Annotated in this window: 44 protein-coding genes and 1 tRNA gene; 27 read left to right on the forward strand and 18 right to left on the reverse strand. The window is 52.4% G+C overall.

The genetic code is table 11. The features are described from left to right. Positions 1–252: 252 nt before the first annotated feature. A complete protein-coding gene (gene glpX, locus VB712_RS12675) occupies positions 253–1290 on the reverse strand; it encodes a class II fructose-bisphosphatase (protein ID WP_323255223.1) in 1038 nt (345 codons plus the stop codon). A 15-nt stretch (positions 1291–1305) separates the two neighbouring features. On the opposite strand from glpX, the gene VB712_RS12680 reads away from it, so the two are divergent. Continuing rightward, entirely contained in the window at positions 1306–1428 is a 123-nt protein-coding gene (locus VB712_RS12680; RefSeq protein WP_323255225.1) for a hypothetical protein, read from the forward strand. Positions 1429–1443: 15 nt separating this feature from the next. Here the strand turns inward: VB712_RS12680 and petD are convergent, their stop codons facing one another. Together petD and petB are read right to left on the reverse strand one after the other, a co-directional pair. Next, complete coding sequence (gene petD / locus VB712_RS12685; protein ID WP_323255227.1) at positions 1444–1926, reverse strand: cytochrome b6-f complex subunit IV; 483 nt, start codon at positions 1924–1926, stop codon at positions 1444–1446. A gap of 81 nt (positions 1927–2007) precedes the next feature. Continuing rightward, positions 2008–2676 carry a cytochrome b6 gene (gene petB, locus VB712_RS12690; protein ID WP_323255228.1) on the reverse strand — a complete coding sequence of 223 codons (669 nt, stop codon included), beginning with the start codon at positions 2674–2676 and terminating at the stop codon, positions 2008–2010. Positions 2677–2842: 166 nt separating this feature from the next. On the opposite strand from petB, the gene ctpA reads away from it, so the two are divergent. From ctpA to VB712_RS12705, 3 genes are all read left to right on the forward strand, one after another. Continuing rightward, positions 2843–4117 (forward strand): carboxyl-terminal processing protease CtpA, encoded by a 1275-nt coding sequence (gene ctpA, locus VB712_RS12695; RefSeq protein WP_323255230.1) that lies wholly within the window; start codon positions 2843–2845, stop codon positions 4115–4117. A 177-nt stretch (positions 4118–4294) separates the two neighbouring features. Continuing rightward, complete coding sequence (locus tag VB712_RS12700) at positions 4295–4840, forward strand: tetratricopeptide repeat protein (protein WP_323255232.1); 546 nt, start codon at positions 4295–4297, stop codon at positions 4838–4840. Between the two features lie 213 nt (positions 4841–5053). After that, positions 5054–5299 carry a hypothetical protein gene (locus VB712_RS12705; protein ID WP_323255234.1) on the forward strand — a complete coding sequence of 82 codons (246 nt, stop codon included), beginning with the start codon at positions 5054–5056 and terminating at the stop codon, positions 5297–5299. A 6-nt stretch (positions 5300–5305) separates the two neighbouring features. Here VB712_RS12705 and VB712_RS12710 read toward each other — a convergent pair whose 3' ends face one another. Together VB712_RS12710 and ahcY are read right to left on the reverse strand one after the other, a co-directional pair. Next, entirely contained in the window at positions 5306–6748 is a 1443-nt protein-coding gene (locus tag VB712_RS12710) for an FAD-binding domain-containing protein (RefSeq protein WP_323255236.1), read from the reverse strand. A gap of 184 nt (positions 6749–6932) precedes the next feature. Beyond that, positions 6933–8210, reverse strand: a complete 1278-nt coding sequence (ahcY, locus tag VB712_RS12715) for an adenosylhomocysteinase (RefSeq protein WP_323255238.1) — start codon at positions 8208–8210, stop codon at positions 6933–6935. A gap of 127 nt (positions 8211–8337) precedes the next feature. Here ahcY and VB712_RS12720 point away from each other — a divergent pair, with 127 nt between their 5' ends. Further along, positions 8338–9060 carry a Uma2 family endonuclease gene (locus tag VB712_RS12720; protein ID WP_323255240.1) on the forward strand — a complete coding sequence of 241 codons (723 nt, stop codon included), beginning with the start codon at positions 8338–8340 and terminating at the stop codon, positions 9058–9060. A gap of 31 nt (positions 9061–9091) precedes the next feature. On the opposite strand, the gene VB712_RS12725 is transcribed toward VB712_RS12720, so the two are convergent. Then, entirely contained in the window at positions 9092–10456 is a 1365-nt protein-coding gene (locus VB712_RS12725; protein WP_323255242.1) for a DUF3370 domain-containing protein, read from the reverse strand. Between the two features lie 189 nt (positions 10457–10645). Between VB712_RS12725 and hypE the strand changes: the two genes are divergently transcribed. From hypE to rsmD, 12 genes are all read left to right on the forward strand, one after another. Beyond that, on the forward strand, positions 10646–11698 hold the full coding sequence (gene hypE / locus VB712_RS12730; protein WP_323255244.1) for a hydrogenase expression/formation protein HypE: 1053 nt from the start codon (positions 10646–10648) through the stop codon (positions 11696–11698). Between the two features lie 332 nt (positions 11699–12030). Then, entirely contained in the window at positions 12031–12561 is a 531-nt protein-coding gene (gene hoxE / locus VB712_RS12735; protein WP_323255246.1) for a bidirectional hydrogenase complex protein HoxE, read from the forward strand. Continuing rightward, positions 12561–14183: a NuoF family protein gene (locus VB712_RS12740; RefSeq protein WP_323255248.1), complete on the forward strand. Its 1623-nt coding sequence runs from the start codon at positions 12561–12563 to the stop codon at positions 14181–14183. Before hoxE ends, VB712_RS12740 begins: the two co-directional genes overlap by 1 nt. Positions 14184–14299: 116 nt before the next feature. Then, on the forward strand, positions 14300–15946 hold the full coding sequence (gene hcp / locus VB712_RS12745; protein WP_323255250.1) for a hydroxylamine reductase: 1647 nt from the start codon (positions 14300–14302) through the stop codon (positions 15944–15946). A 28-nt stretch (positions 15947–15974) separates the two neighbouring features. Next, positions 15975–16691, forward strand: coding sequence for a bidirectional hydrogenase complex protein HoxU (gene hoxU / locus VB712_RS12750; protein ID WP_323255252.1), 717 nt, complete (start codon positions 15975–15977; stop codon positions 16689–16691). A gap of 153 nt (positions 16692–16844) precedes the next feature. Further along, entirely contained in the window at positions 16845–17207 is a 363-nt protein-coding gene (locus VB712_RS12755; protein WP_323255254.1) for a hypothetical protein, read from the forward strand. Between the two features lie 24 nt (positions 17208–17231). Next, positions 17232–17780: an oxidoreductase gene (locus tag VB712_RS12760; protein WP_323255256.1), complete on the forward strand. Its 549-nt coding sequence runs from the start codon at positions 17232–17234 to the stop codon at positions 17778–17780. 7 nt (positions 17781–17787) lie between these two features. Continuing rightward, a complete protein-coding gene (locus VB712_RS12765; RefSeq protein ID WP_323255258.1) occupies positions 17788–18312 on the forward strand; it encodes a YbjN domain-containing protein in 525 nt (174 codons plus the stop codon). 255 nt (positions 18313–18567) lie between these two features. Next, positions 18568–19992: a Ni/Fe hydrogenase subunit alpha gene (locus VB712_RS12770; protein ID WP_323255260.1), complete on the forward strand. Its 1425-nt coding sequence runs from the start codon at positions 18568–18570 to the stop codon at positions 19990–19992. Then, complete coding sequence (locus VB712_RS12775) at positions 19992–20552, forward strand: NUDIX hydrolase (RefSeq protein ID WP_323255263.1); 561 nt, start codon at positions 19992–19994, stop codon at positions 20550–20552. The genes VB712_RS12770 and VB712_RS12775 overlap by 1 nt, the downstream gene beginning before the upstream one ends. Positions 20553–20673: 121 nt before the next feature. After that, entirely contained in the window at positions 20674–21864 is a 1191-nt protein-coding gene (locus VB712_RS12780) for a glycosyltransferase family 4 protein (protein WP_323255265.1), read from the forward strand. After that, a complete protein-coding gene (gene rsmD / locus VB712_RS12785; RefSeq protein ID WP_323255267.1) occupies positions 21864–22403 on the forward strand; it encodes a 16S rRNA (guanine(966)-N(2))-methyltransferase RsmD in 540 nt (179 codons plus the stop codon). The genes VB712_RS12780 and rsmD overlap by 1 nt, the downstream gene beginning before the upstream one ends. Before the next feature lie 127 nt (positions 22404–22530). Here rsmD and petG read toward each other — a convergent pair whose 3' ends face one another. Next, positions 22531–22644, reverse strand: coding sequence for a cytochrome b6-f complex subunit V (petG, locus tag VB712_RS12790; protein WP_323255269.1), 114 nt, complete (start codon positions 22642–22644; stop codon positions 22531–22533). A 59-nt stretch (positions 22645–22703) separates the two neighbouring features. Further along, the gene (locus VB712_RS12795; RefSeq protein ID WP_323255271.1) at positions 22704–23036 is read right to left on the reverse strand and encodes a hypothetical protein; all 333 of its coding nucleotides are present in this window, start codon (positions 23034–23036) and stop codon (positions 22704–22706) included. 662 nt (positions 23037–23698) lie between these two features. On the opposite strand from VB712_RS12795, the gene VB712_RS12800 reads away from it, so the two are divergent. Further along, positions 23699–23974: a Mo-dependent nitrogenase C-terminal domain-containing protein gene (locus VB712_RS12800; RefSeq protein ID WP_416236338.1), complete on the forward strand. Its 276-nt coding sequence runs from the start codon at positions 23699–23701 to the stop codon at positions 23972–23974. A 319-nt stretch (positions 23975–24293) separates the two neighbouring features. Then, on the forward strand, positions 24294–26351 hold the full coding sequence (locus VB712_RS12805) for a diguanylate cyclase (protein ID WP_323255275.1): 2058 nt from the start codon (positions 24294–24296) through the stop codon (positions 26349–26351). On the opposite strand, the gene VB712_RS12810 is transcribed toward VB712_RS12805, so the two are convergent. Further along, a complete protein-coding gene (locus VB712_RS12810) occupies positions 26284–28980 on the reverse strand; it encodes a DNA polymerase III subunit alpha (protein ID WP_323255277.1) in 2697 nt (898 codons plus the stop codon). The two genes, VB712_RS12805 and VB712_RS12810, sit on opposite strands and share 68 nt — an antisense overlap. Positions 28981–29301: 321 nt before the next feature. Here VB712_RS12810 and VB712_RS12815 point away from each other — a divergent pair, with 321 nt between their 5' ends. The 3 genes from VB712_RS12815 to VB712_RS12825 all read left to right on the forward strand — a co-directional run bounded on the left by VB712_RS12815 (position 29302) and on the right by VB712_RS12825 (position 30677). Further along, a complete protein-coding gene (locus VB712_RS12815; protein WP_323255279.1) occupies positions 29302–29775 on the forward strand; it encodes an NAD(P)H-quinone oxidoreductase subunit N in 474 nt (157 codons plus the stop codon). A gap of 102 nt (positions 29776–29877) precedes the next feature. After that, positions 29878–30504 (forward strand): salt stress protein, Slr1339 family, encoded by a 627-nt coding sequence (locus VB712_RS12820; RefSeq protein WP_323255281.1) that lies wholly within the window; start codon positions 29878–29880, stop codon positions 30502–30504. Then, positions 30501–30677, forward strand: a complete 177-nt coding sequence (locus tag VB712_RS12825; RefSeq protein ID WP_323255283.1) for a hypothetical protein — start codon at positions 30501–30503, stop codon at positions 30675–30677. Before VB712_RS12820 ends, VB712_RS12825 begins: the two co-directional genes overlap by 4 nt. A gap of 30 nt (positions 30678–30707) precedes the next feature. Here VB712_RS12825 and VB712_RS12830 read toward each other — a convergent pair whose 3' ends face one another. From VB712_RS12830 to VB712_RS12855, 6 genes are all read right to left on the reverse strand, one after another. Further along, positions 30708–31538 (reverse strand): ABC transporter permease, encoded by an 831-nt coding sequence (locus VB712_RS12830; protein WP_323255285.1) that lies wholly within the window; start codon positions 31536–31538, stop codon positions 30708–30710. Positions 31539–31588: 50 nt separating this feature from the next. After that, positions 31589–32347 (reverse strand): ABC transporter ATP-binding protein, encoded by a 759-nt coding sequence (locus VB712_RS12835; protein ID WP_323255287.1) that lies wholly within the window; start codon positions 32345–32347, stop codon positions 31589–31591. A 29-nt stretch (positions 32348–32376) separates the two neighbouring features. Then, positions 32377–33399: an ABC transporter substrate-binding protein gene (locus VB712_RS12840; protein WP_323255289.1), complete on the reverse strand. Its 1023-nt coding sequence runs from the start codon at positions 33397–33399 to the stop codon at positions 32377–32379. Positions 33400–33560: 161 nt separating this feature from the next. Next, positions 33561–34364, reverse strand: a complete 804-nt coding sequence (locus tag VB712_RS12845; RefSeq protein WP_323255291.1) for an exosortase-dependent surface protein XDP2 — start codon at positions 34362–34364, stop codon at positions 33561–33563. Between the two features lie 325 nt (positions 34365–34689). After that, entirely contained in the window at positions 34690–35787 is a 1098-nt protein-coding gene (gene mraY, locus VB712_RS12850) for a phospho-N-acetylmuramoyl-pentapeptide-transferase (RefSeq protein WP_323255293.1), read from the reverse strand. Between the two features lie 47 nt (positions 35788–35834). Then, positions 35835–36062, reverse strand: coding sequence for a DUF3134 domain-containing protein (locus tag VB712_RS12855; RefSeq protein ID WP_323255295.1), 228 nt, complete (start codon positions 36060–36062; stop codon positions 35835–35837). Between the two features lie 214 nt (positions 36063–36276). Here VB712_RS12855 and VB712_RS12860 point away from each other — a divergent pair, with 214 nt between their 5' ends. The 3 genes from VB712_RS12860 to VB712_RS12870 are packed head-to-tail and all read left to right on the forward strand — an operon-like array spanning position 36277 to position 37835. Further along, positions 36277–36879, forward strand: coding sequence for a PAP/fibrillin family protein (locus VB712_RS12860; RefSeq protein ID WP_416236339.1), 603 nt, complete (start codon positions 36277–36279; stop codon positions 36877–36879). Continuing rightward, on the forward strand, positions 36880–37311 hold the full coding sequence (locus VB712_RS12865) for a hypothetical protein (protein ID WP_323255299.1): 432 nt from the start codon (positions 36880–36882) through the stop codon (positions 37309–37311). It begins immediately after the preceding gene. Between the two features lie 20 nt (positions 37312–37331). Then, complete coding sequence (locus VB712_RS12870; RefSeq protein WP_323255301.1) at positions 37332–37835, forward strand: YidH family protein; 504 nt, start codon at positions 37332–37334, stop codon at positions 37833–37835. A 124-nt stretch (positions 37836–37959) separates the two neighbouring features. Here the strand turns inward: VB712_RS12870 and VB712_RS12875 are convergent, their stop codons facing one another. Further along, a complete protein-coding gene (locus VB712_RS12875) occupies positions 37960–40023 on the reverse strand; it encodes a potassium channel family protein (RefSeq protein ID WP_323255303.1) in 2064 nt (687 codons plus the stop codon). Between the two features lie 20 nt (positions 40024–40043). Continuing rightward, complete coding sequence (locus VB712_RS12880; protein WP_323255305.1) at positions 40044–40328, reverse strand: hypothetical protein; 285 nt, start codon at positions 40326–40328, stop codon at positions 40044–40046. Here VB712_RS12880 and VB712_RS12885 point away from each other — a divergent pair. Next, positions 40293–40365 (forward strand) — tRNA-Ile (locus tag VB712_RS12885). The genes VB712_RS12880 and VB712_RS12885 overlap by 36 nt on opposite strands. Before the next feature lie 3 nt (positions 40366–40368). On the opposite strand, the gene VB712_RS12890 is transcribed toward VB712_RS12885, so the two are convergent. Beyond that, positions 40369–40794, reverse strand: coding sequence for a hypothetical protein (locus VB712_RS12890; RefSeq protein WP_323255307.1), 426 nt, complete (start codon positions 40792–40794; stop codon positions 40369–40371). On the opposite strand from VB712_RS12890, the gene VB712_RS12895 reads away from it, so the two are divergent. After that, the coding region (locus tag VB712_RS12895; RefSeq protein ID WP_323255309.1) for a hypothetical protein at positions 40787–41047 on the forward strand (261 nt) is incomplete at its 3' end. The two genes, VB712_RS12890 and VB712_RS12895, sit on opposite strands and share 8 nt — an antisense overlap.

The following is a 41047-nucleotide window of genomic DNA, read 5'->3' on the forward strand; positions in this document are numbered from 1 at the left end:
TTTGAACTCAAGTACAATCATTCTCTTATGCTAGCATATCTGGCGTAAGAATGCGGCTAAAGCCGCCGTTGCTTTTCATCCCTGGGTTAAAACCGCATTGCTCTCAAGCTATCGGGATATTCCGTAAGCAACGCAGTCAAGATCGGCTCCAAAGGCAAAACCTCCCCCACGATAGGGGGGAAGTTTAAGGCAGCAGCGGCTCACGCCCAGAGATTTCCACCCGGTTAGCCGCCACAGTTCTACAACAACAACCTAGTGGAGTTGGATGTATTTGGGTTGATCAAACATATGTACTGTGTCCACAAAGCGAGCGGTTTTGGTTTCGCTGGAGATCACCAAGCTTTGCGTCCGCGCTCCGCCATGGAACAAACGCACACCATTCATCAATGTGCCAGGGGTAATGCCGCAGGCGGCAAACAGAACGGTTTCGCCAGAAGCGAGTTCATCCGCATCGTAAACCCGGTCAATATCGGTAATGCCCATTTCATTGAGGCGGGCAATATTGCCTTCCTTGCTTTCACCGATTAAGCCGGTTTTGACCACTTCGGGATCATAGATCAGTTGTCCCTGGAAGTGTCCACCAAGGCAGCGCATCGCCGCCGCAGAAATCACCCCTTCGGGAGCCGCCCCAATCCCCATCAGGGCATGAATGTTGGTTCCCGCAAAGGCACAGGAGAGAGCAGCGGAAACATCCCCATCACTGATCAGCCGCACCCGCGCCCCAGCGGTGCGAATTTCATTGATCAAGTCTTTATGGCGGGAGCGATCCATGACCACCACCACCAATTCTTCAATGGAGCGATCGAGGCATTCTGAGATAATTTGCAGGTTTTGAGTGGCGGTTTTATTAATATCAACGTGGTTTTTCGCGGCCGGCGGTGCAGCGAGTTTTTTCATATAAAAGTCGGGAGCCGCAAACAGGCCACCTTTTTCAGAAATAGCCAGGACTGCCATGGAGCCAGGCTGACCATAGGCCACTAAGTTGGTTCCTTCGCAAGGATCAACGGCAATATCAATTTCAATCAGTTCTTGGAGGTTGCAAACCTGGTCGGCATTTTCCTGGGTACAGATCCCCACTTCTTCGCCAATGTAGAGCATGGGGGCATCATCCCGTTCCCCTTCCCCAATCACGATGCGACCGCGCATATGAATTTTATTCATCCGGTTGCGCATTGCTTCTACCGCCACTTCATCCGCGATATCCTTTTCCCCTTTCCCCATCCATTTCGCAGAAGCAAGGGCAGCTTGTTCAACAACTTCAATAATTTCTAATCCCAGGGTGCTTTCCACAGATCTATTCCTCGTATGTTTAAAACCATTCCGGGGCAACGTTTTGATGCCAAGGAAAAGTCTATCACCAAGGGGGATCCCCAAGGGGATCAATTAAAAAAGCCGACGATCGCGATCGTCGGCTTTGCTCCATTTTAAGGCCGTGGCTTTAGCCTAGAACAAACCCAAAGTTAAGGACTTGTCAATGGGCATTAATGCTCCAGCACCGAGCCAAAGGGTGACAACCGTCCCAAACAGGAAAACGGCGGTAGCCACTGGGCGGCGGAAGGGGTTTTGAAACTTGTTGACGTTTTCAATAAACGGCACCAACATCAAACCAGCGGGAATCGCGCCTTGGGCAACGATGCCGAGGAGTTTATTGGGAACCACCCGCAAAATTTGGAAGGTGGGGTATAAATACCATTCCGGCAAAATTTCCAAGGGGGTGGCAAAGGGGTTCGCCGGTTCTCCCACCATGGCGGGGTCAAGGACAGCTAAACCGATGGTGAGGGCAATCGTCCCCATGATCACAATCGGGAACGTGTAGAGTAGGTCGTTGGGCCAAGCTGGCTCACCGTAGTAGTTATGACCCATGCCATTGGCCAGTTTGGCCAACAGTTTGGGGTCACTTAAGTCAGGCTTTTTGAGTGTGGACATTGTATTGAGGTTCTCCTATGGTCGATCTCTGGAATTCAGCAAGGGGGATCAATCAAGATGGGTCTATTCTAGGCGATCGCCTTAGAGGGGGCCAGAAATCCCTTGTTTACGAATCATCAAGAAGTGCGCCAGCATGAACACTGCAATCATCCAGGGCAACACAAAGGTATGGAGGCTATAGAAACGGGTGAGGGTAGCTTGACCCACGGAAACACCACCACGCATTAGTTCCACCAGTTGATCTCCCACGACGGGAATCGCAGCAGGCACACCAGAAACGATGTTCACCGCCCAGTAACCCACTTGATCCCAAGGCAGGGAATAGCCGGTTACACCAAAGGAAACCGTTAATACGGCCATCACCACACCAGTAATCCAGGTGAGTTCACGGGGACGCTTGAAACCGCCGGTGAGGTAAACCCGGAAAACGTGAAGAATCATCATCAGCACCATCATGCTGGCAGACCAGCGATGGACGGAGCGGATCAACCAACCGAAGTTAACCTCGGTCATCAGGTATTGCACAGAGTTGAAGGCTTCTGTCACCGTCGGGCGGTAATAGAAGGTCATGGCAAAGCCGGTGGCAAATTGGATCAGGAAGCAAACCAGGGTAACGCCGCCGAGGCAATAGAAGATATTGACATGGGGGGGAACGTACTTACTGGAAATGTCATCAGAGATGGCTTGAATCTCAAGACGCTCCTGAAACCATTGGTATGCTTTGGATTCAGTAACTTGCTTTGTAAACATTGAGCTTGAATTCAGTGGGGTAAAAGAGGGATAGTGATGAGATGCGTTCCAGATCTCCGAACAGGGATGAATTAGAAGATGGCTGGGAGTCTAAACCAAGGTTGAAGATACATCTCTTCTCTTAAAGAATGTACCATAGCCCGTTAAAACGGGGGGAGCAAACCCGATGATAGAGGGTAGAGATTTGCAGTTGTTGGCCAGGAATGTCCGGAATGATCAACGCAGCCGCTGGGGCGGGTTGCTCAAGCTGGCCTTGATTTTGGTGGTGATGGTTTGGGGTTGGCTTGGGCCGGTGGACGTGGCCCAGGCGTTTTCCGAAGACCAGAAGATTTTTTTACAGGCTTGGCGGATTGTCAATCAGGCTTATTTGGATGACAGTTTCAACCACCAAAATTGGTGGCGGTTGCGTCAGGACTATTTACAGCGGCCCTTGGCGGATCGGGAGGCGGCCTATGGGGCGATTGAGGAGATGTTGGCCACCCTTGATGATCCCTTTACGCGGCTGTTGCGGCCGGAACAGTACCGCAGTTTGCAGGTGAGCACAACAGGGGCATTGTCGGGGGTGGGGTTGCAGATTGATTTGAACCCGAATACCCATGATTTAGAAGTGGTGGCCCCTATTCCTGGCTCTCCGGCGGAGCAGGCGGGGATTTTGGGGGGCGATCGCATTCTCCAAATCGATGGCCAGGATACTGCCCCCCTACCCCTGGAGGCGGCGGCGCAATTGATGCGGGGGCCCCAGGGGACGCGGGTCACTTTAACGATCCAGCGACCGAAACCGGAGGCGATCCATAAATTTGAATTGGTGCGCGATCGCATTGCCCTCAATCCCGTTGTCGCCCAACTGGATCGCCAAAATCCTCAATTTCCCATCGGCTATCTCCGGCTAGCCCAATTCAGTGCCAATGCCCGCGCTGAATTGGCCCAAGGGATGGTCAATCTGGAAAACCAGGGGGCCAAAGGCTACATTTTGGATCTGCGCAACAATCCAGGGGGATTGCTCCAAGCGGGGATTGATATTGCGGGCCTCTGGCTTGATGACGGCACGATTGTTTACACCGTTAACCGTCAGGGGATGTTGGATAGTTTTGATGCCCCTCACCATGCTCTTACCACGGCTCCTTTAGTGGTGTTGGTGAATCAGGGTACAGCGAGCGCCAGCGAAATTTTAGCCGGGGCGTTGCAGGACAATGGCCGGGCGGTGTTGGTAGGGGAGCGTACCTTTGGCAAGGGCCTGATTCAATCCCTGTTTGAACTGCCCGATGATTCTGGTTTGGCGGTGACAGTGGCGAAGTATGAAACCCCCAATCACCACGATATTCACCGTTTGGGGATTTTGCCCGATCAGGTGGTTCCCCAAGACCCCATTACCCTAGAGCAGGTGGGAACGGCGGTAGATCGGCAATATCAAGCGGCGGTACAGGCTCTAATTGCGGGCTAATTTGGCATTTAGCGCAACGTAGGGGCGCAAAATTTTAATTTTAAATTTCGCCCCCACACCAATGAACGCAATAACCAGATTCCCGATCAAGTTTCTTGACACTCCCATTCCCTGTTCCCCCTTCCCCCCTTTTTGCGCTAAATTCTGAAAAATTTGCAACCGGGAGAGCAATGGAGAATGAGCGATCGCCAGCCCTTGGGGAATTTAAATTTAAGAGATTTGACCGCTGATCAAGCCTTTGAATTGGGGCAAAAGGCCTTTGAGCAGGAACAATACGCCGTAAGCATTACCCTGTTTGAGGTGGCTCTAGCCCGCAGTTATGCCGCCTCCCGTCGGGGGGGTGAGATTCAACTGTGGTTAGTGAATGCCCACCAGAGTAAGGGAGATCTGAAAACCGCTCTGGCCTTGTGTGAATCCCTCCTGCTCCACCCCTCCCCCTTTACCCGCCAACAGGCCCAAAACCTGCTCTACATCCTCAAAGCTCCGGTTTTGCAACGTCCTAAGGAATGGCTCACGGAAATTCCTGATTTAAGCCAGTTGGGGGAGAGTAAGCGGCGCGATCGCTATGTTCCCCCGAAAACTGACCCCGATCGCACCCCAAAACCCAAAGCCGTGATTGAGGATATTGATCTCAGCCAAGTGAATACGGAAGACAATCAATTTGTCGGGGTGGCCTTGGGGGCGATCGCCCTTCTTTTCCTTGGCCTTTGGCTATGGCATTAAGTTCACGGCAAACACAATGGCGAGGATCCTGTGGTTGTTAAGAAAGCTTTACAGTGCTTTGAAATTTGGGTAAAACTCTGAACCTGTCAGGGTTTTAAGCTTGGGGGAAGGAACAATAATCCCCCATTGCCCTGCCTAAAGAAATCCCTTCACAACTTTTTCACAGCTTGTTTTTAAAGTGTGAACCATGATCTTCATCATGAGGTTTGCGTCATGGATCCAGCCATCAACAACTACCAAATCCACCAACGGCTCCAACGGCTTGAATTCCTTCATGGCCTCTACCAACAGATTGATCATATTCATCACATCACGGATGAAGAAGTTCGCCTCCTCCAAGAACTACGCCACGATCGCGATTTAAACGAGGAGCGACAAGCGATGATCGACCGTATTTTTTACCACCTCCGCCGCAAACAGCGCCATGAGAGAAACCGTCAACGGCAATGTGTGGCCTAATCCCCTTTAAGACCGCAATTTTGCGGCATTGTAGAGGTCTTTAAACCGTTGTTGCCGAACGTAGTGATCGACAATCGGCTCAGGATAACCGAGGGCTTGGCGTTCCAACGGGGTAATTTTGCCGGTCACTAAGGGTTCAGGATCCAGCGATCGCAATTCCTCCACCCATTCACGAATATATTCCCCCTCGGGATCAAACTTTTGGGTTTGGGTTTTGGGGTTAAAAATGCGTAGAGGGCGGGGATCCATACCGCTGGAGGCGCTCCATTGCCAGCCGCCATTATTGGAGGCTAAATCCCCATCCACCAAACGCTGCATAAAATACCGCTCTCCCCAACGCCAATCAATAATCAGGTCTTTGGTGAGGAAACTGGCGACGATCATCCGACAACGGTTGTGCATCCAGCCGGTTTGATTGAGTTCCCGCATCGCCGCATCAATAATCGGGTAGCCGGTGCGCCCCTCACACCAAGCGGTAAATAAATCCGGGTCATTTTCCCAGGGGAAATCTTGAAAGATGGGGCGATAGGGGCCTTCGGCAAGGGCAGGAAAATGATAGAGGGCGTGTTGATAGAACTCCCGCCAAGCTAGTTCCTGTTGCCAAGTTTCGATATTTTGGCGCAGTTCATCGGAGTTGGCCCCGGCGGCGGTGAGGTGGGCGGCCTGCCAAACGGTACGGATGCCGATGGCCCCAAACTTCAAGGCAGGGCTGAGTTGGGAGGTTCCGAAGCGGCTGGGATGGTTGCGGTCTTCGGCATATTGACTGAGGGCGCGATCGCAAAATGCCCCAAGGCGTTGGCTTGCCGCATCTTCCCCCGGTTCGAGGACAAAGCCATTGTGCCAATCAAACCCCAAATCCGCAACGGTGGGTAGGGGGATTGTGCCTTGGGCGGCGGCGATCGCCCTTTCCTCCTCCGTTAACCCCTGCAAATCCGTCACCGGAGGATAGGGGGCTGCTTTCGGTTGTTCCCGCCAATTTTTCCAAAAGGGGCTAAACACCGTGTAGGGCGTTCCTGATTGGGTCTGGACTTGCGCCGGGGTGCAGAGCAATTGATCCCAACGGGTTTGGACGGTAATCTGTGCCGCTTCCAGGGCAGCGGCAACGGTGCGATCGCGCTCCTGGGCGTAGGGTTCCACATCGGCGCTCCAAAACACCTGATCCACCTTCAACGCCTTGGCCAGATCCACCAAAGCCGTTTGGGGCGTACCCTGGAGAAACAGCAATCTGCTGCCTTGGGCTTGATATTTCGCCGCTAATTCCGCTAAACAGCCGATTAAATAGGCCACCCGCGCCGGGGCCACCTCCTGATTATTCAACAAAGCCGGGTCAAAACAGAAGACCCCGACAATCCGGGGGCTAATCTGGCGGGCAGCATGGAGGGTACGGTGGTCGCTGAAGCGCAGGTCGCGACGATGCCAACATAAAATCAACGGGGAAGAATCGCTCAAAATCTCTATTTCATCGATGGAGGGGTGATCTTGATCCTAGCCCAGAAGGGGAACCCTAGGGGATTAAGCCTCTGGTCTGTCCTGATCCTGTTGCCGAGGGCCAACGCTGAAATCCCCGCCAAAAGCAATGCCCCAGCAGAGCTAGGGCATCACAGCGGTTAAACCCGTTTTAATCCAACTTGGCTCAAGTTCCCACAGTCCAGGAGTTGATATATTCCTCTTGGTCGGCGGTGAGGCTGTCGATGGTGATCCCCATCGCCGCTAATTTGAGGCGGGCAATTTCCTGATCCACTTCAACGGGGATCGAGTGAATGCCTGGTTCTAAATTGCCTTTGTTTTTCACCAGATATTCACAGGCCATCGCTTGGTTGGCAAAGCTCATGTCCATCACGGCGCTGGGGTGGCCCTCAGCGGCGGCTAAGTTGATGAGGCGACCTTCGCCTAAGACGATCACCGATTTGCCGCTGGGAAGTTTGTATTCCTGGGTGAAGTTGCGAGCTTCCCGGACTTCCGTTGCCGTTGCACCCAAACTGGTCAGGTCAATTTCTAAATCAAAGTGACCAGAGTTACACACCATCGCCCCATCTTTCATGACATCGAAATGTTCAGGACGGATGACGTGCTTATTCCCCGTGACGGTGATAAAGATGTCCCCTTGGGGGGCAGCTTCGGCCATGGGCATGACGCGGAAACCATCCATGACGGCTTCAATGGCCCGGGTGGGGTTAATTTCCGTGACGATGACGTTGGCTCCCATGCCTTTGGCCCGCATCGCTACGCCTTTGCCACACCAGCCATAACCGGCAACAACAATATTTTTCCCAGCGAGGAGGATGTTGGTGGCTCGAACTACACCGTCGAGGGTGGATTGGCCCGTGCCGTAGCGGTTATCAAAAAAGTGTTTGGTGTCGGCATCGTTGACATTAACAGCGGGGAACGTCAGCACGCCATCGCGGAACATGGCCATGAGGCGGACAATGCCGGTGGTGGTTTCTTCGGTGGTGCCGATGATTTCGCTGATTTGGTCTTGGCGTTCTTTGATCAACGTGGCGGTGACATCGCTGCCGTCATCGATGATGATGTTGGGGCGATGGTCGAGGGCAATTTGCACATGGCGGTGATAGGTGGCGTTGTCTTCGCCTTTGAAGGCAAAGACGGGGATGCCATAATCCACGACGAGGCTAGCGGCCACATCATCTTGAGTGGAGAGGGGGTTACTGGCAATCAGGATCGCGTCGGCTCCGGCATTTTTGAGGGCGATCGCCAAGTGGGCAGTTTCGGTGGTGACGTGGCAGCAGGCGACCAAGCGAATCCCGGCCAGGGGCTTTTCTTTCGCAAACCGTTCTTGAATTTGGCGCAGAACTGGCATTTCGCGCCCTGCCCATTCAATGCGCTTTTTCCCTTGGGGGGCTAAGGCAATATCTTTAATTTCGTATTCAGGCTTAGTTAGGGTGGCAGTCATTAAATTTACAAAAAATCGTTGGGTGCTCTGCTGATTCTAACCAAAAATTGTCCCCTTGCCTGTAGCACCTCAGCAATTCCCCAGGGGTGGATATCATAAATGTATCCTCAATCAGACAATGGGAACCATGGTACAAACCCCCATCTCTCCCCAACGCCTCTACCCCGAATCCGATGGCAAACCGATGGCCGAGAATACGCTGCAATATCGTTGGATTGTCCGTTTAGTCAGCAATCTTAAACATCGTTTTGCGGATCAGCAGGTTTTCGTGGCGGGGGATCTGCTCTGGTATCCCGTGCCGGTGGAGCGGCCGCCGGCCCCCTGTCAGGCCCCTGATGTGATGGTGGTTTTGGGCCGTCCTGATGGCGTTCGCGAAGCGTCTCCGCAGGAGAATCGCGGTAGCTATAAACAATGGGAGGAGGAAAATATCCCCCCGCAAGTGGTGTTTGAAATCCTCTCCCCCAGTAATAGTGTTAGTGAAATGGCGGGGAAACAGCGGTTTTATGAACAGTATGGTGTGTTGGAGACGTTTTTTTATGATCCGGATTCCCAAGATTTTTGGGGCTTTCATCGGGAGACAGCCCAAGCTCCCTTGACGTTGATTACGCCCCTCCATTTACCTTGGACTTCCCCCCTTTTAGGGGTGCGCTTTGAATTTGCCGCCGATGGGTTAGCCCTCTATCATCCCGATGGGGAATTGTTTAAGGAGCCGACGGCGTTGTTTGTGGAGCGGGATCAGGCCCAACGGGAGCGCGATCGCGCTCAACGGGAAAGGGATCAGGCCCAGACGGAAAGGGATCGCGCCTTTGCCAAACTGCGAGAATTAGGTATTGATCCCGCAACCCTTTGAGGGTTTAAAAACATCCTCAAAGTCCCTATATTTAACGAATTGTCTGCACCGTTAACACCTGGGGCGGGGAGGCATCGGGGGGATAGGCAAAATCCACCTGCACCCGCCGGGAACCGCCAGAGGGTAACGTGATCGTCGCTAAGGGTTCCCCTTTTTGGCCGCGACGGTGAATGATGTGGTAGAAGCGGTTTTGAGGGCGGCCCCCATCATCCTCATAACGGATTTGCACCGTGCCTCGGAAAAATACCGGGCGGGGCAAGGGGTCAAAAAACCGCAGGCCATTGCTGAAATCATCCTGTTTAATCGGCGTTTCCAGAGCCACCGTCACGGTACGGGGTTGGTTCGTGGGGTTATGGAGGGGCAGATCAAGGCTGTATTGAATACCATAGTTGCCATGGGCATGGTAGGCCGTATCGGGATAGCGCACCACCATTTCCGCACTTTGCACCTGGCCCGTCCCCATTCGCCCCCGATGCAACAGGCTTAACCCATAGGAAATCGCCCCCCCTACCGGCGGAACGGCTAGGTTAGCACTCCCCTCATCGGTTAACTGGGCCCGCCATTGGGAACCTAGGGCCACCCCCGCCACCCGACCATAGAAAAAGGGGCCATCCACCTGATCCGGGGGAGTGGCGGCGCGATCGCGCGGCCCCGCCACATCACTATTGAGCAATAAATTCCGCCATTCCGTTAAATTGGGGGGCCGCTCTCCCCCTTGGCCATCGGGGGGGGCAAATTGGGCCAAGCTAGCCAGATAAAGGGGGCCATTGCTATTCATGCGGATATAGGTCGATCGCCCATTTAACGGCGGCTCCAATTCCCGCACCGGAATCGGCACATTGAGCAGCAATTGATATTGTCGGGGCCGCACCAACACCCGTAGGGGTAAAGAAGATTGCAACCGCCCCCGAATTAAATCACTCATCACCCGACTTCCCGGCCCGGCAAAAACCTGACCATGGGGATTTTCCACAAAGGGGGCCATTTCCCGAAAAGGGGCATCGGGCTGGCTGAGATAGCTAGCCCCGGTGAGGAAATCAACAAAAATGGGCTGATCCGTGGGGTTATAGGCTAGGACGGCCATATAGAGCGTGCGCAGATCTTCCGGATCATCAGCGCGGGCGATGTGGTGGGCAAAGATATCAAACCGACCCGGAGCGAAACGGTAGTTTAAATGGGCGCTGGGGTGGGCCTTGCCTTCCCCTGGGAATGTGGAGAGTAAAATTCCGGGTTGGAGGACTAATTCCGGGCTGTTGCTGTTGAAAACCGGGACTTGATCCAAGCCATTGGGGAGGGGACGAACGGGGGGCTGCGATCGCAGCACTTCCTGCGGTTCCCCAGGCGTAGCTTGGGCAATCAGGGCCGGTGGAGGCGTGAGGAGGCTCAATAGCATCATGGGTATAACCAAAAATAAAGGTTTATTTTAAAGGGGCGATCCGCGATAGCGCACCTATCGCCCTCTAACCGGGAGGGAGTGGGCAGATTTGTGAATGGATCAGTGGGATCAAAGGGAGAACTCCAAAGCCTCACACCCCTGCCTGTCTTTCGCTATGCTCAACTCATTGCCAACCATTGAGAAAATTCCATGACTGCTGCAAACTTCACCTGTCCCATCCCCATCGAACAATATCCTACCGTTCTCCTCGCCCACGGGGGCGGCGGCAAACTGATGCAGCAATTGATTACCCAAATGTTTGCCCCCACCTTCACCGTCGCCGGGCAAAACCCCACTCAACATGACTCCGCTGCCCTGAGAATGCCCCCCGGCCGTATTGCCTTCACCACCGATTCCTATGTAATCCAACCCCTATTTTTTCCCGGCGGTGATATCGGTTCCCTGGCCATCCATGGCACAGTTAATGATCTCGCCATGAGCGGAGCGCGGCCCCTTTACCTCAGCGTCGGGTTCATCCTTGAAGAAGGGCTACCGATGAAAACCCTCTGGTATATCGTTCAGTCGATGCAGCGGGCGGCCCGGCGGGCTGGCGTGCGCATCGTCACCGGGGATACAAAAGTGGTGGATCGGGGCAAAGGGGATGGTATTTTCATCAATACCAGCGGTGTAGGCGTGATTGAACATCCCTACGACATTGGCCCCAGTAGTGTTTGCCCTGGGGATGCCATTTTACTCAGTGGCGATCTGGGTCGCCATGGCATTGCGATCATGGCCAAGCGGGAGGGGTTGAATTTTGAAACGACGATTAAAAGTGATTCCGCCCCCGTCCATGAGCCGGTGTTGAGCCTCCTTAAGGCCGGTGTTGAGATTCATTGCCTGCGGGATTTAACGCGGGGAGGGTTGGGCAGTGCCTTAAATGAAATTGCCGCTGGGGCCGGTGTGGCGATCCAAGTGGAGGAAGCCCTGATCAGCATTCCTCCTGATGTCCAAGGGGCTTGTGAGATTCTCGGCCTTGACCCCCTCTATGTGGCCAACGAGGGGCGATTTATCGCCATTGTCTCCTTCCATTGTGCCGAGCAGGCCCTGGATATACTGCGCCATTACCATCCCGAGGCGGAATGTATTGGTACAGTGGTGGGACGGAGCGATCGCACCCTCGGCCGCGTCACCCTCCAAAGCCGCATCGGTGCAGGTCGCATCCTCGATCTCCTCAGTGGGGAGCAATTGCCCCGCATTTGTTAACTACTCAATAAACAACTTATAGATTGTTTTTGTTCACAATCATTCATCAAGAAAAGGGTCAATTGTTGAATGATTCTAAACATCAGTGCAGTTTTCCCAAAGGAGGTGACACAATACCCCTAGAAAACCTGCACTGAGGATTAAATTTTAAAAGCTTTTTGCCATGAGTCTTGGTGATTGCGCTGGGCTTTTCGCGTCATGCCCGCAGGATCACACCATACCAGAGCCATCCGTTGGCATCTTTAGAATCAGGAGTATAAAAATTTTGTTTATACCCCGATGCTCCAGCACAGCGGATTGTGATTATTTTCATCGTTTTAAGGGGAATACCCATGTCAACTACTGCCCCCCCTGCCAAGCCCGCTCAAGCTGCACCGAAGGCGGGTCAAGCCGATAAGCGCTTCAAACTCCTAGACATCACCATGAAGCGGAATCACTACCGCCAAGATGCCCTGATTGAAGTGCTCCATAAAGCCCAAGAATCCTTTGGCTTTCTCGAATTGGATGTTTTAGAACACATTGCCCGTGGTTTGAAGCTTCCCCTCAGTCGCGTCTATGGCGTGGCGACGTTTTATCATCTCTTTTCCCTCAAGCCCAGCGGTAAACACAGTTGCATTGTTTGTACGGGTACGGCTTGCTATGTCAAGGGCAGCGGCAAAATTGTCGAAGCCATTGCTGAAAAACTGGGGATCAGCGTCGGCGAAACCACCCCAGATGGCGAAATTTCCCTGGCTACGGCTCGCTGTATTGGGGCCTGTGGTATTGCCCCCGCTGTTGTTTTCGATGGGGAAGTGAAGGGCAAACTGGACGCAACAGCGGTGTTAGCCCGCTTGGCAGCCCTGGAAGATCAGAAGGAGGCATGATGGATTTAACGGAACTGAAAGCATTAGCGGCGGCTGAGAAGGCCAAATTTAAACCCCTGCGGGTGCATTGTTGTACCTCCACCGGCTGCCAAGCGGCCCAATCCTTGGAGGTGAAAAACAATTTAGCCCAGGCGATTAAAGATAAGGGTCTAGGCGATCGCGCTGAAGTGGTGGGTGTGGGCTGTATGGGTTTCTGTGGTCGGGGGCCTTTAGTGCAATTTGCCCATGATCATCAATTGTTTGAAACCGTCACCCCGGATCAAGCCGAGGCGATTGTGGATGTGCTAGTGGGGGGGGAGGGGGATCTTGTTAAAGGCGATCCAGAACACCCCTTCTTTAGTCGGCAATTCCACATTGTCCGCAAAAACAGCGGCAACATTAACCCCGATCGCATTGAGGACTATATTGCCGTCGGCGGCTACCAATCCCTTTATAAGGCCCTGTTTGAAATGTCCCCCGCTGAGGTGGTGGCGGAAATTACCGCTAGTGGCCTGCGGGGGCGGGGCGGCGGCGGCTTCCCCACGGGGATTAAATGGGCGACGGTGGCGAAGATGCCCGAAGGTCAAAAATATGTGATCTGTAATGGGGATGAAGGCGATCCGGGGGCCTTTATGGATCGCTCGGTGTTGGAAAGTGACCCCCATTTAGTGCTAGAAGGGATGGCGATCGCCGCCTATGCCGTCGGTGCAAACCATGGCTATATCTACGTTCGGGCGGAATATCCCTTAGCGATCCAACGCCTCGAAACCGCCATTAAACAGGCGAAAAAATACGGTCTCCTTGGCAGTCAAGTCTTTGACTCCCCCTTTGATTTCAAAGTAGATATTCGCATCGGGGCGGGGGCCTTTGTCTGTGGGGAAGAAACCGCCCTGATCCATTCCATCGAAGGCAAACGAGGCAATCCTCGCCCTCGTCCCCCCTATCCCGCCCAGGAGGGTCTCTGGCATTGCCCCACGCTGATCAACAACGTCGAAACCTACGGCAACATCAGCGCGATCATTGAAAAAGGCGCGGCTTGGTATAGCGGCATTGGCACAGAAAAAAGCAAGGGGACGAAAATTTTTGCCCTCACGGGCAAGATCCGCAACAACGGCCTGATTGAGGTTCCCATGGGGATCACGTTACGGGAAATTGTTGAGGAAATGGGGGGCGGCGTTCCCGATGGGACGATTAAAGCCGTGCAAACCGGCGGCCCCTCTGGCGGTTGCATTCCCGCCCACCTGCTTGATACCCCCGTTGATTATGATTCCCTCACCCAAGTGGGTTCAATGATGGGGTCGGGGGGCATGGTGGTGATGGACACCAGTACAAGCATGGTGGAGGTGGCGCAGTTCTATATGGATTTCTGCCAGGAAGAAAGCTGTGGCAAGTGCATTCCCTGCCGAGCGGGGACGGTACAACTCCATGCCATGCTGACGCGGTTGCTCAAAAAACAGGCAACCCTCGCTGACCTGCAAACGATGGAGCAACTCTGTTACATGGTCAAGGAGATGAGCCTTTGTGGTTTGGGGATGACGGCCCCTAACCCGGTGCTGAGTACATTGCAGTATTTCCGTTCTGAATATGAGGAACTTCTGCAACCCATGCCCGCTATGCCCACCAACCACGCCCTCACCGTTTAGCGAAAAATTAGGGCGAAAAATAGGGGCGAAAATATTGTTCGCCCCTACAAAACCCCCCCTTTTTAAGGGGGGGCAGGGGGGGATCTCTCAGTTGCCAACAATCGGAGTAGGAATTTATGTTTTGCGAACAATGTGAACAAACCGCCAGCGGCCAAGGTTGCCACCAATGGGGAGCTTGTGGCAAAAGCCCTGATGTGAATGCGGTGCAGGATTTGCTAGTGCATTGTCTGCGGGGTTTGTCGGTGGTGGCGATCGCCGCCCGCCAACAGCAAATTTCCACCCAGGACGCGGATCTGTTCATCTGTGATGCCCTGTTTGCAACGATGACCAACGTTAATTTTGACCGTAAGCGGTTTGTGACGATGATGCGTCAAGCAATCACGCTGCGGGAAATGCTGAAGTTGGAAGTTCAGCGGCGGAGCAACCGGCCGACGGTTTGGCCGGAAATTTGCAACTATGAGCCAGATTGGTCGGAAAGTTTAATCGAGCAGGGCTTTGCTAAGTCCCTGACGATGCTGCAAAAAGCGGGGAATCCCGATATTTTCGCCCTCCAGTTGACGGTGATCTATGGCCTCAAGGGCATGGTTTCCTATGCCTTCCTCGCAGCGGAATTGGGCCAAGAAGACCCGGAAATTTACTATTTCTGCGAGCAGACCCTAGCGGATTTGGATCGCAGTGATCTGCAATTGCTGGATTGGGTGAATCTTGCCCTGAAGGTGGGGGAATTGAATTTCCGCGCCATGGAATTACTGGATCGCGCCCATACCGAAACCTACGGCCATCCTGTCCCGACCCCCGTTCCCCTCAACCCCCGTCAAGGTCAGGCGATCCTCGTTTCCGGCCATGACATCAAATTCCTCGCTGCTCTTCTGGAGCAAACGAAAAACACCGGGTTAACGGTGTACACCCATGGCGAACTCCTCCCCGGCCATGGCTACCCCAAGCTCAAGGAAAACTACCCCCATTTTTACGGCCATTACGGCACGGCTTGGCAGAATCAAACCAAGGATTTTGCCAAGTTCCCAGGGGCGATCGTCATGACCACCAACTGCTTAATGCCCCCCCACGACACCTACGATGAAAAAATCTTCACCGTGGGCAGCGTCGGCTATCCGGGGTTGATCCATCTACCCATCCATGGGGGGATTCCCGATTTTGGCCCGGCCATTGCCAAGGCCCTCGCCCTCCCCGGCTTCACCGTCACCGATCCCCCCCGCTCCGTCACTACCGGCTTTGCCCATAATGCCGTGATGACGGTGGCGGATACGGTGATCAACGCGGTGAAGGCGGGGCAGATTCGCCATTTCTTCCTCGTTGGCGGTTGTGATGGGGCCAAGCCCGATCGCAACTACTACACCGAACTGGTGGAAAAAGTCCCCGATGACTGCATTGTCCTCACCCTGGCCTGTGGCAAGTTCCGCTTTTTTGATCAACAGTTGGGGGAAATTGGCGGCCTGCCTCGATTGATGGATGTGGGGCAATGTAACGATGCCTACAGCGCGATTCAGATCGCCCTAGGGTTATCTCAAGCCTTGGGGATGGAGGTCAATGAATTGCCCCTATCGATGATCCTTTCCTGGTATGAGCAAAAGGCGATCGCCGTTCTGCTTACCCTCCTCCATTTGGGGATCAAAAACATTCGCCTTGGGCCCACATTACCCGCCTTCCTCACCCCCAACGTCTTTGCCCTGCTTTCGGAGCGGTACAACTTGCAGGGCATCACCACCCCAGAGGCGGATCTCGCCGCCTGTTTGGGGTCATAACCAAACCGCTTTTTTGTAGGAGAACACCATGTCGATCACGACCCTAAAAATTAACGGCCAAGATGTCGTCACCGAAAGCGGCAAAACCGTCCTTGCTGCCGCCAAAGAAGCGGGTATTCCCATCCCCACCCTCTGCCATTTAGAGGGGATCAGCGAGGCGGGGGCCTGTCGCCTCTGTGCGGTGGAGGTGAAGGGAACAAATAAACTGATGGCGGCCTGTGTCACCACCGTGGCGGAAGGGATGGAAGTGGAAACCCACACCCCCAAGCTCCAAGACTACCGCCGCATGATTGTTGAACTCTTTTTCACCGAAGGCAATCACGTTTGCTCCATCTGTGTGGCGAATGGGAATTGTGAGCTTCAGGATGTGGCCATTGAAGTCGGCATGGATCATTCCCGATTTAACTATCGGTTCCCCGATCGCGGCATGGATCTCTCCCATAGCCAATTTGGCATTGACCACAACCGCTGTATTCTCTGCACCCGCTGCGTCCGGGTCTGCGATGAGATTGAGGGCGCTCACGTTTGGGATGTGGGCAACCGAGGGGAAGCCTGTTATATCGTTTCGGGGATGGATCAGCCTTGGGGAGAGGTGTCTGCCTGTACTGCCTGCGGTAAATGTGTGGACGCTTGCCCGACGGGAGCCATCTTCCGCAAGGGGACAACGACGGGCGAAAAGGTGGGCGATCGCGCCAAGTTGGAATTTTTGGTTAACGCTCGCGAAAAACAGGAATGGTCGCGTTAATCTCAGAGGATGTTTAACCAGACCAAGCCATCATCATCTCCAGGATTAAAGGATTAAGAATTTCTGCAATCACTGGAGGGTATCAGGAGGATGCATGAATTTTGTATCCGTTGGCTTGGTGAGATTCTGTCCCTTCCTTTGTTAATCACCCCTATGCGCCCAGCTTACGCTCCCTTTGCCAAAGTCACTTCCCTGACTGCTGATGCAGCGGAATCCGTCTTTCTCGAAGCCCTCACGCTTTGTGATCAGTTTTTGCACATTGACTGTATCCCGGCACGAGTCACCCCTTTGGTGAAGGCCATTCATCTCCTGACCCCCCTGTTGGTCAATACAGATCTGTGGTTTGCCTTGCTGGATGCCCACCAAGAGCGAGTGCATTGGTTGCGATCGCAACTGGAAGACCAAGCCCAAAAACTCCAATACACAGCGGCTTGTCAAAACCGCACCACCACCTGCCCCCAATTTTGTGAACCGGCGGAACAATGTATGATCCTCGCCGCTTTACTCTCGGTTTAACCCCCATGATGAGGAAACTGCTCTATGTCTAAAATTCGTTTTGCCACGGTTTGGCTCGCCGGTTGCTCCGGTTGCCATATGTCCTTCCTCGATCTCGATGAATGGCTGATCGATCTGGCGGCTCAGGTGGATGTGGTCTTTAGCCCCGTGGGCTGTGATCTCAAGGATTACCCGGAAAATGTCGATGTTTGTTTAGTGGAGGGGGCGATCGCCAACGAGGAAAATCTCGAACTGATTTACCACGTCCGCGCCCACACCAAAACCCTCATCTCCTTCGGGGATTGCGCCGTCACCGCCAACGTCCCCGCCATGCGCAATATGCTCGGCGGTGCGGAATCGGTACTCAAACGCGCCTATATTGAACTCGGGGATCAAACCCCCCAACTCCCCCATGAACCGGGGATCGTTCCCGAACTGTTGGATCAAGTGCGTCCCGTCCATGAACTGGTTCCCGTTGACATTTTCATGCCCGGCTGTCCCCCCAGCGCCGAGCGCATTCGCGCTACGCTGGAACCGCTCCTGCGGGGAGAAATGCCCGTCATGGAGGGGCGTGAAATGATTAAATTTGGTTAACTTGACTATGACCCTGTTTGAGCTTGTCGTTGAAACCCTAAAGACCGATGATTGGTCTTTTAGCATCGTTGAACCAGAAGAAACGATTACCTTCGGGATCACGTTAGAGTCTGGACAGTTTCGTTGCTACTTCTTCGTCGATGATGAAAATGACTGCATCCAACTGGTTTCGATTGTTCCGGCCATGGCTCCCCAGGAAAAATTGCCGGCCCTGTGTGAATTTATTTGTCGGGCTAACTATGCTCTGCCCATCGGCAGCCTAGAAATTGACCTCACCGATGGTGAAATGCGTTATAAAACCAGCATTTCCCTCCATGATGTTCCCGCCAATATCAACATGATCCGCAATTTGATGTATCCCAATTTCACCATGGTGGATCTGTATTTTCCGGCCCTGATGAAAATCATCTATGGGGATGTTGACCCGGAAACGATGATGGCGATGGTTGATCAACAATTGGAGGATGAAGATGATGAAGAGGACGATGATGATTTCCTCAATGATCATTTTTCGCCCCATGATTTGAATTAGGGGGGAGGGAATCGGGAACAGGGAATAGAGAATGGTTTAGGGTTAAGGGGAGGTTTTTGAATTTGTTAAGTAGGGTGGGCAATACCCACCGTTCAGGGTTGATGGGAGGTTTTTATTGTTAAGTAAATTGGAATTCAGTTGTAGGTTCAGTAGGTTGGGCAATGCCCCCTGAATACCCTGCCGAGATCTAAATTAAACCCCTTACAGATCATTCTGAAGGGCAAGCGGGCTTAAACGTTTATTCAATGAGTAATTATGGCTAAAACGATTGTGATTGATCCGGTGACTCGCATTGAGGGTCACGCTAAAATTTCCCTTTTCCTTGATGATGCAGGAGAGGTGAGTGATGCCCGGTTCCATGTGGTGGAATATCGCGGCTTTGAAAAGTTCTGTGAGGGTCGTCCCTTTACGGAAATGGCGGGGATTACGGCGCGAATTTGTGGGATCTGTCCGGTGAGTCATTTATTGGCGGCGGCAAAAACCGGGGATAAAATTCTCGCCGTACAGGTTCCCATTGCGGGGGAAAAACTCCGCCGCTTGATGAATTTGGGGCAGATTGTTCAATCCCATGCTTTATCATTTTTCCATCTGAGTAGTCCGGATTTTCTCCTGGGTTGGGATAGTGATCCGGCAAAACGCAATGTGTTTGGTTTGATTGCTGCTGACCCGGATTTGGCGCGGGCGGGGATTCGCTTGCGGCAGTTTGGCCAGACGGTGATTGAGAAGTTGGGGGCGCGGAAGATTCACGCCGCTTGGACGGTGCCGGGGGGGGTGCGATCGCCCCTTTCCGTGGAAGGCCGGGATTGGATTCGCGATCGCCTCCCCGAATCCATCGCCACGACCCAAACCGCTTTGGCGATTTTTAAAGATATTCTTGACCGCTTCCAAACGGAAATTGAGCAGTTTGGCGAATTTCCCTCGCTGTTTATGAGTTTGGTGGCCCCCAATGGAGATTGGGAGCATTACGGCGGCGCGATCCGGTTTAAGGATAGTGCGGGCAATATCATCGCTGATGGTTTGAGTGAGGATGATTACCAGGATTATTTAGGGGAAGCGGTGGAATCTTGGTCTTATCTGAAATTCCCCTACTACAAACCCCTGGGTTATCCCGATGGGATCTATCGGGTGGGGCCATTGGCACGGGTGAATAATTGCGATCGCTTTGGTACGCCCTTAGCCGATGCTGAATTAGCGGAATTTCGCCAACGGGCGGGGGCCATTGCCACATCCTCCTTCCTCTACCACCACGCCCGGTTATTGGAAATCCTCGCCTGTTTGGAGCGGATTGAGCGGTTTATGGATGATCCGGATCTGTTGAGCGATCGCATCCGGGCCAAGGCGGATATTAACAGTCTCGAAGGGGTGGGGGTGAGCGAAGCTCCACGGGGAACGCTGTTCCATCATTACAACGTTGATGCGAACGGGTTACTGGAAAAGGTCAACCTGATCATCGCCACGGGTCAAAATAACCTGGCCATGAACAAAACCGTTACCCAAATCGCCAAACATTACATCCACAACAACGACCTTTCCGAGGGCTTCCTCAACCGCGTTGAGGCTGGCATCCGCTGCTTTGACCCCTGCCTCAGTTGCTCCACCCATGCGGCGGGGCAAATGCCCCTCCATGTGGAATTGTTGCGCCCTGATGGTTCCCTCGTTCGGGAGATTTATCGGGATTAATGGTAGAGGAACGACCTTGGGAAGTACGGGAAGCCTTGGCGACGGTGCGATCGCCCTGGCTGACGCTGATTGGTGAACGGCTCCAAGACCCCCAAGGGCAAATCCATGACTATTGGCGGGTGGAAAAGGCCGATTCCGTGATTATCCTTCCCCTTCACCGGGGGGATCTCCTCCTCCCGCCCCGCCAATACCGGCCCGGCGTGGGAGCCTATACCTGGGATTTTCCCGGCGGCCGTTTGCCGGTGGGGGCAAAACCGGAGGCGATCGCCCCCGTGATTTTACAGCGAGAATTGGGGGTTAATGCCGCAGAAATCGTCACCCTCAGCCCCCTCAACCCCGACGGCTGGCTGATTAACAGCGCCTTTTCCAACCAACGCCTTTACGGTTTCATCGCCCACCTCAGCCCCGATGCGGTCATGCCCGCCGCGACCCTTGGGGGGTGCTATCCGTTCACCCCCTCAGGGGTCGCTCAACTGTGTCAGCAGTTAACCTGCTTGCAATGTCGGGCCATTTTGCTAGAGTATTGTTTAGCTCAAGCTCCTGGTTGTCCCCCCCCATGAGTCGCCGCAGCGTCTCAAAATCTGCTCTTCAAACCAGACAGATCCTTAGCAATCCTTACGCTAATCTAGATCCTAGGCTTTGGTTCACTCCCAGGACAACAGGAGTACTCAATCGATCTCAATGAAAATACTTGTTCTCGCTTGGGAGTTTCCCCCTCGGATTATTGGCGGCATTGCGCGGCACGTTGCGGAGTTATATCCGGAAATGGTCAGTCTGGGGCATGAAATTCACCTGATCACGGTGGAATTTGGTGAAACGCCCCGACGGGAAATTGTCGAAGGGATTCATCTCCATCGGGTTTCCGTCGCACGGGGCAATGATTTTTTTCATTGGGTCGTGAATATGAATGAAAGCATGGGGGAATACGGGGGGGCATTAATCCTGGAGTGGGGCCCCTTTGATCTGATCCATGCCCATGATTGGCTGGTGGGGGATGCGGCGATCGCCCTCAAGCACCGCTTTAAAATCCCCCTAATCGCCACGATCCACGCCACGGAATACGGCCGCTACAACGGCATCTATAACCCCACCCAAACTTACATCCACCAAAAAGAAACCCTCCTCGTCCATGAGGCTTGGCGGGTGATCGTCTGCACCGAACACATGAAGCTGGAACTGCAATGGGCCTTACACGCCCCCGCCGATAAGCTGGATATCATCTACAATGGCATCCGCGCCGCTAAAAAACAGCCGGATCCTGATTTCGACTACGCCGCCTTTCGCCGTCAATTTGCCCGCGATGAGGAAAAAATCGTCTATTATTTGGGGCGGATGAGCTATGAAAAGGGGATTTCTGTACTGTTATCCGCTGCCCCGAAGGTGATTGCAGAGATGGACAGCCGGGCCAAAATTGTGATTATCGGTGGGGGCCAGATTGACCACCTCAAGGAACAGGCTTGGAATCTGGGGATTTGGCATAAATGTTTATTCACCGGATTTATGCCGGAGGAAGAGTTGGATCATTTCCAGGTGATCGCCGATTGTGCGGTGTTCCCCAGTTTGTATGAACCCTTTGGCATTGTCGTGCTGGAAAGTTTTGCGGCCCGGGTGCCGGTGGTGGTGTCTGATACCTGTGGGCTGCCGGAGGTGGTGCGCCACGGTGAAACCGGCGTGGTGACGGAAACCAATAACCCCGATTCTCTGGCTTGGGGGATTCTCGATGTGCTGTGGCATCCCGATTATCAGCGATCGCTCGTCGAAAATGCCTATGCTGACCTAACCACCCGCTTTGATTGGCGCAATTTGGCGATTAAAACGGAGCGGGTTTATCAACGAGTGGTGCGGGAGCGCACCCTCGTCACCTGGGAATAATGCGGATTTATGGCAACCGCCGGATCGTCACCATACCGGGGGATCAGGTGCGGCCCACCCCGGCCCGAGTACGGGAAGCGATTTTTAATATTTGGGGCGATCGCCTCGCCGCTGCCCATTGGCTCGATCTCTGTAGTGGCAATGGCACGATGGGCGCAGAAGCCCTTTGCCGGGGGGCGGCGCGGGTGGTGGGGGTGGAAAAATGGGGGCGGGCCTGTGGCGTGATCCGCCAAAATTGGCAGGGTTTAGCTCAGGCGGAGCAATCCTTCGAGATTCTGCGGGGGGATGTGGTGCAGGTGTTGCCGAAGTTAGCGGGGCAAGGGTTTGACTTGATTTATTTCGACCCCCCCTATGGCGCGGGGTTATATGAGCCGGTGTTAATGTTGCTACAAAATTTGGGGTTGTTGAAACCGGGGGGAATCCTGGCGGTGGAATATGACTCGCGACAATGGCGGCCGGAACAGTTTCAGGCTTGGGATTGCGATCGCACCAAAGTTTATGGCAATACGGCGATCGCCTTTTATCGCGCCAGTTTCTAAATCCTGTAGGGGCGAAAAATTTTTCGCCCCAGCCTACCGATCAACTCCACCACCAGATTCCCCATCATTCTCCACAGCAATAGGGGCGAGCCATGGCCCGCCCCCCACAATGCCTAGCGCGAAAAACCTAGCTGATCGCCTTGTCGTCTCGCTTATATTGCAGATAGGCCGCCACAAAGAGGCCAGCCAGCGTGACAGGCACTAAGCCAATCACAATCCCTAAAAGCAGATGTTCAACCATGGTGCGCTCCGTTTCTGAAAATTGAGGGTTGGGGTGGTTCCGATCATATCAGATTGGGTTCATCCGGCTCCACAGCAGCGGTCAATCCCCAAACTATCGAGGATGAGGTCACTAACGGCGTTGGCGATCGCAAACTCACTATAAAAACTCTCACTAAAATCAAAAGCCTGCATCTCCGTGACAATGGCAATGACCAGCGACCCCAGATCGTTTTCCCCTTCAAGGCGTTGGCGGATATAGATCTGTGCCGCCCGTTCAGCAATAATCCCATTGATGGGTTCTGGTAAAAACTCATCGTCAAGCCATTGATGGAGCGTGGTTTTCAACCACATTTTTTCCTCCTCCGCCACATCAACGGGCGGCAGAGTAATGGCGGGAATGACTTCAGCCATCGCATAACCTCCAAATCACGAAAACCCACTTCCCCTATGCTAACGGGGAGAGTCCCCCCTCACAAGTTTCTCTCGGCTTTGCCACTGCTCCTATGGTGCTCCCACTCCTTAAATTGTGACCTAGGCTACATTTTTTCAAACTAAAAACGATAGCCGGGTTTCTCCGTCCCAAGGATCAGGGCAAAACTTCGACCAGTAAAACAAACTGTCCCTTGTTTTCAGGGTTGATGAAAATCACAGGTTAGGGTGATGCCTTATACAACCACTGAAATTCAAATTGAGCACAATCAATTGAGGGGTAGAGAATCAACGGTCTGTATTTTTTGCCAAGGATTGGTTTCCCTTGTTGCCCAAGGTTACACTGCAAGCCTGATCCGTCCTAGCCTAACAATGGGAGACAAAAATCCACAAAACTTGTTATTTGACCCGAGGAATCCTCAGTAAAGTGGCGTAAAATGATTAAATCTCCAGGAATTTCGCCTCACCTCTCCGTAGTAAATCAGCAGCAGTCCTGTTCTCAACAGCAAGAGCTAAACACAATGGTTGACGTAACAGCATATACAATTCACCAAAACTTTACCTCCCCTTCATCTAAACCTCATAAACGGCAATTAGGGGTGATGGTTTGGTTCACCCAATGCTTCAGTCGGGTAAAAGGTTTTATGACCCAAGGCCTGACGTTTAAACCTCTCCAGCCCTTTAAGCAGTGGTTAGAAAATGTGGATGTCCGGGAGGGGGAGCGGGCCCGTTTTTTATGCCAAGTGATTCCGGCTCAATGCCCCTTTGAACGGGATGTGCGTTTTTTCGGGAAGGTGTGGTTCCACATTCCCCCCTTATGTAAGCTGAATCCTTTCTATGAGCAGTTGGTGATGCTGCGTTTCAAATCCCTCTGTTATCTAGCCGATGAATGCGGCGAGGACATCACCCCCTACTGCTGAGGGGATTGCCTCTCAATATTTTTGGGTCATGACTTGAGTCGTGATCCCTACCCCTAAAATTTCTCCCCTTGGCTGAAGCTGAGGGGATTGGTGTCAATTGTTACAAGTCTTCCCAATTGACGGCGATCGCCCATCCTATGGGTAAAGATAAGATTAAGCTCGATTTTTCCAAAGTCAAAGAAAAAAGGGAAAACCTCCCCCAGTCATCCAGGGATAGGAGGAGCGATCGCTGTCTCCACCAAAGTCTTAACGGCTCTGAGCATCTACCATAGCCTTATCTTCTCCCGTCAGCATGGAAAATTCTGTTCCAAAACCCGCGATGCTCGGACTGTTACGCCTCAATTGCTGTTTACTCACAGCAGGGCTTCTCCTTCTGGGCCTGGGTTTAGGATTGCGAACAGAGATGCAGGGGATGATTCTTGCGGGGCTGACGGCTCCTGGGACATTGGCGATCGCCATCCTTTGCACCTTGGGCGGTTTAACCCTACGGTTTTACCGCTCACTCTTATTTCAGGCGGCTGCATCCCCCCTTATCCCAGTGGATCTCAGTGAGCAGGCCAACGCTGAAGCCATTTTGCGGGATAACGAAGAGCGGTTTCGCGCCATTTTTGAACAGGCCGGTGTGGGCATGGCGATCCTGACCTTGGAGGGATATTTTTTTCGGATTAATCAAAAACTCTGCGATCTCTTGGGTTACAGCCGTTTGGAACTCTTCACCCAGCGGTATCATGATCTCCTTGTTGAGGAAGCCCATCAAGATGTAGATGCTCTCGCAGAGATGCTATTAACGGGGGAGCGCTCCTCCTATTGCGCCCAACAACAATACCGCCGTCAAGATGGCTCTTGGCTCTGGGGAACCACGACCCTCTCCCTGATTCGGGATGCGGAGGGGATGCCTAAATATTTTATTGGCGTGATTGAAGATATCAGCTTGCAACAGGCGGCCCTCCAGGAACGGGAGGCCGCAGAGGAATCCCTGCGGGCATTGCTCAACGCCATCCAAGAAAGTGCATTTTTGATTGATACCCATGGGATGGTATTGCAGGGGAATCAGGCGATCGCCCACCGTTTACAAACCCCCCTGGAGGAATTAGTGGGCAGTTCCATCGCCACTCATCTCCCCCCGGACATTGCCGAGATCTATCGCCACCAAGCTAAAACCGTCCTCAGCACCGGGCAACCCAGTCAATTTAATGACCTGGTGGAGGGGCGGCATTATGAAAATAGTATCTATCCGATTAGCGATCGCGACGGCTATATTACCCGCCTTGCCGTGTTTTCCATCGATCTCACCGAAAGCAAACAGGCAGAAGATGCCCTCAAGCAAGCCAATGCCCAACTCCTTGATAAAGTCACCCAACTGGAACTCCGTCATCAGGAAATGGTGCTGTTGGGAAAAATGAATAGTTTTTTACAGGTCTGTCGCTCCGTTGCCGAAGCCCATCGCATGGTGGCGGATTTGCTCCGCCCCCTCTTTCCCCATTGTTCCGGTGAACTGTTCCGGCTCAATGCTACGGAGCAATGGATGACCCAGGTCGCTGCCTGGGGAGAACTCCACACCAGCCAATCCCAATTTCCGATGCAACATTGTTGGGCGTTGCGCCGCAGTCAACCCCATTGGGGTACAGCCAGCAGTACGGGCCTGCTCTGTCCCCACATCCATCACCACAACCCCCCCGCCGAATCCCTCTGCTTACCGATGTTTGCCCAAGGGGAAATTGTCGGTTCATTGCATTTGAGTAGCTTGATTGCCGGGAGTTTAGATGAAGCCAAGCAACAACTGGCCCACACCGTCGCGGAACATTTAGCCCTGGCCCTGGCTAGTCTAGAACTGCGGGAAACCCTCAAAACCCAAAGCACCCATGACCCCCTGACGGGACTCTATAACCGTCGGTTTATGGTGGAGGCTCTCAGTTATGAATTGCAGCGATCGCAGCGTCACGATTTCACCTTCTGTGTCGTCATGCTTGATGTGGATCACTTCAAGCAATTTAACGACACCTTTGGCCATGATGCGGGGGATTTAGTCCTACGGGCGTTGGGGCAATTGTTGCGCCAAAATCTGCGGGAAAAAGATCTCCCCTGTCGCTACGGTGGGGAAGAAATCGTGCTGATTTTGCCGGAAATTGACTGCCATACCTGTTATCAACGGGCGGAAATGATTCGTCGCCAAGTGGAGGCTTTGCACCTCGAAACCGAAACCCAATCCCTCAATGGTATTACCGTTTCCATGGGCTTGGCCTGTTTCCCGGAACATGGCCATAGGGAAGCGGAAATCATGCAAGCCGCTGATACCGCCCTCTATACCGCTAAACACAAAGGGCGGAATTGTACGGTGGTGGCGCAGCAGCGGCCGGTGGCAGAGCATTCCCATTGATCGCCCCATTAACGGCGCATTTTTTCAAATCTAAACCCCGCTCAAAAATTTCATCAATGGGCAACATTTCCCCCGATGCCACCATAAAGCGGTGATCTGGGGTTGCTCGAATGATGGAGCCGTCTTCTAGTTCGTATTCATAAACGGATTGTTGGCCGCGATCGTGCCATTGGGCGATCGCCTGGGTATAAATAAAACCATGGCGATCAACGCTATAAATCTGGCAAGCCCTGCGTTCCGTCACCAATTGACCAATGGGCATCGGGCCATATTCCACCGTTAACACCAACGTTTCAGCGGTTAAACAATATTCAGCAAACTTGACCATCTGGTCAAAAAGACTGTTAGCAATTTGCTCCTTAACCCCGTTTTTCGTCGCTCCATCCACAAACAATTCCCGATGCTTTTTCATTTCGGAAATTTTCTTTTTCCCCATCGCCCGCCGCAATAAATCTGCCTGACCAAGGGAATAGCCCCCCAAATCCTGAGCCGTTTTCATGATCTGCTCTTGGTAGACCAAAATTCCATAGGTTTCATTCAAGATTGTTTCCAAGAGAGGATGATCATATTGAATTGCCTCCCGGCCATGTTTGCGGTTAATAAACATGGGGATTAACCCCGCATCGAGCGGCCCGGGCCGATAGAGGGCCAAAATCGAAGAAATATCTTCAATCCCTGAAGGTTTCAAATCCCGGACAATTTGCCGCATCCCATCAGATTCTAATTGAAAAATTCCTTCTAAGTTGCCATCCCGGAACAGTTGATGGGTTTTTTGCACATCTTCGGGCAACTTTTTTATGGTTCCTTTGGCAAGAATTTGTAAGGCGCGACGTTCCCCAAGGGGTAGATCATCAAGGTCTAACCGAACGCCTTTAGTTTGCTCCACCAGATCTGCTGCTTTTTGTAATGTGGTGAGATTTTTTAACCCCAAAAAGTCCATTTTTAACAAGCCTAAATTCTCCAACTCCTCCATGGAAAATTGGGTAATTACTGCCCCATCATTGTTCCGCTGGAGCGGCACAATTTCATCTAAAGGTTGGGAAGAAATCACCACCCCCGCCGCGTGAACTCCAAAGGTTTTGTTCGTCCCCTCAATGCGCATCGCCATATCCACCCAATGTTTAATGCGGCTATTGGTATCATAAAGATCTTTAAATTCCTTACAGGGGGTATCATCGGAAACCATCACCTTTAACTTTGTGGGTTTCCCCCGCGATACCGGGATTAACTTGGTCATGCGATCGCTCTCGGCATAGGGAATATCCAACACCCGCGCCACATCCTTCAGTACCGCTTTGGAGGTCATGCGGTTAAAGGTAATAATCTGGGCCACATTGGCCTTGCCGTATTTTTGGGTGACATAATCAATCACCTTATCCCGATTATCAATACAAAAATCCGTATCAATATCCGGCATTGACTTCCGTTCGGGGTTTAAGAACCGTTCAAAGAGTAGGCCGTGGTGAACGGGGTCAATATTGGTAATTTTTAAACAATAGGCGACTAAAGAACCCGCCGCTGAACCCCGCCCCGGCCCCACGGGAATATGATTATCTCGCGCAAATTTAATATAATCCCATACCACTAAAAAATAGGTGGCAAACCCCATCCGCTGCATCATTTTCAATTCATATTCCAGCCGCTCACGATATTCGGGGGGGGCTTCGGAACGGCTTTGGCAATTGAGGCGATCGCCCAACCCTTGCCAGGTGACTTCTTCTAAATAACTATCGGCGGTATGGCCGGCGGGAATGGGATAATCAGGAATCCGGGGTTCACCGAGAATTTTATAAGGCTTCACCTTTTCGGCAATTTCAACGGTGGTTGCTAGGGCCGATTCAATCACATCATCGGGAAGATGATCCCGAAACAGTAGGCGCATTTCCTCAGCGGACTTGAGGTATTCTGTGCCAGAATAACGGAGGCGTTTATCTTCGGTGATTAATTTGCCAGTTTGGATACAAAGAAGCGCGTCGTGGGCTTCCACATCGTTACAGGAAATAAAGTGAGAATCATTGGTGGCAACAATTTTAATTCCCAATTCTTGACCAATTTTCACCATTTCCACATTCACAATCCGGTCTTCAGCGGAACCATGATCCTGAATTTCTAAATAATAATCATCACCAAATAAATCCTGATACCATTTCGCCACTTCACGGGCTTCGGCTAATTCATTTTTTAAAATCCGTTGGGGGACTTCTCCCCCCAAGCAAGCACTGGTAACGATCAGTCCTTCATGGTATTGAGTGAGTAATTCTTTATTAATACAAGGCCGGGAAAAAATGCCTTTGCCTTGCATTCCATCTAAATGGGAAATAGAAGTGAGTTTAACAAGGTTTTGATAGCCCTTTTTGTTTTTGGCTAAAACCACTTGATGATAGCGTTTATACCGGGTCTTTTTATCGGTAATATCGCCATTAATCACATACATTTCATTGCCAATAATCGGCTTAACCCCTTTATTGCGGGCCGTTTTGAGGAGTTCGATCGCCCCATACATTACGCCATGATCCGTAACAGCGATGGCGGGCATCCCCAATTCCACCGCCCGATCAATCAGGGCGGGAACCTGAGATGCACCATCAAGGAGGCTATAGTCGGTGTGGATGTGGAGGCCGATGAACATGGGGAGATGGGGAGAGGTGTCTTGTGTAGTTTAGCTTATGGGGAATGGGGGGATGGAGATCCCCCCGGCTACGCCGACCCCCTTAAAAAGGGGGTTAAATTTCAAAACCCCCCTTTTTAAGGGGGGTAGGGGGGATCATTTGACCAACGGCAAACGAGAGTTGTAGGGGCGTTGGCGTAAGCATGCCGGAGGCACAAAAATTTTTCGCCCTCTGCCTCGCTCAATGGGCCGCCTTGCTGATTAATTTGCCCTCGGCTGCGCTGACAAACGCGGTAAAATAGGCTCACTGCATTCCATCCCAACAGATTAGAGAAAATAACCATGGCACTGCTGATTACCGGGAAATCCTTTATTAAAGCTTTGGAGCAGTCTGGAGCCTTAGGCCTCTATGCGCCTCTAGAGGGGGGCTATGAGGGGCGCTATCAGCGGCGGCTCCGGGCGGCGGGTTATAAGACTTTGAATATTACGGCGCGGGGGTTGGGGGATTTGTCTGCCTATTTAATGGGCGTGCATGGGGTGCGACCGCCCCATTTAGGCAAGAAAACCATTGGCCAGGGGGCGATGGTGGGGCAAATCCACTATGTACCGCCCATTGCTTTGACCCAACTCGAAGCCCTGTCCCCCACATCGAAGGGGTTGGTCTTGTGGATTATTGAGGGGATGATTTTGTCCAGTGAGGAGCGGGCCTATTTGGTGAACTTGCCCCAGGTGGAGCCTCGGATTAAGGTGGTGCTGGAGTTGGGGGGCGATCGCTTTTGTCGCTGGCAGCCGTTGCGAGAGGCGATCTCCGCTTAAACTGTGCCGTAAAATTGATGGGTGTTGGGGCGTTGGCGTAAGCCTGCCGGAGGCACAAAAATCTTTCGCCCCTACGTTAACTGCATTTGAGAGGGGGTTGCTATGGCCACACCCGAACCGGAAAAAAGTCTGGATCAGTTATTGGCGGAGGTTGAGCAGCAATTGAGTCAGAAACCCACACCGCCCAACCCACCGGAGCAAGACCCCTTAGCGGCCTTGGCGGCGGAGTTTGCCCAGAAAAGGGCCCAGCCTGAACGAGATCCTTTCGCGGATTTAGCAGCAGGATTTGCCCAAAAACAGGCCCAACCGCCCCAAGACGCGACGGAGGATGCGTTAGCCTCCCTGGCATCCCAATTTCAGCAACCAAAACAGGCCCCTGCTCCTTCCCCAGGAACGGATGATCTGATTACCCAACTGCAACAGCAGTTTAAACCCACCCCCCCCAAGGCTCCCCCTTTGGATGATCGCCTCAACCAACTTCAGCAAAACCTCAAACCGCAACCCGTCGATCCAGCAGCCCAACTGCGGGCCCAGGAGGAGCAATTGCGGGCGCAACGGGGGCGGGAGTTGGAGCGACAGCAGCGGCGTAAGGCGATCGCCCCCAAGGCGGAGGCCTGGCTCAAGGCCCTCGATCCCTATTCCGATGAGGGGCTATGGTTTGAGCAATTTGCCTATAACTATGCTTCCCGTTTAGAGGCGGCGATCGATTATTTAGAGGCTCTATTGTGAATATCCCTGAACCCCTGTTACAAAATCTTAAGCTCTATCTCTATGGTCGGCGGGCCGCCCATGATGCCGAAGCGGAACACCTGCTCAAACAATTGGAAGAGGCGATCGCCCTTGCTCCTCAAAATCCTACCCTGATCTCCACAACCCCACCGGATCAAGGTTTAGGTTGTTAGGGGGGAGGGCGAAAAGTTGTTGTTTCTCGTTTAATTTTCATGGCGCACGGCACTCTCATGCCAATGCTTGAGGAGGAGATCGGAGAGGAGCGTTAAGGCGATGAAAATGCCGACACCGGATAAGGTGGTGAGGAAAAGTGCCGCAAACATCCGGGGAATTTGGAGATTATAACTGGACATGAGGATTTGATAGGCAATTCCCGATGCGGAACCGCCGGTTCCGGCCACAAACTCCGCCACGACTGCCCCAATTAACGACAGGCCGCCACTAATTTTTAACCCCCCTAAAAAATAGGGTAAGGCACTGGGCAGACGTAAATAAATCAGGGTTTGCCAACGGGAAGCGCCGTAGAGTTGAAATAAATTTTTTAACGGGTGATGGACACTGTGGAGGCCGAGGGTGGTGTTGGAAATAATCGGGAAAAATGCCACAATCCAGGCACAAACCACCAGCGCCGCAAAGGTGTTATTGCGTAACCACATGATGATCAAGGGGGCGATCGCCACAATGGGCGTGGTTTGCAAAATCACCGCATAGGGGAAAAAACTGCGCTCAATCCAACGGCTTTGGACAAACAACACCGCAATCAATAACCCTGAACTGGCCGCTAACAGGAAGGCAATTAGGGTGATCTTGAGGGTGATTAATAACGCCGGCCACAAACTCCCCCATTCCGTAACCAAAGTTTGCAACACCAACAGCGGCCCAGGGAGTAGGTAGGGAGGCATCCCCGTCAACCTCACCCCCAATTCCCAAACCGTGAGGATCAAAAAACCGATGATCGCCGGAGCCAACACCTCCGGCGAGAGCCGTAAGCCTTTGAATCGAGAACGGGGGCGTAAAATGTTGAAATCAGCCATGGGTTTGTTGTGAATTGCCTGGAGAGTCAGAAGCCATGGGCAGGGGTGATTTAGACACCATCGGCGATCGCCAATTGTTCAGCAATCTTGCGACAATATTCGTTAAATTCTGGGGAAGTGCGAAAGGATTCAAGGCGAGGATAGGGGGCATCAATGGCAATTTCGGCATGAATCCGCCCTGGTTGCGGAGCCATAATCACCACCCGCTGCGAAAGGTAAACCGCCTCATAGATATTATGGGTGACAAAAATCACCGTCCATTGCTTTTCCTGCCAAAGCTGGAGCAGATCGGTATTTAAACGGCTGCGGGTCATTTCATCCAAAGCCCCAAAGGGTTCATCCATCAGCATCAGCCGAGGATTGGTGATCAGGGCGCGGGCAATGGAAACCCGCATTTGCATCCCCCCCGACAGTTGGCGGGGATAAACGGATTCTGAGCCTTGGAGGTTGACAAGGGCGATCGCCTCCTGGGCAATGGTGCGAATTTTTCGGGAATCATAGCCCCGCAATTTTAACGGTAGCCCCACATTCGCCAACACCGTCGCCCAAGGCATCAGCGCCGCCTCTTGGAACACAAAGGCTAAATCCCCTTGGTGGCTGGGGTCATCCCACCACAGCGAACCGCTGGAGGGATGACCCAACCCCGCAATGATGCGCAGCACTGTACTTTTGCCGCAACCCGATGCCCCCAATAAACTGACAAACTCTCCAGGGGCGATCGCCAAATTGGCATCTTTTAAAGCCACCGTGCCATTACGGTACACTTTACTAACCTGATGCAACTGGAGCAGGGGGGCAGAATCAGCCATGCTGAATGGGGGGGAAATGATCCTAAACATTAGCCTAGGGGTTTACCAATGAAATCGAGGCTAAAGGCTTTAGTGTAGTCCGTCTCGGCTTTAAAAATACCCGCTGTGACCATATCGTCAAAAAACTGCTTCCACCGTTGATCCGTCATGGCCCCAATGCCTTGGGTTTCCGCATCCCCCGATAACACAATGCCATGGTCAATGATTTGCGCTAGACCATAGGCCATCTGTTCAGCCGTCATTTCGGGATTTGCCGCTTGAATTAACTGATTACCCGGTTCTGGGTTTTCGAGATAGCTATACCAGCCTTTAATGGATGCATCCACAAACCGTTGTACTAAATCCGGATTATTGTCGATGACCTCTTGCCGGGTTTCGATGGTCGTCGAATAGGCCGTATAGCCATGGTCTGCCAAGAGGAAAACCACCGGCTCAAAGCCCCCTTCTTTGCGAATCTTCAGCGGTTCTGAGGAGAGATAGCCCTGTTGAGCGGTGGTTTTATCGGCCAAAAAGGGGCCGATGGTGAAGTTATAGGGGCGTTTTTGGTCATCGGTGAAGCCGTATTTCGCTTTCAGGAGCGGCCAATAAGTGGTGTTCGCGGCCGCTGAGATATAAATCGGTTGGCCCTTGAGATCGGCGAGGGTTTCAATGCCTTGATCAGGATGGGCAATAATCACCTGGGGGTCTTTTTGGAATATGGAGGCGACGGTGACTTTCGGAATGCCTTCCTCCACGGCTTGGATTGCATTAGCCCCATAGCCCATGAAAAAATCGATCGCCCCGGACATGAGCAGTTGTGTGCCATTGACCTGGGGGCCGCCCATTTGGATCGTCACATCGAGGCCATGGTCGGCATAGATGCCGGTGGCGACGGCTTGATAAAAACCGCCATGTTCGGCCTGGGCATACCAGTTGGTTCCGTAGGTGACAGCATCTAGGCCATTACTCTGCTCTGAAGAGGGGGCGGGGGTGCGGCTACAGGCGGCGATCGCCCCCCCCGCAATGGCCAATGAACCGTAGCGAATGAACTGACGACGATTAAGATTGAGCATAGGGTTAATGGGGCAGAGGGGAGGCGAGGATCACGATTGTGGGCGATGTTAACGTTTCCTTAACGGCCACAACATTATTTTAAGCACAATTCCCCCAGTCAAAAACCCCCACGATATCGTGAGGGTTTAGGATGAACTAGGGATTCAGGAGAGGGTGGGAATTATTTCGCGGCCCGGCGTTTCATTAGAGCAGCACCACCAAGGGCGATCGCCCCCCCAATCATCGAGAAAGGTTCAGGGGTGTTTGTGGTGGGTTTTTCGGCCGCAACCCCAACAATTTTCCAGTCCGGGCCGTTGTAGCTGCTCTTCGCACTCACCCGTAAGCCCGCAATGGTGTTATCCGTCACGCCCAACTGAGCTAACGTTACCCCCACAGAGCCAACATTTTGAATGCTGTTACCGATTTCAAGGGTTCCCAAGCGGTAGCCCGCGTTGCTGAAATTACTTTTCGTCAAGTTCAGCAGGTTGCCAATAGCATTGCCGCTGGCATCAATAGCTTGAATATCCATCGCACTATTGATCCCCCGTTCCCAGATCAGGATGTCACGAACCCCTTGATTAAAGAAAATATTCATCGAGAACGCACCTTTATCCTCAGTATCGATGATGCTGCTGAGGTTGTTATTGCCCAAAGCGGTAACGGCTCCGGCGTTGGTCAGTCTTTCCTGAGAAAGGCCCATCGTGGCAAATTTCCCTTTATCAGCACTGGCTGCCCCCGTGTTGCCGCTCGTCCAATTGTCGTTCTGGAGGATGTTGACGCTGTTAACAAAGGCGAAATCACTATAGGTATTGCCGCCGTATTCTACAGAGTTGAGGAGGATATCGCCACGCCATTGGTTGTCGCCTGAAAGGCTGTTGTTAACGGTGTAGTTCGTTTTGAAGGTGAAGGCTTCCGCCATGCCAGCGGTAGCAGCAAGGGCTAAACCAGCGAAAATCGAAGCCAACGCGAATGAAGAACGTTTCATCAGACCAATCTCCCAAAATAAAAAAATAAAGTGTAACGGTAGTGCTAAACCCTGTATGTTTCAAGCGGTAGGACATTTACTACAGGCTGTCAAGAGGTTTGAACTGGCCCCTCTCTAATTCAGGACTACCAAATATCACACCTCAATATTAAGCATTTATCTCAGCCCCATGGCGTAAATTTTAGAAAGTTTACCCAATCTTCATCAAATTTCGGTGTTTTTTGTCCCACGATTAAACATTTCTCTCACAAAAGCTAAAATCCAAGTAAAATCACGGAAAAATTTTGCGTGTCTAGGGTGGTTTTCCGTGATTTCACGGTATCGATCAAGTGATCGCCATCGCCAGCAACACCATCCCCACACAGCCCAGATAGAACACACCCACAATCTGGGTTTCACTCCAGCCGCTCAATTCTAAATGGTGGTGAATCGGGGCCATTTTGAAGAGGCGTTTGCCTTTGCCATCGGGACCTTTGGTGGCTTTGTAGTAGCCCACCTGAGCTAAGACGGAGAGGGATTCCACAAAAAATAAGCCACTGAGGAGAAATAACCCCCAAAGGCTTTGACTTAATAGGCCCACCGCCGCTAGGGTTCCCCCTAAAGCGAGGGAGCCGGTATCGCCCATAAAGACGCGGGCGGGGTTGTGGTTGTGGACGACAAAACCGAGGCAACCGCCACTAAAACAGGCACAAAACAGGGCCAAGCTGGGATAGTCCGGGGCGATGAGCATCGCTAAACCTAACAGGGCGATCGCCGCCGTCCCCCCGGCTAAACCATCCACCCCATCGGTAATATTCGTCGCATTACTTTCCGCCGCAAACACAAACACCGCCAAGGGCCAAAACAGCAACCCGAGGGGGAGAATCAACCCTGCCGTCAGGGGAATATTGGTAATTTCCGGCGGATGGGTGGCCCCCATCCAGAGGCAAAAGGCGATCGCCCCGCTAATTTGCCAGATTAATTTCATCCGGGGGGTTAGGCCCTTATTGGATTTGCGGCGGAGAATTTCCCAATCATCCACCCAACCCAGCAGGGCATAAAACAGCGTAATCAACCCCACCGCTAGGGCATCGGTTTCAAACCCAGACCAGAGCCAAGCCACCATCACCACCAACGGCACAAAGGAGATCCCGCCCATGGTTGGCGTTCCGGCTTTTTTGAGGTGGGTTTGGGGGCCGTCTTCTTGAATGACTTGCCCGGCTTTGAGGCGGCGCAGGATGGGAATTAACCACTGCCCTAGGGCAGCACTGCCGAGGGCGCAGACCAAGAGGGGTAAAAGCAAACTGGTTTGCCATTGGCCGAGATGACCGGCGATCGCATCGTAGATTGCCGCCATCCCGAAGACAATCCCACCAAGGGCTAAGAGCAAAAATTGACCAGAGGGATTCCGGAGCTTCGCAGGGAGAAATAATTTAGCTTCCACAACTCACACACCACATTTAAAAAACAAGAGCAGCCAGGGCTTAACCCTTAATCATCGAGGTCATCACCGAGATCATCATCATCATCCGCTTCCACATCCATCAGATCGGCAATTTCTTCTTCCGCATCATCGGGGAGATCATCCTCAATCAAACCCTCACGGGGCATGAGCCGGCCGTTGGATTCCAGCCAGTACAGCAGCGACTCGCCCCGTTTGAGGGGAATCACGGAGGCGGGTTCATAACGGGCTTCTTGACGCAGGGCGGGGTTTTGCATCGCTTATAATATCGGGAGAATACCAAGGGAGAATCATCTAGCTTGGCTATGCCAGCTAAACACCCCTCAGTGTACGGGAAAAAGTCGCAGATGTGAACGATCCCAAGCTGAGGCGATCGCCCCATGGCGGGGGCTATTGTTGAACGGCATAAAAACAATTTATATGTACTTAAAAATCTTTTGTAATTACGGGTGGATATTCAGCATGACGGTGATCGATCAAAAAGCGAAATTGTTGGGGGCGATCGCCGGGAAAAATCGCGGTCTATTGGCTCAAGAGTTAGATCGGGTGATGATCCTAGAGGCGATCACCCAACTGGAAGACCAAAACCCCACCCCCCGACCCACAGAAGCCCCCCACCTCCTGGCAGGCAACTGGCGACTGCTCTACACCACGAGCCGCGAACTGTTAGGCATTGACCGCATCCCCCTATTCCAATTGGGGGAAATTTATCAATGTATTCGCACCGAGAACCAAGCGGTGTACAACATTGCGGAAATTGTCGGGCTGCCTTGGCTAGAGGGTTTAGTCTGTGTTATGGCTGAGTTTGATGTGGCATCGGAGCGGCGGTTAACGGTGAAATTTCAACGTTCAATTATTGGTTTACAGCGGCTTTTAGGTTATCAATCCCCCAATCAAATGATCGAAAAATTGGCAGAAGGGCAAAAGTTTCTCCCCATTGATTTTAAAATCGAAAACCGGGAGCAAGAGGGGTGGATTGATCTCACCTATCTGGATGAAACCCTACGGATTAACCGGGGCAATGAAGGCAGTGTTTTTGTGCTCACCAAAAGCCCGGATTCTCCTCGGATTTAGATGGCTAGTCCTGGGCTTGGGGTGGAGATCATCGCCTTGGCGGTGACGTTGGCGGGGGTGGAAACCCTCCATGGCATCCTGCGCACGGCGTTGATCGCCCCGCGCCTGGGTACGCGGCGGGCCAAGCGCCTCAGCATCATCAGCGGCACTGCTCTGCTGTTTGGGGTGTGTTGGTGGTGGATCCCCCGATTAGGCCTCAGCAACCCCCTCGCACTCCTGGCCTTGGGGGCTGGGTTGGCGGGTTTTATGGGGCTTTATGATCTGCTGTTGGGCCACTATGTTTTCAAGATGAAGTGGCGGGTATTGTGGCGGGATTTTGATCCACGCCAGGGTAATTATTTAAGCATTGGGTTATTAATTTTGGTGTTCATCCCCTGGTTGGTGATGATGATCCATAACCAGTCATGGGCATTCTTTCCCTACCAACGATAGCAATTGATTGAGAGCCTGCGATGAACGAAAAACCCCCCATTGATCGCCAACGAGAACATCAAGCCAATGAACGGACTTTTTTAGCTTGGATCCGCACGGCTTTAGCCATGATTGGCATTGGGTTGGCGATCGCCCGATTTGGTCTTTTTTTGCGCCAAAGTCAATTTCTCACCCATCCTGAAACGACAACCCTCAATACTTTAGAGGGTTCAGAAATTTTGGGTTTGGGATTTATTGCCAGTGGTTTAGCCCTGATTGTGCTAGCGCTTTTTAATTACAGTCGAGTGAGCCGTCAAATTGAGACGGGTAATTATTCCCCAAATCCGTTCATGGTTTGGTTAACAGCGGGTTTCGTGATGAGCTTAGGCATATTAAGTATTCCTTTATTATTGCTGAATCGCTCCCCCGATCCGCCTCAATCTTCGCTGCTTTTAAAACGGGAATCGGTGCGCGTGATTGGAGTTGCTCAACGCTCCCCAGAATTACCCTGGTTACGACGTAGGATCAAACGCAGAAAATTCTAAATTTTTTTGATCCCCAATCCGCTTGTATCTAGCAATTTCTGAAGCTATGCGGTACAGAGATCCCCCTCAATCCCCCTTTAAAAGGGGGAGGTAGAGTTCTCATGAGTTACGACAATGCTATAGATTAGACTCTCCTTAACTGGGCTTGTACTTGGCAATGCTTCAAGGCACGCAGTAAACGCTGGGCTTGATGATGGTAGAGGGGACAAGGTAAAACCGTTGGGAGATGGTGCATGAGCGATCGCGCTTCCGCCAGAGGATATCCAGTCATGCGGGTGATGACATTCGCCCCCTCAAAAGCTGCTTCTGAATTTCTTAAACGGGTTAAATCGACGTGCCATTCTGGCGGAGCTAACTGCCCTAGCTCCACCCAGCGTAAGCTTTCCATCGTTGCCAAAACAATCAGACGATCACCCGGTTGTAACCGCAGATCATCACTGGGTAAAAAATAAGTTTCTCCCCCCTTTTTTTGATGCAGTAACGGTACAACACCATAACCATAGGCAACCTCTGCCAATAAACGATGGACGAGAGTATCCCCCAATTCGATGGCGTATTCTGTGACTAAAACGGTTTGATTGTGGAGGCGAAATAAACTGAGAATTTTTTCTCCAAAGGCAGCACCGGCAAAAGCTTCTGCCATGACCGCATAGGTACAAAAGACTTGGGCATCGGGGAGTATTTTTGCCAAATGTTGGCTTAATTGTTGGCCATAAATCCGAATCGCTAAATGACTTTTGTCGTTGAGCGATCGCACCATTAAAGCCGCTTCTAAATTTAACATTTCATCATCCGTTGCCACAACGACGCTTTTCGCTGTCGTGACATTGGCTTGAGTGAGGGCTATTCTGAGATCCGGTTTTGCGAACGGGGTCGTAATTAAGGGCAAATGCGATAAAATTGTCGGGTCATCGTCAGCCCCTAAGCGAATCCCCACTAAAGGCTCTTGGAATGCTTCCAGGAATTGCGCAACCTGTTGACCAATCCGCCCTAAACCCATCACAATCACATGATTTTGGTGAGGAATGGGGGGGCGTTGGCGAATCAATTGGAACTTCGAGGAGAGCAAGGTTTCGGTGAGCAAGGCATAGAGCACGCCCACAAAGCCTGTGCCTATTATCGTTAAACTCAAAGCAAATAACTGTAACCACCCAGGCACATCGGGAATCAACTCAAACCCCCCAAACAAGTCCCCATAGCCCCCCAGCAGCAACACCACTGTTCCATAAAATGCCGTGAGCAGAGTTGTATCGGGATAATAGTGATGAAACAAAATCGTTCCCATCACCAACAAAATCCCGATAATGCCACCGCACAGTAAGGCCACTCGGCGGATTTGTTGCCCTAAACTGAGTTGCCAAAACTGTCCTATGGATTGCCATAAGGCGGTTTTAATTCTCTGGATTGTCAAGGTTTGACGCTGTTGCGCAAAAAAGGCAGACCAGCGCCGTCGTTTGAGATGATCAGCTAAAGAGGCGGCCTTTTGCCGTTGTTGCAAGAGAAATTGATCCGCCGTTTCTACATAGACAATTTGATCATTTTCATGGATGAGGTGCTCCGGTTGCCATTGATAAAAAGGGGGAGTCAAGGGATGAGCCTCTTTGCTATGGAGCAATACCCGACGCAGGCGACTATTGATCTCATCAATATGGCGATCGCACCAAGGATGATGGGCGGCGGTCTGTTGTTTAATCACTCGTAACCATTGCCCTTCGAGATTGAAAAATCCTAAGGTATCGGTTCCGAGGGCGGCAATGGCAAAGGCAACGGCGGGTAATTCTGTGGCTTCAAAGGCGATAAAGTTGCCCAAGGTTTCACTTAATAGTTGATTAAGGTTTTCTTTTCCGGAGCGAACCACTAAACGAGTATCGGGATTCAGTTGGCGAATCGCTAAGGCGGTTTCTGCATTGACTCGTTCATAATTGGTGACAATCAAAGCGGCTCGGGTCTGCGCGATTCCCGCTTCTTGTAGAATTTGATCTTGGCAACTATCTCCGAGAATAAAGTGATCTAAAATCTGCGGTAATTGACTAAATTCCCAGGTGGGCGGGGGTGATATTTCGATGGCCACGACGCGCACACCAAATTCTTTTAAGGCCATGACGCAATGTTGCCCTAAACTGCCTAAGCCAATGACCAAAAATTGTTGATCTGAGGTTGGTTTAGGGTCAAAAGTGGGATCCCGCATAAGTGTTTGTCGTGAGGAATTTAATCCTCTTTTAAGGTGAGGGAGAAAACGACTCCATTGATGACCCGAATGGTCTGATCTCCCAGCCATGGTCGGGCGATCGCCGCAATCCAACGGGAAAACATCCGGGCAAACCCATTGAGCAGGGGGTTAGATAGACCCTCAAGCTCACCCCAGGCGGGGCCATGAGTGGGCGATCGCCCCCCACCCCAGTTTTCAGCCCCAAACCCTAGAACCCCTGAGCCAAACCCTCTATAATGGAAAAATTGCCAGGGTTGGCCGAGCGGTTGAGGCAGCGAACTCATAATTCGCCTAAGACAGGTTCAACTCCTGTACCCTGGATGCTTAACGAATCGGATTTAACCAGAATTCGCCACCGGGTAACGGTTGGTTCGGGTTACTCAGCGCCGGTTCAGTCCGGAGGCTGGAATTGTAAGGATTAGGCAGATCCGGCGTGCGTAAAATCGGGCCGTTGCTGTATTGCTGCATCATCAAATCCTTATAAATCCCATTGACAATCGAGGCATCCCGATTGACCTCCACCTCCGGAAACCCCAGCGGGCCAAACAGAAAATCAATCTGCCGGCCAATGGTGAATGTGGTGGAAAAGGTATCTTGAGAACTAAACGTAATCCCCCGATCAAAGGCTTCTGGCCAAGTCCGCAGCAGGATCGGTTGGGAGCCAGTTTGTTGGGCCATGACCGGCAAAGCCGTCCCGATTAAACCGCTCATGCAGCCGGCGATCGCCCCCATCAAACGCAGATTGATCACAGTTTTTTCTCCCCAATTGAGCATTGATGACCGTGGCTTTATTTTAACCGTTGATTTCCGTTCCGATGCTATTCCTCCGTTGATTCGGGTTTTGGCGGTTTATTCAGTTGTGGGGCCGGAGGAGCCGGAGCCGCTGTTGGCGCAGGGGCGGGAACCTCCACGGGTGGCGGCGGGGCAGGTGCTGCGGCGGGTGGGGGAGCAGCCGGGGCAGGCCGGGGGGCAGGCCGGGGCGCGGGTTGGGGCGCTTGGCGCG

The sequence above is a fragment of the Spirulina sp. CCNP1310 genome (assembly GCF_034932185.1).
Lineage (GTDB): Bacteria > Cyanobacteriota > Cyanobacteriia > Cyanobacteriales > Spirulinaceae > Spirulina.

Bases quoted from the DNA above. Each gene is read 5' to 3' on its own strand.
- VB712_RS12680 (WP_323255225.1), top strand. From the start codon at position 1,306: ATGTTTAAAACCATTCCGGGGCAACGTTTTGATGCCAAGGAAAAGTCT.
- petD (WP_323255227.1), bottom strand. From the start codon at position 1,926: ATGTCCACACTCAAAAAGCCTGACTTAAGTGACCCCAAACTGTTGGCC.
- petB (WP_323255228.1), bottom strand. From the start codon at position 2,676: ATGTTTACAAAGCAAGTTACTGAATCCAAAGCATACCAATGGTTTCAG.
- ctpA (WP_323255230.1), top strand. From the start codon at position 2,843: ATGATAGAGGGTAGAGATTTGCAGTTGTTGGCCAGGAATGTCCGGAAT.
- VB712_RS12700 (WP_323255232.1), top strand. From the start codon at position 4,295: ATGAGCGATCGCCAGCCCTTGGGGAATTTAAATTTAAGAGATTTGACC.
- VB712_RS12705 (WP_323255234.1), top strand. From the start codon at position 5,054: ATGGATCCAGCCATCAACAACTACCAAATCCACCAACGGCTCCAACGG.
- ahcY (WP_323255238.1), bottom strand. From the start codon at position 8,210: ATGACTGCCACCCTAACTAAGCCTGAATACGAAATTAAAGATATTGCC.
- VB712_RS12720 (WP_323255240.1), top strand. From the start codon at position 8,338: ATGGTACAAACCCCCATCTCTCCCCAACGCCTCTACCCCGAATCCGAT.
- VB712_RS12725 (WP_323255242.1), bottom strand. From the start codon at position 10,456: ATGATGCTATTGAGCCTCCTCACGCCTCCACCGGCCCTGATTGCCCAA.
- hypE (WP_323255244.1), top strand. From the start codon at position 10,646: ATGACTGCTGCAAACTTCACCTGTCCCATCCCCATCGAACAATATCCT.
- hoxE (WP_323255246.1), top strand. From the start codon at position 12,031: ATGTCAACTACTGCCCCCCCTGCCAAGCCCGCTCAAGCTGCACCGAAG.
- VB712_RS12740 (WP_323255248.1), top strand. From the start codon at position 12,561: ATGGATTTAACGGAACTGAAAGCATTAGCGGCGGCTGAGAAGGCCAAA.
- hcp (WP_323255250.1), top strand. From the start codon at position 14,300: ATGTTTTGCGAACAATGTGAACAAACCGCCAGCGGCCAAGGTTGCCAC.
- hoxU (WP_323255252.1), top strand. From the start codon at position 15,975: ATGTCGATCACGACCCTAAAAATTAACGGCCAAGATGTCGTCACCGAA.
- VB712_RS12755 (WP_323255254.1), top strand. From the start codon at position 16,845: ATGCGCCCAGCTTACGCTCCCTTTGCCAAAGTCACTTCCCTGACTGCT.
- VB712_RS12760 (WP_323255256.1), top strand. From the start codon at position 17,232: ATGTCTAAAATTCGTTTTGCCACGGTTTGGCTCGCCGGTTGCTCCGGT.
- VB712_RS12765 (WP_323255258.1), top strand. From the start codon at position 17,788: ATGACCCTGTTTGAGCTTGTCGTTGAAACCCTAAAGACCGATGATTGG.
- VB712_RS12770 (WP_323255260.1), top strand. From the start codon at position 18,568: ATGGCTAAAACGATTGTGATTGATCCGGTGACTCGCATTGAGGGTCAC.
- VB712_RS12775 (WP_323255263.1), top strand. From the start codon at position 19,992: ATGGTAGAGGAACGACCTTGGGAAGTACGGGAAGCCTTGGCGACGGTG.
- VB712_RS12780 (WP_323255265.1), top strand. From the start codon at position 20,674: ATGAAAATACTTGTTCTCGCTTGGGAGTTTCCCCCTCGGATTATTGGC.
- rsmD (WP_323255267.1), top strand. From the start codon at position 21,864: ATGCGGATTTATGGCAACCGCCGGATCGTCACCATACCGGGGGATCAG.
- petG (WP_323255269.1), bottom strand. From the start codon at position 22,644: ATGGTTGAACATCTGCTTTTAGGGATTGTGATTGGCTTAGTGCCTGTC.
- VB712_RS12795 (WP_323255271.1), bottom strand. From the start codon at position 23,036: ATGGCTGAAGTCATTCCCGCCATTACTCTGCCGCCCGTTGATGTGGCG.
- VB712_RS12800 (WP_416236338.1), top strand. From the start codon at position 23,699: ATGACCCAAGGCCTGACGTTTAAACCTCTCCAGCCCTTTAAGCAGTGG.
- VB712_RS12805 (WP_323255275.1), top strand. From the start codon at position 24,294: ATGCTCGGACTGTTACGCCTCAATTGCTGTTTACTCACAGCAGGGCTT.
- VB712_RS12810 (WP_323255277.1), bottom strand. From the start codon at position 28,980: ATGTTCATCGGCCTCCACATCCACACCGACTATAGCCTCCTTGATGGT.
- VB712_RS12815 (WP_323255279.1), top strand. From the start codon at position 29,302: ATGGCACTGCTGATTACCGGGAAATCCTTTATTAAAGCTTTGGAGCAG.
- VB712_RS12820 (WP_323255281.1), top strand. From the start codon at position 29,878: ATGGCCACACCCGAACCGGAAAAAAGTCTGGATCAGTTATTGGCGGAG.
- VB712_RS12830 (WP_323255285.1), bottom strand. From the start codon at position 31,538: ATGGCTGATTTCAACATTTTACGCCCCCGTTCTCGATTCAAAGGCTTA.
- VB712_RS12835 (WP_323255287.1), bottom strand. From the start codon at position 32,347: ATGGCTGATTCTGCCCCCCTGCTCCAGTTGCATCAGGTTAGTAAAGTG.
- VB712_RS12840 (WP_323255289.1), bottom strand. From the start codon at position 33,399: ATGCTCAATCTTAATCGTCGTCAGTTCATTCGCTACGGTTCATTGGCC.
- VB712_RS12845 (WP_323255291.1), bottom strand. From the start codon at position 34,364: ATGAAACGTTCTTCATTCGCGTTGGCTTCGATTTTCGCTGGTTTAGCC.
- VB712_RS12855 (WP_323255295.1), bottom strand. From the start codon at position 36,062: ATGCAAAACCCCGCCCTGCGTCAAGAAGCCCGTTATGAACCCGCCTCC.
- VB712_RS12865 (WP_323255299.1), top strand. From the start codon at position 36,880: ATGGCTAGTCCTGGGCTTGGGGTGGAGATCATCGCCTTGGCGGTGACG.
- VB712_RS12870 (WP_323255301.1), top strand. From the start codon at position 37,332: ATGAACGAAAAACCCCCCATTGATCGCCAACGAGAACATCAAGCCAAT.
- VB712_RS12875 (WP_323255303.1), bottom strand. From the start codon at position 40,023: ATGCGGGATCCCACTTTTGACCCTAAACCAACCTCAGATCAACAATTT.
- VB712_RS12880 (WP_323255305.1), bottom strand. From the start codon at position 40,328: ATGAGTTCGCTGCCTCAACCGCTCGGCCAACCCTGGCAATTTTTCCAT.